This window comes from Rhodoferax sp. PAMC 29310 (genome assembly GCF_017948265.1).
GTDB lineage: Bacteria > Pseudomonadota > Gammaproteobacteria > Burkholderiales > Burkholderiaceae_C > Rhodoferax.
This window is the reverse complement of the sequence record NZ_CP072852.1, coordinates 630358-688028: the sequence shown is the minus strand read 5'-3', so window position 1 is coordinate 688028 and position 57671 is coordinate 630358. Positions and strand designations below refer to the sequence as shown.

The 57671-nt window shown below is 58.3% G+C and carries 54 protein-coding genes and 2 pseudogenes (2 of these 56 only partly in view); 35 read left to right on the top strand and 21 right to left on the bottom strand.

The window, feature by feature from the left end:
• From J8G15_RS03170 to rsxB, 3 genes are all read left to right on the top strand, one after another.
• Positions 1-524, top strand: the 3' portion of a protein-coding gene (locus tag J8G15_RS03170) for a Rossmann-like and DUF2520 domain-containing protein (protein WP_210546091.1). Its footprint begins 313 nt before the window's first position; 524 of the gene's 837 nt are visible here — the last part of the coding sequence; its start codon lies off the left edge, out of view; it ends in the stop codon at positions 522-524.
• Positions 525-747: 223 nt separating this feature from the next.
• On the top strand, positions 748-2121 hold the full coding sequence (locus J8G15_RS03165; protein WP_210546090.1) for a polyhydroxyalkanoate depolymerase: 1374 nt from the start codon (positions 748-750) through the stop codon (positions 2119-2121).
• On the top strand, positions 2121-2786 hold the full coding sequence (gene rsxB, locus J8G15_RS03160; RefSeq protein ID WP_210546089.1) for an electron transport complex subunit RsxB: 666 nt from the start codon (positions 2121-2123) through the stop codon (positions 2784-2786). The genes J8G15_RS03165 and rsxB overlap by 1 nt, the downstream gene beginning before the upstream one ends.
• Before the next feature lie 23 nt (positions 2787-2809).
• Here rsxB and J8G15_RS03155 read toward each other — a convergent pair whose 3' ends face one another.
• The 7 genes from J8G15_RS03155 to scpA form a co-directional block, all read right to left on the bottom strand.
• Positions 2810-4294: a methyl-accepting chemotaxis protein gene (locus J8G15_RS03155; RefSeq protein ID WP_240538420.1), complete on the bottom strand. Its 1485-nt coding sequence runs from the start codon at positions 4292-4294 to the stop codon at positions 2810-2812.
• Between the two features lie 139 nt (positions 4295-4433).
• Positions 4434-4928 (bottom strand): VOC family protein, encoded by a 495-nt coding sequence (locus tag J8G15_RS03150; protein ID WP_210546085.1) that lies wholly within the window; start codon positions 4926-4928, stop codon positions 4434-4436.
• A complete protein-coding gene (locus J8G15_RS03145) occupies positions 4925-6979 on the bottom strand; it encodes an acetyl/propionyl/methylcrotonyl-CoA carboxylase subunit alpha (RefSeq protein ID WP_210546084.1) in 2055 nt (684 codons plus the stop codon). The genes J8G15_RS03150 and J8G15_RS03145 overlap by 4 nt, the downstream gene beginning before the upstream one ends.
• Positions 6972-7100, bottom strand: a complete 129-nt coding sequence (locus tag J8G15_RS21810; RefSeq protein ID WP_255555742.1) for a hypothetical protein — start codon at positions 7098-7100, stop codon at positions 6972-6974. Before J8G15_RS21810 ends, J8G15_RS03145 begins: the two co-directional genes overlap by 8 nt.
• A 20-nt stretch (positions 7101-7120) precedes the next feature.
• Entirely contained in the window at positions 7121-8653 is a 1533-nt protein-coding gene (locus J8G15_RS03140) for an acyl-CoA carboxylase subunit beta (protein WP_210546082.1), read from the bottom strand.
• Positions 8654-8716: 63 nt separating this feature from the next.
• Entirely contained in the window at positions 8717-9652 is a 936-nt protein-coding gene (meaB, locus tag J8G15_RS03135) for a methylmalonyl Co-A mutase-associated GTPase MeaB (protein WP_240538536.1), read from the bottom strand.
• Positions 9653-9786: 134 nt separating this feature from the next.
• A complete protein-coding gene (scpA, locus tag J8G15_RS03130) occupies positions 9787-11943 on the bottom strand; it encodes a methylmalonyl-CoA mutase (protein ID WP_210546080.1) in 2157 nt (718 codons plus the stop codon).
• Between the two features lie 141 nt (positions 11944-12084).
• Here scpA and J8G15_RS03125 point away from each other — a divergent pair, with 141 nt between their 5' ends.
• Positions 12085-12732 (top strand): GntR family transcriptional regulator, encoded by a 648-nt coding sequence (locus J8G15_RS03125; RefSeq protein WP_210546078.1) that lies wholly within the window; start codon positions 12085-12087, stop codon positions 12730-12732.
• A 79-nt stretch (positions 12733-12811) separates the two neighbouring features.
• Here J8G15_RS03125 and J8G15_RS03120 read toward each other — a convergent pair whose 3' ends face one another.
• The 3 genes from J8G15_RS03120 to murJ form a co-directional block, all read right to left on the bottom strand.
• Positions 12812-13045, bottom strand: a complete 234-nt coding sequence (locus tag J8G15_RS03120; RefSeq protein ID WP_210546075.1) for a hypothetical protein — start codon at positions 13043-13045, stop codon at positions 12812-12814.
• Positions 13046-13079: 34 nt separating this feature from the next.
• Positions 13080-13931 carry a SirB1 family protein gene (locus J8G15_RS03115; protein ID WP_210546073.1) on the bottom strand — a complete coding sequence of 284 codons (852 nt, stop codon included), beginning with the start codon at positions 13929-13931 and terminating at the stop codon, positions 13080-13082.
• 73 nt (positions 13932-14004) lie between these two features.
• Positions 14005-15570 carry a murein biosynthesis integral membrane protein MurJ gene (gene murJ / locus J8G15_RS03110; RefSeq protein ID WP_210547438.1) on the bottom strand — a complete coding sequence of 522 codons (1566 nt, stop codon included), beginning with the start codon at positions 15568-15570 and terminating at the stop codon, positions 14005-14007.
• A gap of 92 nt (positions 15571-15662) precedes the next feature.
• On the opposite strand from murJ, the gene J8G15_RS03105 reads away from it, so the two are divergent.
• Both J8G15_RS03105 and rpsT read left to right on the top strand, forming a co-directional pair.
• On the top strand, positions 15663-18176 hold the full coding sequence (locus J8G15_RS03105; protein ID WP_210546072.1) for a PAS-domain containing protein: 2514 nt from the start codon (positions 15663-15665) through the stop codon (positions 18174-18176).
• Positions 18177-18179: 3 nt separating this feature from the next.
• A complete protein-coding gene (gene rpsT, locus J8G15_RS03100) occupies positions 18180-18482 on the top strand; it encodes a 30S ribosomal protein S20 (protein WP_210546070.1) in 303 nt (100 codons plus the stop codon).
• A gap of 171 nt (positions 18483-18653) precedes the next feature.
• Here rpsT and J8G15_RS03095 read toward each other — a convergent pair whose 3' ends face one another.
• Positions 18654-18956 carry a DUF3579 domain-containing protein gene (locus J8G15_RS03095; RefSeq protein WP_210547437.1) on the bottom strand — a complete coding sequence of 101 codons (303 nt, stop codon included), beginning with the start codon at positions 18954-18956 and terminating at the stop codon, positions 18654-18656.
• Positions 18957-19177: 221 nt separating this feature from the next.
• Here J8G15_RS03095 and J8G15_RS03090 point away from each other — a divergent pair, with 221 nt between their 5' ends.
• From J8G15_RS03090 to J8G15_RS03055, 8 genes are all read left to right on the top strand, one after another.
• A complete protein-coding gene (locus J8G15_RS03090; protein ID WP_210546068.1) occupies positions 19178-20398 on the top strand; it encodes an aspartate aminotransferase family protein in 1221 nt (406 codons plus the stop codon).
• A 24-nt stretch (positions 20399-20422) separates the two neighbouring features.
• Positions 20423-21361, top strand: coding sequence for an ornithine carbamoyltransferase (gene argF / locus J8G15_RS03085; protein WP_210546066.1), 939 nt, complete (start codon positions 20423-20425; stop codon positions 21359-21361).
• A gap of 32 nt (positions 21362-21393) precedes the next feature.
• Complete coding sequence (locus tag J8G15_RS03080; RefSeq protein WP_210546064.1) at positions 21394-21618, top strand: hypothetical protein; 225 nt, start codon at positions 21394-21396, stop codon at positions 21616-21618.
• Positions 21619-21660: 42 nt separating this feature from the next.
• Entirely contained in the window at positions 21661-22935 is a 1275-nt protein-coding gene (gene kynU / locus J8G15_RS03075) for a kynureninase (RefSeq protein WP_210546062.1), read from the top strand.
• A gap of 1 nt (position 22936) precedes the next feature.
• Complete coding sequence (gene kynA / locus J8G15_RS03070) at positions 22937-23815, top strand: tryptophan 2,3-dioxygenase (RefSeq protein ID WP_210546060.1); 879 nt, start codon at positions 22937-22939, stop codon at positions 23813-23815.
• A gap of 315 nt (positions 23816-24130) precedes the next feature.
• Positions 24131-25111, top strand: a complete 981-nt coding sequence (locus tag J8G15_RS03065) for an ABC transporter ATP-binding protein (protein ID WP_210546058.1) — start codon at positions 24131-24133, stop codon at positions 25109-25111.
• Entirely contained in the window at positions 25108-25869 is a 762-nt protein-coding gene (locus tag J8G15_RS03060; protein WP_210546056.1) for an ABC transporter permease, read from the top strand. The genes J8G15_RS03065 and J8G15_RS03060 overlap by 4 nt, the downstream gene beginning before the upstream one ends.
• Before the next feature lie 40 nt (positions 25870-25909).
• A complete protein-coding gene (locus tag J8G15_RS03055) occupies positions 25910-26947 on the top strand; it encodes an acyltransferase (RefSeq protein ID WP_210546054.1) in 1038 nt (345 codons plus the stop codon).
• On the opposite strand, the gene J8G15_RS03050 is transcribed toward J8G15_RS03055, so the two are convergent.
• Positions 26927-27946 (bottom strand): 2-dehydropantoate 2-reductase, encoded by a 1020-nt coding sequence (locus J8G15_RS03050; protein ID WP_210546052.1) that lies wholly within the window; start codon positions 27944-27946, stop codon positions 26927-26929. The two genes, J8G15_RS03055 and J8G15_RS03050, sit on opposite strands and share 21 nt — an antisense overlap.
• A 15-nt stretch (positions 27947-27961) precedes the next feature.
• On the bottom strand, positions 27962-28345 hold the full coding sequence (locus J8G15_RS03045) for a DUF962 domain-containing protein (RefSeq protein WP_210546049.1): 384 nt from the start codon (positions 28343-28345) through the stop codon (positions 27962-27964).
• A gap of 202 nt (positions 28346-28547) precedes the next feature.
• Here J8G15_RS03045 and cdd point away from each other — a divergent pair, with 202 nt between their 5' ends.
• From cdd to deoA, 4 genes and pseudogenes are all read left to right on the top strand, one after another.
• The gene (cdd, locus tag J8G15_RS03040; protein WP_240538419.1) at positions 28548-28985 is read left to right on the top strand and encodes a cytidine deaminase; all 438 of its coding nucleotides are present in this window, start codon (positions 28548-28550) and stop codon (positions 28983-28985) included.
• Positions 28982-29716, top strand: a pseudogene (locus J8G15_RS21370) (purine-nucleoside phosphorylase); the annotation flags it as partial. The gene cdd and the pseudogene J8G15_RS21370, both read left to right, overlap by 4 nt.
• Positions 29717-29804: 88 nt before the next feature.
• The gene (gene deoC, locus J8G15_RS03035; protein ID WP_210546047.1) at positions 29805-30614 is read left to right on the top strand and encodes a deoxyribose-phosphate aldolase; all 810 of its coding nucleotides are present in this window, start codon (positions 29805-29807) and stop codon (positions 30612-30614) included.
• A gap of 8 nt (positions 30615-30622) precedes the next feature.
• A complete protein-coding gene (gene deoA, locus J8G15_RS03030) occupies positions 30623-31939 on the top strand; it encodes a thymidine phosphorylase (RefSeq protein WP_210546045.1) in 1317 nt (438 codons plus the stop codon).
• An 88-nt stretch (positions 31940-32027) separates the two neighbouring features.
• Here the strand turns inward: deoA and J8G15_RS03025 are convergent, their stop codons facing one another.
• A complete protein-coding gene (locus tag J8G15_RS03025) occupies positions 32028-33218 on the bottom strand; it encodes an FAD-dependent monooxygenase (protein WP_210546043.1) in 1191 nt (396 codons plus the stop codon).
• 104 nt (positions 33219-33322) lie between these two features.
• Here J8G15_RS03025 and J8G15_RS03020 point away from each other — a divergent pair, with 104 nt between their 5' ends.
• On the top strand, positions 33323-34213 hold the full coding sequence (locus J8G15_RS03020) for a dienelactone hydrolase family protein (RefSeq protein WP_210546040.1): 891 nt from the start codon (positions 33323-33325) through the stop codon (positions 34211-34213).
• A gap of 15 nt (positions 34214-34228) precedes the next feature.
• Here J8G15_RS03020 and J8G15_RS03015 read toward each other — a convergent pair whose 3' ends face one another.
• Entirely contained in the window at positions 34229-36649 is a 2421-nt protein-coding gene (locus J8G15_RS03015; RefSeq protein ID WP_210546039.1) for a Lon protease family protein, read from the bottom strand.
• Positions 36650-36733: 84 nt separating this feature from the next.
• Positions 36734-37060: a hypothetical protein gene (locus tag J8G15_RS03010; RefSeq protein ID WP_210547436.1), complete on the bottom strand. Its 327-nt coding sequence runs from the start codon at positions 37058-37060 to the stop codon at positions 36734-36736.
• 128 nt (positions 37061-37188) lie between these two features.
• Between J8G15_RS03010 and J8G15_RS03005 the strand changes: the two genes are divergently transcribed.
• Entirely contained in the window at positions 37189-38172 is a 984-nt protein-coding gene (locus tag J8G15_RS03005) for an LLM class flavin-dependent oxidoreductase (protein WP_210546038.1), read from the top strand.
• 33 nt (positions 38173-38205) lie between these two features.
• Positions 38206-38502 carry a DUF4389 domain-containing protein gene (locus J8G15_RS03000; protein ID WP_210546035.1) on the top strand — a complete coding sequence of 99 codons (297 nt, stop codon included), beginning with the start codon at positions 38206-38208 and terminating at the stop codon, positions 38500-38502.
• 136 nt (positions 38503-38638) lie between these two features.
• Here the strand turns inward: J8G15_RS03000 and J8G15_RS02995 are convergent, their stop codons facing one another.
• Both J8G15_RS02995 and J8G15_RS02990 read right to left on the bottom strand, forming a co-directional pair.
• Positions 38639-39145, bottom strand: a complete 507-nt coding sequence (locus J8G15_RS02995) for a hypothetical protein (protein ID WP_210546034.1) — start codon at positions 39143-39145, stop codon at positions 38639-38641.
• A 106-nt stretch (positions 39146-39251) separates the two neighbouring features.
• A complete protein-coding gene (locus tag J8G15_RS02990; RefSeq protein ID WP_210547435.1) occupies positions 39252-40439 on the bottom strand; it encodes a PLP-dependent aminotransferase family protein in 1188 nt (395 codons plus the stop codon).
• A gap of 128 nt (positions 40440-40567) precedes the next feature.
• Here J8G15_RS02990 and J8G15_RS02985 point away from each other — a divergent pair, with 128 nt between their 5' ends.
• From J8G15_RS02985 to J8G15_RS02940, 10 genes are all read left to right on the top strand, one after another.
• Positions 40568-41368, top strand: a complete 801-nt coding sequence (locus tag J8G15_RS02985; RefSeq protein ID WP_210546032.1) for an HDOD domain-containing protein — start codon at positions 40568-40570, stop codon at positions 41366-41368.
• A 9-nt stretch (positions 41369-41377) separates the two neighbouring features.
• Positions 41378-42025 (top strand): endonuclease III, encoded by a 648-nt coding sequence (gene nth / locus J8G15_RS02980; RefSeq protein WP_210546030.1) that lies wholly within the window; start codon positions 41378-41380, stop codon positions 42023-42025.
• Between the two features lie 24 nt (positions 42026-42049).
• Positions 42050-43180 (top strand): GGDEF domain-containing protein, encoded by a 1131-nt coding sequence (locus J8G15_RS02975; protein WP_210546027.1) that lies wholly within the window; start codon positions 42050-42052, stop codon positions 43178-43180.
• Positions 43181-44384: 1204 nt separating this feature from the next.
• Entirely contained in the window at positions 44385-44846 is a 462-nt protein-coding gene (locus J8G15_RS02970; RefSeq protein WP_210546025.1) for an oleate hydratase, read from the top strand.
• A 120-nt stretch (positions 44847-44966) separates the two neighbouring features.
• Complete coding sequence (locus tag J8G15_RS02965) at positions 44967-45650, top strand: type 1 glutamine amidotransferase domain-containing protein (protein WP_210546023.1); 684 nt, start codon at positions 44967-44969, stop codon at positions 45648-45650.
• Between the two features lie 81 nt (positions 45651-45731).
• A complete protein-coding gene (locus J8G15_RS02960) occupies positions 45732-47099 on the top strand; it encodes an NAD-dependent succinate-semialdehyde dehydrogenase (protein WP_210546021.1) in 1368 nt (455 codons plus the stop codon).
• Positions 47096-47275, top strand: a complete 180-nt coding sequence (locus J8G15_RS02955) for a hypothetical protein (RefSeq protein ID WP_210546019.1) — start codon at positions 47096-47098, stop codon at positions 47273-47275. The genes J8G15_RS02960 and J8G15_RS02955 overlap by 4 nt, the downstream gene beginning before the upstream one ends.
• Before the next feature lie 54 nt (positions 47276-47329).
• Complete coding sequence (locus J8G15_RS02950; RefSeq protein ID WP_210546017.1) at positions 47330-47617, top strand: hypothetical protein; 288 nt, start codon at positions 47330-47332, stop codon at positions 47615-47617.
• A gap of 156 nt (positions 47618-47773) precedes the next feature.
• Complete coding sequence (locus J8G15_RS02945; protein WP_210546016.1) at positions 47774-48265, top strand: Spy/CpxP family protein refolding chaperone; 492 nt, start codon at positions 47774-47776, stop codon at positions 48263-48265.
• Positions 48266-49050: 785 nt separating this feature from the next.
• Positions 49051-49710, top strand: coding sequence for an SDR family oxidoreductase (locus tag J8G15_RS02940; protein ID WP_210546014.1), 660 nt, complete (start codon positions 49051-49053; stop codon positions 49708-49710).
• Between the two features lie 472 nt (positions 49711-50182).
• Here the strand turns inward: J8G15_RS02940 and J8G15_RS02935 are convergent, their stop codons facing one another.
• Together J8G15_RS02935 and J8G15_RS21365 are read right to left on the bottom strand one after the other, a co-directional pair.
• Complete coding sequence (locus J8G15_RS02935; RefSeq protein WP_210546012.1) at positions 50183-51868, bottom strand: acetolactate synthase large subunit; 1686 nt, start codon at positions 51866-51868, stop codon at positions 50183-50185.
• 308 nt (positions 51869-52176) lie between these two features.
• Positions 52177-52593 (bottom strand): annotated as a pseudogene (locus J8G15_RS21365) (CBS domain-containing protein); the annotation flags it as partial.
• Between the two features lie 857 nt (positions 52594-53450).
• On the opposite strand from J8G15_RS21365, the gene J8G15_RS02925 reads away from it, so the two are divergent.
• From J8G15_RS02925 to J8G15_RS02910, 4 genes are all read left to right on the top strand, one after another.
• Positions 53451-53753, top strand: coding sequence for a hypothetical protein (locus J8G15_RS02925; protein WP_210546008.1), 303 nt, complete (start codon positions 53451-53453; stop codon positions 53751-53753).
• 665 nt (positions 53754-54418) lie between these two features.
• Positions 54419-55456 carry an aldo/keto reductase gene (locus J8G15_RS02920; RefSeq protein ID WP_210546006.1) on the top strand — a complete coding sequence of 346 codons (1038 nt, stop codon included), beginning with the start codon at positions 54419-54421 and terminating at the stop codon, positions 55454-55456.
• Positions 55457-55617: 161 nt separating this feature from the next.
• Positions 55618-55857 carry a hypothetical protein gene (locus J8G15_RS02915; RefSeq protein WP_210546004.1) on the top strand — a complete coding sequence of 80 codons (240 nt, stop codon included), beginning with the start codon at positions 55618-55620 and terminating at the stop codon, positions 55855-55857.
• Between the two features lie 428 nt (positions 55858-56285).
• On the top strand, positions 56286-57383 hold the full coding sequence (locus J8G15_RS02910; RefSeq protein ID WP_210546003.1) for an NAD(P)-dependent alcohol dehydrogenase: 1098 nt from the start codon (positions 56286-56288) through the stop codon (positions 57381-57383).
• 159 nt (positions 57384-57542) lie between these two features.
• On the opposite strand, the gene J8G15_RS02905 is transcribed toward J8G15_RS02910, so the two are convergent.
• Positions 57543-57671 carry the 3' portion of a histidine phosphatase family protein gene (locus J8G15_RS02905; RefSeq protein ID WP_210546001.1) on the bottom strand. It continues 417 nt past the right edge of the window, so only the last 129 of its 546 coding nucleotides appear in the window; the start codon falls outside the window, past its right edge; its stop codon occupies positions 57543-57545.

Genomic DNA, 57671 nt, shown 5'->3' with positions numbered 1-57671 from the left:
CCGGCCTGAAACAGCAGGGCTGGAAAGTGGCCAGCGCCCACTGCCTGCTAAGTTTCGCCAACGCTAAAGACGCAATGATTCAATTTGTGGACACGCCCTGCGCTTTGGAAGGCGATCCCCAGGCATTGGGGGTGTTATCGGAGGCCTTTCAGCAAATCAAGGGGCATTGCTTCCCCCTGCTGGCTAAAAACAAGTTGCTGTATCACGCAGCCGCCGTGTTTGCGACCAATTTTTTACCGGTCTTGCAAGCCACCGCTGATCAATTGTGGCTAGACAGCGGCATGCCCGACGCCATCGCCCTGCAGGTCAGAGAAAAACTACTGCACAACGCTGTTGCGAACATCCTTTCTCTGGGGCCCGCAGGCGCACTGACGGGGCCGGCTGCCCGAGGCGACCTTGCCTTGGTTCAGCGACAAGGAGAGGCAGTCTCACATTGGGACGAACCGAGTGGCGACGCCTATCGGGCGCTCAGTCACCTCGCGTCAATATTGGCGGCACGACAACAAAAGCGCAGTTCGCATTGAGCAACATCAAGACCGATTCACGCAATAACTACTCCGTTTGCAATAATGTGAGCTCGCAGTGCTTTGCCGAATCAGCTAAATTTTTCAAGCAATTGGATTCATGGCCACGAATAGTTAATCTCGAAACCTGACAGCAAGCTGAGTCCTCGGCGCAATCTTCTGACACAAAGTTGCCTCTAAACTGTTATATTGCACTGCAACATTTTCTGAAAGTGAACCTATCGTGCTCTACCAACTCTACGAAACCCAACGTTCCCTGATGGAGCCGTTCACAGATATGGCCCAGTCGGCGGCCAAACTTTTCCGCAATCCTCAAACAGCAATGGGGCAAAGCCCTTTCGCCCAGAGGATATCAGCGGGTTACGACCTCATGCACCGCCTGGGTAAAGACTACGAGAAGCCAGAATTTGGGCTGCGCACTGTATTGGCCGGCGATGTGGAAGTCGCCATCCACGAGCGGGTCGAAATCGACAAACCTTTTTGTGAGCTTCGCCGGTTCAAACGTTTCACGGACGACACCCAAACGCTGGAAAAGCTAAAGGGTCAACCCGCTGTTTTGATCGTGGCGCCCCTTTCCGGCCATTACGCCACTTTGCTGCGTGACACGGTTAAGTCCATGCTGAAAGACCACAAAGTCTACATCACTGACTGGAAAAACGCACGACTGGTTCCGTTGTCCGAAGGCGAGTTTCACCTGGATGACTATGTGAATTATGTGCAGGAGTTCATTCGTCACCTGCAAGGTATTTACGGCAACTGCCACGTTCTCAGCGTGTGCCAGCCCACTGTGCCCGTTTTGGCGGCCGTCTCTTTGATGGCCAGCCGGGGTGAGGTCACGCCCACCACCATGACCATGATGGGTGGCCCGCTGGACGCCCGCAAATCACCCACATCCGTCAACAATTTGGCAACCACCAAAGGTATTGAGTGGTTTGAGAACAATGTGATCTATCGGGTACCATCGAATTTCGCCGGTGCCGGTCGCCGCGTCTACCCTGGTTTTCTGCAGCACACCGGGTTTGTGGCCATGAATCCCCGCAACCATGCGAAAAGCCATTACGATTATTTCAAAGACCTGATCAAAGGTGACGACGAAAGCACGGAAGCCCACCGCAAGTTTTACGACGACTACAACGCCGTACTGGACATGGATGCGTACTACTACCTTGAAACCATCAAAGTTGTGTTTCAGGAATTTAATCTGGTCAATGGCGATTGGGACATCAAAGGAGTGGACGGCAAAATCGAACGCGTTCGTCCAGAGGACATCAAGACCACAGCCTTGTTCTCCGTCGAAGGTGAATTGGATGACATTTCCGGTTTGGGTCAAACCGAGGCATTGCACAAAATCTGCGGTGGCGTTGTAGATTCAGAGCAAAAACACCTGATTGTTGAAGGTGCAGGCCATTACGGCATCTTCGCTGGTCGCCGCTGGCGCGAGGTGGTGTACCCCGAGTTGCAAGCCTTCATTGCCTCGCACCACTATGCAGAGTCATCGGCCGCAAAGGTTGTGTCCAATCCAGTGAAAGCCACGACGGCTGCTGCTGCAAAACCGCGTGCGCCTGCTGCTGTGAAGAAGGTCACTCGCAAGAAGTAATGGAGTCGCTCGCGGCCCGTATTCTGGCGGTGTTACCTCAAACCCAGTGCACGCGCTGCGGCTACCCCGATTGCTCGAGCTATGCCCAGGCTATTGCCCAGGCAGCAGCCCCGATTAACCAGTGCCCTCCGGGCGGCCAACAAGGCGTTGCCTTGTTGGCCGATCTCACCGGGCAACCCGTCGTACCACTTAACCCTGTCCACGGGGTTGAAGGCCCCCGTTCGGTGGTCTTCATTGATGAAGACTGGTGCATTGGATGCACCTTGTGCATTGGCGCCTGCCCAACAGACGCCATACTGGGCAGCAACAAACAAATGCATGCCGTCATCGAGGCGCATTGCACCGGCTGTGAACTGTGTTTACCGGTCTGCCCAGTGGATTGCATCAAACTGGAAAATGTCTCTGGACAATCGACGGGCTGGGATGCTTGGTCGCAACCGCTGGCCAACAACGCCAAAACTCGCTACGAGTTTTATAGCTTCCGCCGCAATAGGGACAACGAAGAAGCGGCGAACAGACGAGAGGAAAAAGCTCGGCTTAAACTGCCTGACCTCGCTGCACACTCTCAACACACAGACCCGGCAATTTTGGATAAAAAACGCTCGGTGATTGAAGCAGCCCTGGCCCGCGCTCGGGCGAAGCGAACAACGCCAGGGCCTTCCTGACTGCGATCCTGACGCAATCAGGCTTAGCTCTGCACCAGATTTTTGTAGACGCCGCAGCCCAAATACCAATCGTCAACCTGCTGAACAAACGACATTTTGGTCTGCACACGGCCCGTGAGGGGGTTGGTGATGTCATATTCAACCCAGCCGGGCTCCATTTGAGCTTGGCTGATGATGTCGTTGACCAAGCCCTGACCATCAATGCCTGCAATGTCCTGAACCCGGGTGCCGACCTTGGATTGATTGCCGCCAAAGGCGAGGTATGTGCCGTTGGAATCCAGCACAAACACATACATGTCGCGGTCATGAAAGCCTTGGCTTGGAGTCGTGATGTCCCGCAAAAATGACTCGCGAGACCCGCTGCGCCGCCGGCGCGCTGCGGCCCGCTCCACCAGTTCAATCGCTTCGTCCGCTGAGCCTTGCTGCAGCTTAAACAGGGCAAAGGCCTCAACAAGTGTGGAGGCGCGCCCCTCAAGGTTTCGGGACTGGGTGACCGCGTGATCCACCATCTGGGCGTTTCGCTGAGTGATCTCGTCGAGTTGGCGGATGGCCGAGGTGATCTCGGTCAAGCCGGTGCTTTGTTCAGCACTTGAAGTCGAAATGAGCGACATATTGCTCGCTACATCATGAATCCCCGACACGATTTGTGTCATGCTGTCACCGGCTGTTTGAATCTTGCTGACGCTGACGGACACTTGCTCAGAGGATGCACTGATCAGTTCACGAATCTCCTTGGCTGAGGCTGCGGAGCGCTGCGCAAGAGAGCGAACTTCGCTGGCAACCACTGCAAATCCCCGGCCAGACTCCCCCGCCCGCGCGGCCTCGACTGCGGCATTGAGCGCGAGAATATTGGTCTGAAAGGCCAAGCCGTCGATCACACTGACGATTTCGTCCATGCGCCGGGCACTGCTTTGAATGGCCTCAACCGAGGCGATCGCCTCAGCCATGATGGCAACGCCGCGGTCCGCCACATCACGCACATTGCCCGCGCGCTGATTGACCTGTAGCACGGTTTGCGCCGTTTCTTGAACGGTGCTGGACAACTCTTGCACGCTGGCCGCTGTTTGCTCAAGATTTGCTGCTTGCTGTTCGGTGCGCTCCGACAACGCGCGGTTGCCCGCCGCCAAGCTCTGACCGGAATGAGCCACAAAAGCGGCATTGCTTCGTACATTGGCCACCATGGACGACACGGTGGCGCCGATCTTCGTTGTTGCGCTGCCCAAATTGGCGAATTCGTCGCCTCCGGCGCGAACGGGACTGAGACGCAAATCGCCCTGAACCAGTTTGCTCATGGCATGGGTGACATCCTGCAAATCTTGGGTGATGCTACTGTGAAATGCCAGCAACAAATACCCTCCAAGCACCAGAAAAATCCCGCTTACCAAAGCCAGCAGTCCCGTGTCGGATGCGGGGCTCGGTGTCGTCGATTGAATCAGGGCCAAGATCAGTGGAGAGAACAGCACCACAGCGAGGAGCAGTACCTTCCCGGACAGGCGCATTTTGCGCATCAACCAAACACCAGGGGAGGTCAGTTTCCTGAGAATCATTCGCCAGTCTCACTTGTATTTATTGAGCAAACCGTGCGAGGGAGGCACCCTGCACTCATTCGAAGCATTCTATGCCTCCACGCTGGAATCCGGCCTACTTTTAGATTGAGGAATACCCTGTCGCGAGTCGGGAAATGGCACTGACCACTTCGAGCGGTGCCTGCACCAACTCAATCAATACGCCTTCGCCGCTGACCGGGAATTCATCATTGGATTTGGGATGCAAGAAGCAAATATCAAACCCAGCAGCGCCTTTGCGGATGCCGCCCGGCGCAAATCTCACGCCCTTGGCCGTCAGCCACTCCACCGCAACCGGCAAATCATCAATCCACAGACCTACATGGTTGAGTGGTGTGGTGTGCACCGCCGGTTTCTTTTCGGGGTCAATGGGCTGCATCAAATCGACCTCCACCCTGAAAGGGCCAACGCCGATGGCGCAGATGTCTTCATCCACGTTTTCACGCTCGCTACGGAAAGTGCCCGTCACCTCCAAGCCCAGCATGTCGACCCACAGGGTTTGCAGCTTGGCCTTGTCAGGCCCACCGATGGCAATTTGCTGAATACCCAGCACTTTGAAGGGGCGTGTCTGGGTCATGCGAACTCCACAATGGGTTGATCAACTGTCAAGCTTTCACCCTTTTTAGCCAGCACCTTGCCGACCACACCATCGGCGGCGGCAAACAGTACGTTTTCCATCTTCATGGCTTCAATGACCGCGATGCGTTCACCGGCTTGTACGGTTTGACCCTCTTGCACGGCAACTTCGACCAGCAGGCCTGGCATGGGCGACAACACAAACCGACTCATGTCAGGCGGTGCTTTGTAAGGCATCAGCGCATGCAACTCGGCGGCGCGTGGCGACAGGACCAAGGTGTCCACCTGCGTGCCATTGTGGGACACACGAATCGTCAACGGATTCTTGCCGGCCAAGCCACCACGCTCGACCTGCGCCGTGAATGGTTTGCCGTTGAAAGTACCGCCAATGCGGACTTCTCCCAAACGGTAATTGCTACATATTTTGTAGCGTCTCTCGCCTACGGTGATTAGGCTGGAGCCCGTTTTCCCTTCAAATTCAGTGACCCGAGCCGGGGTTTGGTGGTTAACGCCCTGCTCTCCAAATGTCACCACCACAAAGTCCTCACCCACTTCAATCTCGTGGCCTTCCATCTGGCCGCTGATGGTGGAGGCACGGTTGCGGTACTTGCGGTTCACAAAGGCCGACAGGGCAATCAGCAGGTCCGCATCGTCGTGCGGCACGTCTTCGGCCCGAAAGCCATTGGCGTAATTTTCGGCAATGAAGCCGGTATTGAAGTCACCCGCCACAAACTTGGGATGCGCCAGCAAAGCTGCCTGAAACGGAATATTGCTGCTGATGCCGCGAATCACAAAGCCGTTCAGCGCTTCGCGCATTTTGGCAATCGCCTCCAGACGGTCTTTGCCGTGCACGATCAGCTTGGCGATCATGGAGTCGTAAAACATTGGAATCTCGCCACCGTCCTGCACGCCGGTGTCCACCCTCACACCCTGCCATTGGCTGGTGTCGGCGGAGAACATGGTCTCCGTTGGCGGCTGAAAACGCACCAGACGCCCAGTGGACGGCAAAAAGCCGCGGAACGGATCTTCGGCATTGATACGGCACTCAATCGCCCAGCCGTCACGCTTGACGTCGGCTTGTGTCAGCGGCAGCTTTTCGCCAGCCGCCACGCGAATCATCAGCTCCACCAAGTCCAGCCCGGTGATGCACTCCGTCACCGGATGCTCCACCTGCAGGCGAGTGTTCATTTCCAGAAAGTAGAAGCTCTGGTCTTTGCCAACCACAAACTCCACCGTGCCTGCACTCTGATAGTTCACCGCCTTGGCAAGCTGTACGGCCTGCTCGCCCATGGCTTTGCGGGTGGCCTCCGAGATAAAGGGCGACGGCGCCTCTTCAATGACCTTTTGGTGACGGCGCTGAATGGAGCACTCACGCTCATTCAGGTACACCACGTTGCCATGGCTGTCGCCAATCAGCTGGATTTCGATGTGGCGGGGCTCTTCGACGAACTTCTCGATGAACACACGGTCGTCACCAAAGCTGTTGCGGGCTTCGTTGCGGCAGCTGGTGAAGCCTTCAAAAGCCTCCTTGTCATTGAACGCGACGCGCAGGCCTTTTCCGCCGCCGCCCGCGCTGGCTTTGATCATCACGGGGTAGCCAATGCTTTGCGCGATCTCGACCGCTTTTTCAGGCGTCTCAATGGCGTCGTTGACACCGGGAATGCAGTTGACCCCCGCCGAACCGGCCAGCTTTTTGGACTCAATCTTGTCGCCCATGGCGGCAATGGAGTGGTGCTTGGGGCCAATGAAGACAATGCCCTCTTCCTCCACGCGCTTGGCAAACTCGGCGTTTTCGCTCAAGAAACCGTAGCCGGGGTGCACCGCCTGGGCGCCGGTTTGCTTGCAGGCTGCAATGATCTTGTCCGCCAGCAAATAGCTCTCCCGGCTGGGCGCGGCGCCAATGTGGACGGACTCGTCGGCCAGCAGCACATGACGGGCATCGCGGTCAGCGTCAGAGAAGACCGCCACCGTTTTGATACCCATTTTTCGGGCGGTTTTAATCACGCGGCAAGCGATTTCACCCCGATTGGCGATCAGTATTTTGTTAAACATAGTTGAACTCCATCGGGTTGAACTCGCTTGCACACGCGGTGCGTGTCAAGCAATGTGGCTTCGCCGCTGGGCCGCTTTGCGGCTGGTCACCCCGGTTGGCAATCAGTATTTTTGTAAACATGTTCTTATCTCCTCGGGCCATCAAAGGGGGATGTTGCCGTGCTTGCGCCACGGATTCTCAATCTTCTTCTCGCGCAGCATCACCAGAGAGCGGCAGATGCGCTTGCGGGTTTCGTGTGGCAGGATCACGTCGTCAATGAAGCCACGGGCACCGGCCACGAAGGGGTTTGCAAAGCGCGTCTTGTATTCGGCCTCTTTGGCGGCCAGTTTGGCCGGATCGCCCTTGTCTTCGCGGAAGATGATTTCCACCGCACCTTTGGCGCCCATCACGGCAATCTCGGCGTTGGGCCAGGCAAAGTTGACATCGCCTCGCAGGTGCTTTGACGACATCACGTCATAGGCGCCGCCGTAAGCTTTGCGGGTAATGACGGTGATCTTGGGCACGGTGCACTCGGCGTAGGCGTACAGCAGCTTGGCGCCGTGTTTGATGATGCCACCGTACTCCTGGCTGGTGCCGGGCATGAAGCCCGGCACGTCCACAAACGTGATGACGGGAATGTTGAACGCATCGCAAAAACGAACAAAACGCGCCGCCTTGATTGAACTCTTGATGTCCAGGCAACCTGCCAACACCAGCGGCTGGTTGGCCACGATGCCCACGGTTTGACCTTCCATGCGGCCAAAGCCGATCAGGATGTTTTTGGCGTATTCAGGTTGCAGCTCAAAAAAGTCACCATCGTCCAGCGTCTTGACGATGAGTTCTTTCATGTCATAGGCCTTGTTGGCGTTGTCGGGCACCAAGGTGTCCAGACTCATGTCCATGCGATCTGCTGGGTCGCCGCCGCGGCGCACGGGCGCTTTTTCACGGTTATTGAGCGGCAGGTAGTTGTAGAGGCGGCGCAGCATCAGCAGCGCTTCCACATCGTTGTCAAAGGCCAGATCGGCCACGCCACTCTTGGTGGTGTGGCTGATGGCGCCGCCCAGTTCCTCGGCCGTCACGGTTTCATGCGTCACGGTTTTCACCACTTCGGGGCCGGTCACGAACATGTAAGAGCTGTCTTTCACCATAAAGATGAAATCCGTCATGGCCGGCGAATACACCGCACCGCCCGCGCAAGGCCCCATGATCATGCTGATCTGCGGCACCACACCGCTGGCCATCACGTTGCGCTGGAACACATCGGCGTAGCCACCCAAAGAGGCCACGCCTTCTTGAATGCGGGCGCCGCCGGAGTCGTTCAAGCCGATCACTGGTGCGCCGACTTTCATCGCCTGGTCCATCACCTTGCAGATTTTCTCGGCGTGGGCCTCTGACAAGGCGCCACCAAACACGGTGAAATCTTGACTGAAGACAAACACCAAGCGGCCATTGATCATGCCGTAGCCGGTGACGACGCCGTCGCCCGGAATCTTTTGGTCCTGCATGCCGAAATCGACGCAGCGGTGCTCCACAAACATGTCCCACTCTTCAAACGTGCCTTCGTCCAGCAGCAGTTCGAGCCGCTCACGGGCGGTGAGCTTGCCTTTTTTATGCTGCGCATCGATGCGCTTCTGGCCACCACCCATTCGGGCGAGTTCACGCTTGGCTTCGAGTTGTTCAAGGATGTCGTACATGGTTTTCTCTCTTTTCAAAGTTCGAATCGTCTGTCTTCAATTAACTACTGATTTGATAGCGACCTACGCTTGATTTGTATGGGCTAGAAGCATATTTCGTGCTGCAGTCGATGCCGCCACGCGGCCCGCCTTGACCTCGTCAATGAGCGCTGGCAGCAAGGCCTGCACCTGCGGGTTTTGACGAAACGACTGCTTCAGGCCGGCGTCAATGCGCTCCCACATCCACGCCAAGGATTGGGTTTGGCGGCGCTGCGCCAGCTTGCCATTGGCGGTTTGCAGGGTTCTGAATTGCGTCACCGCCGCCCAAAATGCATCCACCCCCTGTGCCTTCAGCGCGCTGAGCAGGATCGCCTTGGGGCGCCAGTGAGCATCGTCGTGGCTGCCAAACATCCCCAGCAACTGCATGCCGGCGGTGATTTGCAATTGGGCGCGTTGCGCGGCAATCGCGTCCAAGTCCACCTTGTTGATGGCCACCAGGTCGGCCAGCTCCATCACACCTTTTTTGATCGCCTGCAAATCGTCGCCGGCATTGGGCAGCTGCATCAGCACGAACATGTCCGTCATGTTGGCCACGGCAGTTTCGGATTGACCCACGCCCACGGTTTCCACAATCACCACGTCATAGCCGGCGGCTTCACAGACCAGCATGGCTTCACGTGTTTTCTCGGCCACGCCGCCCAGCGTGCCACTACTGGGGCTGGGGCGAATGTAGGCCTGGTCGTGCACCGACAGACGCTCCATGCGGGTCTTGTCGCCCAAAATGGAGCCGCCTGACACGGTGCTGGACGGGTCAATGGTGAGCACCGCCACGCGGTGGCCCTGCTCAATCAAATACAGGCCCAAAGCCTCAATGAACGTCGATTTACCCACGCCCGGCACACCGCTGATACCCAGTCGAAAGGACTGTCCAGTGTGGGGTAGCAAGGCGGTGAGCAGCTCGTCTGCCTGCGCCCGGTGGTCAGCGCGGGTGGACTCCAGCAGCGTGATGGCTTTGGCCATGGCACGGCGTTGCTTGAGCCCGCTGCCGTCTGTCTCCACAATAGTGGCCACCGAGACCCCGCTTTTGGCGGCACTGGCCTCTCCAACAGGCGTTTGCATCATGTTCATGAACGGCGCGTCCGGTTGCGTAATATTCAGGCCATGGCCTTTTTGATCTGCTCCAGCACGTCCTTGGCACTGGCGGGAATCGGCGTGCCTGGGCCGTAAATGCCTTTGACACCTGCCTCGTACAACATCTCATAGTCTTGGCGGGGAATCACACCGCCCACAAAAACAATGATGTCGTCAGCGCCTTGTTTCTTCAGTTCAGCAATGATGGCCGGCACCAGTGTTTTGTGGCCGGCGGCCAGGGTAGAGACGCCCACGGCATGCACGTCGTTTTCAATGGCTTGGCGGGCGCACTCTTCGGGGGTCTGGAACAGGGGCCCCATGTCCACGTCAAAGCCCAGGTCGGCAAACGCAGTCGCCACCACTTTGGCGCCGCGGTCATGGCCGTCTTGGCCCAACTTGGAAATCATCACCCGGGGGCGTCGGCCTTGCGCTTCGGCAAAGGCATTGATTTCAGACTTGAGGGCTTCCCAGCCTTCGGCCGAGTCATAAGCTGCTGCGTACACGCCGGTCACCTTTTGGGTGTCGGCGCGGTGGCGGCCGTAAACAGATTCCATCGCATCACTGATTTCTCCCACGGTGGCCCTCAGACGAACCGCCTGAATGGTCAGGTCCAGCAAATTTCCTTCGCCCGACTTTGCTGCAGAAGTGATAGCAGCCAGCGCTTTCTGCACCTGCGCTGAATCGCGTTTTTGCTTGATAACGTTGAGGCGGTTGATCTGGCCGTCGCGCACTGCCACGTTGTCAATATCGCGTGTTTCGATGGCGTCTTCAGTTTTCAGTTTGTACTTGTTGACGCCCACAATCACGTCTTTTCCACTGTCAATGCGCGCCTGTTTCTCAGCCGCCGCGGCTTCAATTTTGAGCTTGGCCCATCCGCTGTCAACCGCCTTGGTCATGCCACCCATGCCCTCGATTTCTTCAATGATCGCCCAAGCCGCGTCGGCCATGTCCTGGGTCAGCTTCTCCATCATGTAGCTGCCGGCCCAAGGGTCGATCACATTGGTGATGTGAGTTTCTTCCTGAATGATGAGCTGGGTGTTGCGGGCAATGCGGCTTGAGAACTCGGTCGGCAGCGCAATGGCTTCGTCAAAGCTGTTGGTGTGCAGACTTTGGGTGCCCCCAAACACGGCAGCCATGGCCTCAATGGTCGTACGCACCACGTTGTTGTAGGGGTCTTGCTCGGTCAATGACCAACCGGACGTCTGGCAGTGCGTGCGCAGCATGAGGGACTTGGGCTTTTTGGCGTCGAAGTCTTTCATGATGCGGCACCACAGCAGGCGCGCCGCGCGCATCTTGGCCACTTCCAGGTAGAAGTTCATGCCAATCGCCCAAAAAAAGCTCAAACGCCCCGCAAAGTCATCCACATCCATGCCCTTGGCAATGGCGGTCTTGACATACTCTTTGCCATCGGCCAGGGTGAAGGCCAACTCCAGCGCCTGATTCGCTCCGGCCTCTTGCATGTGGTAGCCCGAGATGGAGATGGAGTTGAACTTCGGCATGTTTTTGGCCGTGTATTCAATGATGTCGCCAATAATGCGCATCGACGGCTCAGGGGGGTAGATGTAGGTGTTGCGCACCATGAACTCTTTCAGAATGTCGTTCTGAATCGTGCCGCTCAATTGGTCTTGGCTCACGCCCTGCTCTTCCGCCGCCACCACATAGCCGGCCAGTACAGGCAGCACCGCGCCGTTCATGGTCATGGAGACACTTACTTTGTCCAAGGGAATCTGGTCAAAGAGAATCTTCATGTCTTCCACCGAGTCAATCGCTACGCCGGCCTTGCCCACATCACCGGTCACACGCGGGTGGTCCGAGTCGTAACCCCGGTGGGTCGCCAAATCGAACGCCACGGACACACCCTGTCCGCCGGCGGCCAGCGCCTTTCGGTAAAACGCATTGGACTCTTCCGCCGTTGAAAAGCCGGCGTACTGGCGAATCGTCCAAGGGCGAACCGAATACATGGTGGCCTGCGGCCCCCGCAAATAAGGCTCAAATCCAGGCAGGGTGTCGGCGTACGCCAAACCTTCAGTATCAGCGGCGGTGTAGAGCGGCTTGACGGTAATGCCGTCGGGCGTGACCCAGTTCAGTGCGGTCACATCGCCTTGCGGGGCTGACTTGGCAGCGGCCTTGGCCCAGGCCTCCAAGTTGGCAGTTTGGAATTCAGGTTGTTTTTGGGTCATGACGGCTGCCGTTCAGGGTGAGTGAATTTGGAAAATCGGACGCTGATGCCAGCTTAATGCGCATCAGTCCAAAGCGGATACTAGTTTACGTTATTTATAATTATTGATTAACAAAATTGTTTCAAGCTTACAATTCGGGCCATGCCAGCACCCGCCCTTTCTCACCGCGCCCTGTATGAAGAAGTCGCCGAACTCCTGCGTCAGCGCATTTTCAACCGCGAACTTGAGCCTGGCAGCTGGATTGATGAGTTGAAGATTGCCGACGCCTACGGTATCAGCCGCACACCGCTTCGGGAAGCCCTCAAAGTGTTGGCCGCCGAAGGCTTGGTGACCATGAAAGTGCGCCGGGGTGCCTATGTCACTGAGGTGTCCGAACAAGATTTGGCCGAGGTGTACCACCTGTTGAGCCTGCTGGAATCCGATGCAGCAGGCGTGGTCGCCCACAACGCGACCGACGCCCAGCTTGAGAGCCTGAAAGAATTGCACGATGAGTTGGAAGCGGCCGCCCTGCCCGCGCAGCTGGATCGGGAACGTTTTTTTGAAGTGAACGAGCGCTTTCACATGCGTGTGCTGGAGATTGCCAATAACCGCTGGCGCAATCAGATGGTCAGCGATTTACGCAAGGTGATGAAGCTCAACCGCCACAACTCCTTGCTCAAGTCAGGTCGCATCGATGAATCGCTGCAGGAGCACCGCGCGTTAATGGCCGCGCTGCTGGCCAAAGACGCCACTCTGGCCACCACCCGGGTGCAAGAGCACTTTCGCAACGGCTTGGCCGCCGCCAATTAATAGCCCATTACGCAAACAAAAACCTGAGATGCCACCAGGCCAGCCAAAGATGGCATCTGCTCCGTCGCTTCACGCCTCGCTATTTCGAGTCGTCCTCAGAGCGGGGTTTTTGCATGGCGTCATCCACCGCTTTTTTGAACTGCTCCGGCAATTGTTGAGGTTTGCTATTGGTCAACGAGGCGGGCGCACCGCCCTGCGTCGAAATCTCGGGTGGCAAGCCGGTTGGCATGATCGAGGCCATTTGCTTCTTGCTCAAAAACCCAATTGCTGCCACCATAATCAACAGGCCCACCAAGGTAAAAACAGCTTTCATTTAAAGCTCCAGTTCGTTCGCAGAACGGCCCCCATCAGTTAATGGCGCCGCGCAACTCGGCCACTCGCAGGGCGATGGCCTGCAGGTCGACGGCCGAGTCCGCATGTTGTAGGTAAGTTTCCAGGTCGGCCAGGGCCAATTCGGCGTCGCCGACTGCGGCATGGGCCAGACCGCGATCACGGTATTCTGCCCACACCTTGGGCAGCAAAACAATGAGCCGGTTTTGGACGGCAATCAAGCGGGACCAATCTTCCTGAGCGGCATGAATGGCCTTCAGATTGCGCAGCATGCGGGCAATGATGTCGCGTGGCGGCGCCACTTGCAGGAACAGACCCAAAGGCACCTCAAAATCATCAGCCAAGCCGATTCGCTTGTGCTGGGGATCAAGCCGTTCGGCCAGATCCTCGCGGCTTAACGATTGGCCGTCCAGCGGGTCCATCACGACTTGACCCTCGGGCAGATTCACTTTCATCATGAAATGCCCAGGGAAACCGATGCCCCTCGCCGACAAACCCAGGCCTTGGGCCAGCTCCATCCAGATCACTGCCAGGGAGATCGGAATGGCACGCCGGGTGCGCAAGACCACACTGACAAAACTGTTGTCAGGGTCGTAATAGTTATTCACATTGCCGCAAAACGCCAATTCACGGTAGAAAAACTGGTTCAAGGCGCGCAGCTTTTGCAAAGGACCTGCATCAGCGGGAATGCGTCGTCTAACCCGGGCCAGCAACTGATCGACGTCACTGAGGACTTGTTGAACGTCGAGCTCGGGGTATTCATCCTGCGCCAGGCTGACGGCGGCTTCCAGCAAGGGAAACTCGGCGTCGCTCATGACCAAGCTGCTGAAATAGTCCAGCGGAGAAGGAACTGAGAACAACATCGTCATGCAAACATCCTATACCGATCCAACTGAAAAAGGCTTGCGACCAGCGCCACCTTGCCTCAGGCTGGTACGCCGATCACCGCTTCAGGAATTGCTTCAAACGCAGACCCGAGGCCAAAATAGCTACGAAATAGATAGCAGCTGCTGCAAGAAGAACAAGGGATAGAAGCCCGACCCTCTTCCAACTCTCAGCGCGCAACTCAATCCAAAGAAATGCCCCGTTGGCCCACATCAGGAAGATAGCCAACAGCGCACAGGCGGCAATGACCTGCAAACAGAAGACGCCCCAACCAGGTTCCGGCTTGTAACTGCCCCGCCGCAGCAAACCGATTAGCAACCACAAGGCATTGATCATGGCGCCAATGCCAATCGACAGGGTCAGCGCCGCGTGAGCGAATATCGGCACCAGCACCAGATTCAACAACTGGGTAATCAGCAACACAGCCACGGCAATGCGAACCGGGGTTTTGGTGTCCTGATTGGCGTAGTACCCCGGTGCCAGCACCTTGATGGCCACAATGCCAATCAAGCCCACCCCCCAACCCATCAAGGCATAGGTGATTTGCTGCACGTCGCGGTCGGTCATGGCACCGTAGTGGTACAGCACGGCCACCAGCGGCTTGGCAAAAGCCAACAAGGCCACGGCGCAGGGCAAGGCGAGCAAAACCACCAACCTCAAGCCCCAGTCCAGCATCCCGGAGTACTTGTCAGCGTCACCGGCCGCGCGGGCCAACGCCAGTTGGGGCATCAGCACCACGCCCATGGCCACACCCAGCATGGCGGTGGGGAACTCCATCAAGCGATCGGCATAGGTAATCCAGCTCACGCTGCCAGCGGCCAGGTGCGAGGCAATCTGGGTGTTGATCAGCATCGATATGTGGGCCACGCTCACACCCAACAAGGCCGGGCCCATCAGGCGAAGAATGTTTTTGGTGGCCGGATCAGCCCAGGCCGCGCGAAGCTGCTGCCACCCAAAGCCGATGCGCGGTGCCAACCCCATCCGTTTGAGCGCCAGCAATTGCACGGCAAGTTGAAGAACACCGCCCGCCAGCACGCCACCCGCCAGCGCATAGATAGGCTCCAGGCCCAGGGTTTCAAACCAGGGCGCTCCCAGCCAGGCGGCGCCAATCATGCAAAGGTTTAACAACACCGGCGTGGCAGCTGGCACCGCAAACCGCTTCCATGTGTTGAGCACCCCGGCGGCCAATGCCACCAATGACATGAATGCAATATAGGGAAACATCCAGCGTGTCATCACAATGGCCAGCTCAAACCCACGGGGGTCCTGCTGCAAGCCGCTGGCCATGGCCCAGACCATCACCGGAGCGGCGGCGACGCCAATGATGCTGATCACCATCAATGCCCAAATGAGAACCGTGGCGACCCTGTCAATCACAAACCGCGTTTCAAGATCGCCATGCTGGGCTTTGGAGGCGGCCAGCACGGGCACAAAAGCCTGGCTGAATGCGCCTTCTCCGAAGAAGCGCCTGAAGAGGTTGGGGATTCGAAACGCGACGTTGAAGGCATCGGTCATCGCATTGGCGCCAAACGTGGACGCAATTAAAAGTTCCCGCGCGAGCCCGGTAATGCGGGACACCAACGTCAGGAGCGAAACAATAGAGGCGGATTTGAGTAGCGACACGGCGCAGAGTGTAGCCCTCGCCACGACTCACTCAATTGACGCATTACCGTGCACAATCGGGCCTCCCCCGTTAAATGTGAATAAAGGTTTGCATGAGCTCTGGCGGTCGCTTTTCTCCATCCCTTGTTGCTGGCGACGCCATGGGCATGTACCAGGCCATGCTGGACCATTTACCCGTTGGAGTGGTCTTGTTCGACCGCGACTTGCGCGTAATCGCGATCAATCAGCGTTTGATTGATCTGCTGATGTTGCCGCAAATTATGTTCGAGCATGGATTGCCAACGTTGGGCGACATCACCCGCTTCAACGCCTCTCGCGGCGAGTACGGGCCAGGTGACCCTGATCAGCAAACCCGTGACCGGCTGGAGCAAGCGCACAACGGGCTGGCCCACCGCTACGAACGCATCCGCCCCAACGGCCAGGCACTTGAAATCATTGGCAGCCCGCTGCCTCAAGGCGGTTTCATTACCATTTACAACGACATCACGGAGAGCTACCGAGCCAAGCAGGCTCTCAGTGAGCAGGCGCTGTACTTGAGCAGTGTGGTCGAACACTTGCCCCAAGGCATCTCAGTTTTTGATGAGCACCATCGACTGAAGGTTTGGAATGCCAACCTGCTGGAGATGCTTCAGATCCCTGCCGCCAGCCTCTCGCCGGACACAACGCTGGATGCCCTGCTGAGCCATCTGAATCCTGATCCGTCAGACGACGCCCAGAGGCAAGCCCTGCAGTTTCAGCCTCACCGATTTGAACGACTGCGCCGAAATGGCCGGACGCACTTGGTGGAAGGTCGCCCAATGGTCAGCGGCGAGCGCACCGTCGGGTTTGTCACCAGTTACACCGACATCACCGAACAAAAAGCCAGTCAAGAGGAATTCAGGCAGCAAAACATCCTGTTCCAGACGCTGGTGGACAACGTCCCTGGTGGCGTTACCTTGTTTGGCCCTCAGCTGGAATTGCTGGCCTACAACCAGGAGTTCGCCCGGCTATTGGAACTGCCTGCCGAACTGCTGGCGCACAAGACACCCCTTGAAAGCTTCTTCCGGTTCGGCGCAGCGCGGGGCGAGTTTGGCTCCGGCGACATCGAAACCGTGGTAGAGCGCCTGATGACGCGAGCACGTCAACACAAAGCCCACAAGACAAAACGCACGCGCCCAAATGGATCCATTCTCGACATTCGGGGCACCCCGTTGCCGGACGGCTGCTTTGTCACAATCTACACCGATGTCACAGAGCAACACCACAATGCCGCCGCCATTGAACGATTGGCCCACAGCGACATTCTGACCGGCCTGGCCAATCGCTACGCGCTGGAAGCCAGACTGGACCAGTTGGTGAGCAATGCCAGGCGCAACAAGCAGCAATTGACTGTAATGCTTCTGGACCTTGACAACTTCAAAAGCATCAACGACACCAAAGGTCATGGCATGGGAGACCAGTTCCTGTGTGAGGTGGCCCAGCGACTGAGCACGGCGGCGCGAGCCGATGACATTGTTGCCCGTTTGGGCGGCGACGAGTTCGTGATTATCTTGGCTGATATGCCCTGCTCTCAGGAAACCAGCGACATTGCCGCCAGGATCATGCTGGCGCTCAATCAACCTGTCACCATCGGAAAAAATCTGTTGCGTGCTTCCGCGTCAATGGGCATCTGCTTCTACCCCCAAGACGGCGCGGACCGTGGCGCGCTCATGCAAAGCGCGGACATTGCCATGTACCACGCCAAAAAGTCAGGCAAGGGCATGTTTCACTTCTTCAATGCCGACATGATGCGCGCGGCAGAACACCGCCTGGCCATGGAGCATGCCCTGCGCGAGGCCGTGCAACAAAAACAATTTGTACTTCACTTTCAACCTCAGATCGACGCACTTGGTAAACAGGTGAGCGGCGTTGAGGCGCTGATCCGATGGGTCAGCCCCTCCGGTGAGCTGACGCCCCCAGAAGAGTTCATCGCTCTGGCTGAGGAAATCGGACTCATCAATGAGATCGGTGAATGGGTCTTGAACAACGCCTGCCAAACTCTTGCTCGGTGGCGCCAAAAAGGATTGCCCGACCTGACGATGGCTGTCAATCTCAGCGCCATTCAATTGCGCAACGCCGATTTGCCGCAAATCATCGTCAACGCGTTGAAAGAAAACGATTTGCCCGCCAACGCCCTCACGCTTGAGATCACGGAGTCCGTGGCCATGCAGGATCCATTGGCGTCCATTCAACGCCTTGGCGTCATTCGCGACTTGGGCGTGCAGCTGGCCATGGACGACTTCGGCACCGGGTATTCATCGCTTGCCTATCTCAAGCGATTACCGCTGGATTACCTCAAGCTGGACCGCACCTTTGTGCAGGATTTGGAAACCGACAGCAACGACGCCACCATCTGCATGGCCAGCATTGGTCTCGCACATGACTTGGGCCTCATGGTGGTTGCCGAAGGGGTGGAAACACGAGGCCAGCACTACTACTTGGCCAACCTGGGTTGCAATGTTTACCAAGGCTATTACTACAGCCGCCCCATGCCAGAAGCCCAAGCCTATGATTGGATTCGCGCAAGGTTTGACAAACTGCTAGAATCGCAGGCTTTGCTGACAACATCCGCAGACCCAAGGAATTAAATTATGGCATCTGGTAAACCCAAGAAAAAGAACCCGCGCCTTGCGTCGGGCCGTAAACGCGTCCGTCAAGACATCAAAATCAATGCAGCGAACACCTCGATGCGTTCCAAGTACCGCACTGCGGTCAAGAACGTAGAGAAAGCTGTTTTGGCTGGCGACAAGGTCAAAGCGACCGAGTTGTTTGCCAAGATGCAAGCCGTGGTTGACACCGTGGCTGACAAAGGCATCTTCCACAAGAACAAGGCTGCTCGCGACAAGAGCCGTCTGTCGACCAAGGTGAAAGCCCTGGCCGCAGTCGCTGCCTGATCTCAGGCAAATCGCACGCATTCTCGAGTCTTTGAGAATGCGCCGTTTGTAACGGGTGCGCTGTCAGCAAAAAAGCAAAAGTGCCGTCGAAAGACGGCTTTTTTGTTTCCAGCGTTGGTCGAAGAATTTAGACAAAAGGTGCAGGCGAATGTGCCTGAGCGCTCGGGGAGATCAGGCGGGGGGATTGCCCTGCAACACTTGCAAGTCGTTGTCTTTGGCAAAGTTCATGCAGAAGTCCCAAGCCATGACGTTGTAATCGCGCAGATCGCGGTGAACCACCACGCAGCGAACGCCATCCCGCGAATTGGGAACACACCAAGGCGAGTAGCCCAAATGACTGCCGGGCTGCGGGCCACCGGGCCGAAACTGACTCATGACGCCCGCGAGACGCTCAGCCCAATCACTGGGGCGAAAAGTGCGTCCACTCTGGGTAGTACCCAGAATAATTACTTCTTTGGCAGGGTTGGAAACCATCGGATAGAGGTTGATCAGTTGGGGCTGGCGGGTGTTGCAGCGCGTCCACATTCTAGCCGATCTTATGTCTTATAGAAGACCAGAGGGAGCACTACCGCCCACGCATCAGTCTGATGCAAATCCAGAAACGATCCCGGAACTTGATGCGCCTAGAATCACACTTCAAAGGCCCAACGCGTGTTGGGCTGCTCTGTTTTGTGACCTCTCTGGAGTTTGAGCCCATGAATGCACCCGCATCTCCCCACGCCGCCGCATCCCCTCATGTGATGAACACCTACGGCCGACTGCCCATCGCGCTGTCTCACGGGCAGGGTTGCCGAGTGTGGGATGTCAACGGGAAAGAGTACCTGGATGCGCTGGGCGGCATTGCCGTTAATACCCTGGGTCACAACCACCCCAAGCTGGTGCCCGCACTGCAGGACCAGTTGACCAAACTGATCCACACCTCCAACTACTATCACATCCCGCTGCAAGAAGCGCTGGCCAAGAAGCTGGTGGAGTTGTCGGGCATGACCAATGTCTTCTTCTGCTCCACCGGACTGGAGGCCAATGAGGCCGCGCTCAAACTGGCGCGCAAGTTTGGCCACGACAAAGGCATTGAACGCCCTGAAATCGTGGTCTATGAAAAAGCTTTTCATGGCCGTTCGATTGCCACTCTTAGTGCCACTGGCAACCCAAAAGTGCAAGCCGGTTTCGGCCCTTTGGTGGAAGGCTTCATTCGGGTGCCTGTCAACAACATTGACAGCCTGAAACAAGCCACGGCCAACAACCCAAATGTGGTGGCTGTCTTTTTTGAGGCCATTCAAGGAGAAGGCGGCGTCAACCCCATGCACATGGACTATCTGAAAGCGGTTCGTCAACTGTGCGATGAGCGCGATTGGTTGCTTATGATCGACGAGGTTCAGTGTGGCATGGGACGTACCGGCAAATGGTTTTCCCACCAGTGGGCCGGCATCAAAGCGGACGTCATGCCGCTGGCCAAAGGGCTCGGTTCAGGCGTGCCAGTAGGTGCGGTGGTGGTGGGCCCCAAGGCCGCCAACATCTTCCAACCTGGCAACCACGGCTCGACTTTTGGCGGCAACCCGCTGGCCATGCGGGCCGGCGTGGAAACCATTCGCATCATGGAAGAAGAAGGCTTGCTGGAAAACGCGGCCAAAGTGGGGGCGCATCTGACTGCCGAACTGGCGAAGGCATTGAGCGCCGAAATTGCCAACAAAGGCGTCAGGGAAATCCGCGGCATGGGCTTGATGATTGGCGTGGACTTGGCCAAGCCCTGCTCGGCCCTGGTGCAGCAGTGCGCGGACGCCGGTTTGCTGATCAGCGTCACCGCAGACACCGTGGTACGCATGGTGCCGCCCTTGAACATGAGCACGGCGGAAGCGGACGAAGTGGTTCGCATCCTCTGCCCCCTGATCAAACAACTGCTGGCCAACGCCAGCTAGGCCCGAACCTACAGAGACACAGAGATGAAACATTACCTGCAATTCAGCGACCTGGACGCCAGCGACTACGCCTACCTGTTCGAGCGCGCGGCCATCATCAAGAAGAAGTTCAAGGCTTACGAAAAGCACCACCCACTCACCGATCGCACGGTGGCCCTGATTTTCGAGAAAGCATCCACTCGCACCCGGGTGAGTTTTGAAGCCGGCACCTACCAACTGGGCGGCAGCGTGGTGCACCTGACCACGGGTGACAGCCAGTTGGGACGTTCAGAACCCATTGAGGACAGTGCCAAGGTCATCAGCCGCATGGTCGATCTGGTGATGATTCGCACCTTTGAGCAAACCAAGATTGAGCGCTTTGCCGCGCACTCCCGGGTGCCGGTCATCAATGGCTTGACCAATGAGTTTCACCCTTGTCAGATCCTGGCTGACCTGTTCACATACCTGGAACACCGGGGTCTCAATGCAGAGGGCAAGCCGGATGTCGCCTTGCTCAAAGGCAAAACGGTGGCCTGGGTGGGCGACGGAAACAACATGGCCAACACCTGGTTGCAGGCCAGCGAAATTTTGGGCTTCAACGTGCATGTTAGTACACCGCGTGACTACGAAATTGACCAAAAAGTGGCTGGCCTGAATTCATCCAAAAGCTACAAAATTTTCAAAGACCCCATGCAAGCCTGCGCCGGCGCCGACTTGGTCACCACGGATGTCTGGACCAGCATGGGTTACGAGGCAGAAAACGAAGCTCGCCGCCTCGCCTTTGCTGACTGGTGTGTGGACGCTGACATGATGAAGAGTGCCAAACCCGATGCCTTGTTCATGCACTGCCTGCCCGCTCATCGCGGTGAAGAGGTGCAAGCTGACGTCATTGACGGCCCACAGTCTGTGGTTTGGGAAGAAGCTGAAAACCGTCTGCACGTGCAAAAAGCATTGATGGAATTTCTGCTGCTCGGCCGTTTGTAAGGCATAGAGCGCACCAACCTTTGGCAGGCCAGGTGCGCTTTCCTTTCTTGGCGGTGACTCGTGTCATTGACGGCCGTCGCCTCTCCGGTCAGGCCTCAAACAAGCAACGTGGCTGTTTTCAGGCGCAGATCTCGGTCCGGCGCTCGCCCGGCGGCTCGATCTCAAAACACACGCCATTGGAGAAACGCGCCAAGGTTTTGATTAAAACCTCAAGCATTCTCAAGGTGTTGGAAATTACCGACACCACAGCGTTTTGACGGGTGTTACCTTTGCGCTTTCTTTTGAAAAAGTAAGTTCACATGATCACCCTTCAACACTGTCAGCAGCGCGACGCCGCGGACCCGACCCGGCATTTGCGCGCGCATTTTTCAATTCCTTCCGACCTGATCTACCTTGACGGCAATTCGCTGGGGGTGATGCCCAAAGCTGCGGTGGCACGCGCTGCCGAAGTCGTCACACAGGAATGGGGTCAAGGTCTGATCCGCTCCTGGAACACGGCGGGGTGGTTCAATCTGCCCCAGCGTTTGGGCAACAAGGTGGCCACGCTGATTGGCGCCGGCCCCGATGAAGTGGTGGTGACCGACAGCACCTCCATCAATTTATTCAAAGTGCTCAGCGCCGCGCTGAACATGGCACGTGAAGACGCCCCCACTCGTCGCAGTATCGTGAGCGAGCGCAGCAATTTCCCGACTGACCTCTACATGGCCGAGGCCTTGTGCAAAGAACGCGGTTTTGAGCTGCAACTGGTCGAGCCCACTGAGATTGAGGCCGCACTGACCGTTGATGTGGCGGTGCTCATTCTCACCCATGTGAACTACCGCACCGGTGCCATGCACGACATGAGCTCTGTCACAGCCGCTGCCCACGCAGCAGGCATTCTGACCGTCTGGGACCTGGCTCATAGCGCCGGTGCTGTACCGGTTGACCTGCATGGCGCGGGCGCTGACTTTGCGGTTGGTTGCAGCTACAAATACCTGAATGGCGGCCCCGGCGCACCAGCATTTGTCTGGGTCAACCCCAAACATGCCGAGCGCTTCTGGCAGCCCTTGGCCGGTTGGTGGGGTCACGCCACGCCATTTGAATTCACCCCAGACTACCGCCCCGCCCCTGGTATTCGCCGCTATTTGTGCGGCACACAACCGATTCTGAGCCTGGCCACATTGGAGTGCGGCTTGGATGTTTTTACCGCCGCCGAAGCCTGTGGCGGCATGACCGCCCTGCGGGACAAGTCTCTGGCGCTCACTGACTTGTTTATTGAATTGGTTGAACAGCGCTGCGAGGGACACGGCCTCGGCCTGGCAACGCCCCGTGACCACGAACAGAGAGGTTCCCAGGTTTGCTTGACCCGGAAAACCGGCGCTTACGCCATCGTGCAGGCATTGATTGCCCGTGGCGTGGTGGGTGATTTTCGCGCCGGTGACGGTGCCCAGCACCTGGACATTCTGCGTTTTGGCTTCACACCGCTTTACATTGGATTTGAAGACGTGTGGAACGCCGTGGAACATCTGAAGCAGGTGCTCGAAACGGAGGAGTGGCAGCAAGCCCAATTCAACCAACACAGCGAGGTGACCTGAGATGTGCCCTTACAAACATGGCGAACCCAGTCAGGCCCCCATTGGCTTGCCGGAATCCATCGTGCATGAAGAAAAAGCGCAGCTCGACTTCAGCCAGTCGATGAGCTATGGGGACTACCTCAAGCTGGACGACATCTTGAACGCGCAGGCCCCGCGTTCACCCGACCACAACGAAATGCTGTTCATCGTGCAGCACCAGACCAGTGAGTTGTGGATGAAGCTCATGCTGCATGAGATGAGTGCCGCCATTCAATGTGTCAGGAACGACGACTTGGGCAGCGCCTTCAAAATGCTGGCCCGGGTCAGCAAAATCATGGAGCAACTGGTTCACGCCTGGGATGTGCTGGCCACCATGACGCCGCCTGAGTACAGCGCCATCCGCCCTTACTTGTCCAGCTCCAGCGGGTTTCAAAGCTACCAATACCGCTGCATCGAGTTTTCGCTGGGCAACAAGAACGCCGCCATGCTCAAACCCCATGCCCACCGGCCGGATCTACTGGCCCATGTGGAGGCCGCCTACAAGGCACCCTCTCTTTACGACGAAGCCCTGCGCTTGCTGGCCCGGCGCGGCCTCGCCGTGCCTGCCAGCCATTCTGAGCGCGACTGGACGCAGCCCTATGAGGCCAGCGCCGAGGTTGAACAGGCGTGGTTACAGGTTTACCGCGACCCCAAACAGCATTGGGATCTCTACCAGCTGGGCGAAGAACTCACGGATCTGGAAGATGCATTTCGGCTCTGGCGCTTTCGCCATGTCACCACGGTGGAGCGCGTCATCGGTTTCAAACGCGGCACGGGCGGCACCGGCGGCGTGAGCTACTTAAGGAAGATGCTCGACGTGGTTTTGTTCCCTGAAATATGGACTTTACGGACCCAGCTCTAATGTTTAAGCAATTAGTGCTTAAACCCCTCGCAGAATCTGCGGGGGAAGCTCCTTTAACAATAGCAATCAGCTAAAAATATCTGCTCCACACAGGGTTTCGGCATCGACCGGCATTGGGCATGACAGGCACCAAAGTCAGCAGCGCCGGTACCCACCGGCCCTTCGCCATGCATGCCAAAGCCATGCACCACTCTCGGGCAAGCAGACTCGGGGATAATGCGCCACTTCTGCCCGACTTCGGCCGGACCATGCGCTCCTGTCAATTCTCATTGGCTGCCGCCATGACCGATATTCCGGTCAACACGACGAAACCATATGTCTCCCACTACTGCAAACGCAACCTCTGCGCCGCTGGCGAGCGACGCCATCGTCAGCATCCGAGGCATCAGCAAGACTTACGCAGGCGGCTTTCAGGCGCTCAAAACGATCAATCTGGACATCAAGCGCGGCGAGATCTTCGCCCTGCTGGGCCCCAACGGCGCCGGAAAAACCACACTGATCGGCATCATCTGCGGCATCGTCAAGGCCAGCGGGGGGAGCATCGTGGCTGATGGTCATGATATTTTGAACGACTACCGCGCCGCCCGCGCGACAATCGGACTGGTGCCTCAGGAGTTGCACACCGACTCCTTTGAGACCGTCTGGGCCACGGTCAAATTCAGTCGCGGCTTGTTTGGTAAATCCCACGACCCTGTCTATCTGGAAAAAGTGCTTCGTGACTTATCCTTGTGGGACAAGCGCAACAACAAGATCATGACCCTGTCCGGGGGCATGAAGCGCCGGGTGCTGATTGCCAAAGCGCTGTCGCACGAGCCCAAAATTTTGTTTCTGGACGAGCCTAGCGCCGGGGTTGACGTGGAGTTGCGCCACGACATGTGGCGCATGGTTCGCCGCCTGCGCGACAACGGCACCACCATCATCCTGACCACTCACTACATTGAAGAGGCCGAAGACATGGCCGACCGCATCGGGGTGATCAGCAAGGGCGAACTCATTCTGGTGGAGGACAAAGACGTGCTGATGCGCAAGCTGGGCAAGAAACAGCTCACGCTGTCCTTGCAGCAACCCCTTGCCAAGCTTCCAGCCGAACTGGCCAACGCCTCTCTGGAGCTTTCCGCTGACGGACTCGTGCTGGTCTACACCTTTGACACCCAGACCGAAGAAACCGGCATTGCGGCCCTATTGCGCCGTCTGGCCGAGCACGGCATCGACTTCAAAGACTTGCGATCCAGCGAAAGCTCGCTAGAAGAAATTTTTGTCAGCCTCGTGCACCAACCCAAAGAGGCCAACGTATGAACATTCACGGGATTCGCGCCATTTACCGTTTTGAGATGGCCCGCACCTTCCGCACGGTGATGCAGAGCATCGCCGCGCCGGTGCTCTCGACCTCGCTCTATTTCATCGTGTTCGGCACCGCCATTGGCTCACGCATGGGCGACATTGATGGCGTCAGCTACGGCGCGTTCATCATTCCGGGCCTGATCATGCTCTCCTTGCTCAACGAGAGCATCTCCAACGCCTCCTTCGGCATCTACATGCCGAAATGGTCGGGCACCATTTATGAGTTGCTTTCTGCGCCCGTCTCTTGGGGCGAGGTCTTGCTGGGTTATGTGGGTGCGGCAGCCACCAAATCGGTCATGCTGGGCGTGCTGATTCTGGGCACGGCGCGCCTGTTTGTGCCGTATGAGATTGCTCACCCGGTCTGGATGGTCGCCTTTCTGCTGCTGACCGCGGTCACCTTCAGCCTTTTTGGTTTCATCATCGGCTTGTGGGCCGACAGCTTTCAGAAGCTGCAGGTCATTCCGATGTTGATCGTCACCCCACTGACCTTTTTGGGCGGTGCGTTTTACTCCATCAACATGCTGCCACCGGTGTGGCAAACCCTCAGCCTGTTCAACCCGGTGGTGTACCTGATCAGTGGTTTTCGATGGAGCTTCTACGGCGTGGCTGACGTGCACATGGGCGTCAGCATCGGCATGACGGTGGCCTTCATGGTGATTTGCCTCGCGTTTGTGCGCTGGGTCTTTGTCACCGGCTACAAGATCCGGAATTGAATCCGGATCATCGCCCTACCCGCTCCCCATTACTTTCCGTATGAAGAACCGCGAATTTCACATTGATGGCCTGAAGATTCTGGCCTCACAACTCATCGTGCTGCATCACTTTGCCACCTATGGCCCACTTGCTGACGCTTTTGGTGGCGCCACCCCCCGCCTGTCAGACTGGTTTTATGACTACGCCCGAATGGCCGTCCAGGTTTTTCTGGTGCTGGGCGGTTTTCTGGCTGCGCGCAGTTTGGCGCCTCAGGGGAATGCAACGCTGACCCAGCCGGTACGTCTGGTTTGGCAACGTTACCTGCGGCTTGTTCCGGCCTTTGCAGTGGCCTTGCTATTCACCATCGCCAGCAGCCAATTGGCTCGCATCTGGTTGCCTGCCGACTTCATACCCGGCACCCCAACATGGCGCGAGTTTCTGGCCCATGTGACGCTTTTGAACGGCGTCCTGAACGTCGACTCTTTGTCCGCTGGCGTTTGGTACGTGGCCATCGATTTTCAACTGTACGCATTGATGGCCATGATGTTGTGGCTGGGACGGGGTTGGGCAAAAGCCGGCATTGTGGGCTTGATGCTGCTCTCTCTGTTTTACTTCAACCGGAACGCCAGCTTTGACAACTGGGCAATCTACTTCTTCGGCGCGTATGGTCTGGGCGCCATCGCCTATTGGGCCGCCCGATCCAGCCGCGCCGGACGATGGTTGTTACTTTTTGGCGCCGTCTGCATCGCCGCGCTGGTTGTGGATTTCAGGGAGCGCATTGTGCTGGCACTGGCCACCGCCCTGCTGCTGGGCCTGATTCAATGGCACACCCTGCGAGGTCGCGACCTCGCAGGCGAGCTGCCGAGGTCATGGGCGAAGTGGTTCCGCTACTTGAGCAACAGCTCTTACGCGCTGTTCCTGGTGCATTTTTCAGTACTGATGTTGGGCAACGCCGGATTCTCCCACCTGAACTCCACCTCGGCCATCTCGGCAGGGTTGGTGTTGTTGACCTGCTGGCTGGTCAGCATGTCGCTGGCGATGCTATTCGTGCGCTGGGTCGAACGCCCGCTGGCTCGGCTAGGCAGCAACGGAAAATGAGTCTTTCAAGGCCTTGGACAACTCCGACCCGCTCATGCTGGACTGCTTGCCCGACTCGGCCAAACGCATCAACGCAACAATGCGTCGGTTGAACGGCGCATCGATGCCCAACGATTCGGCAAGCTGAACCACGGCCCCGCTCAAATAATCAACTTCAGTGCGACGCCCTGCCCGCAGGTCTTCCCACATGCTGGAACGGGCCTGCGGATCAATGCGCAACATGGCGCGGGCCACCCGGCTGAACAAGGCGTCTGGCAAACTGAGCACCAAGGGCAGCAGACGTGGCCCCAACCGAACCACTTTGGCAGGCTCAATGCCGGCGGCCGCCAACACGCCCAAGGCCTCCTTGATCAGCAAGGCAAAGCAGCGTCGGTAGGCTCGCTGTGACAACTGGGTCTTCAAAGGCAAACCGGACAACGCATTGATGGGGTTGTTCAGGTTCAGCAGCAGTTTCCCCCATTGCACAGCCGCAAAATTCTCATGTTCCACCAAAGGCAGTTGTGCCGCAGCAAATACGGCATGCCAAGGGTTCAGGGCCGGTGATTGCTCGACTGCGATATCGCCTTCCGTGCCCCGATGAAACTGGCTGTCGCCCAATTGAACAACATTGAACGGCACCATGCCCGCCAACACGGTGCGACCAGGCAAGGCCAGTCGCAACGTGTCAGCATTGCCAACGCCGTTTTGAAGACTGAGCACGAGGGCCGACGCCTTGCCGTGCGCGGCGATGAGTTTTGCCGCTTGAGCTGTGTCCGCACTTTTGACCGTGACCAACACCAAATCGGCCTGGGCCAACGCCGCTGCATCTTGTGTGAAATGAATTTGATCAGCCCGCAAAACAACGTGGCGCTCATGCAGATCGGTGAGGGTCAAACCATCACGGGCAATGCGTGCCTGCATGGTGGCTCGCCCAATCAGCGTCACATCGGCACCACTCGCCAGCAAGACGCCCCCCACATAAACGCCAATCGATCCAGCGCCCAACACGGCAATTTTCATAACGATTCCTGGTGATTAGTAAGCAATTTTCAAGCGCCGGTACAAAAACCCGAGGACAAACAGCGGGCCAATCATCAAAAACCGAAGGTCGTCAATGAACGGGGGCTTTTTTCCCTCAATCTTGTGGCCAATAAACTGCCCCGCCCAAGCCACTACAAACACCACGCCCGAGACGAGCAAGACATTCTGCTGTGGCACAGAGTACAACACCGCCAACATGGCGCTGGACATCAACAACATTCCCAAAGCAAAGGGTGCCGACAGTGTGAAGTAATAGGCCAAAGACAGCACCGCTGTGGCCAAGGCAGCGAGCGGATGCAACGCCCAAATGACACCCAGCAAAGAGAAAACAACGGCAGGCACACAGATGAAGTGAGTCACCTCGTTGGCCGGATGCACGTGGCTCTCGCGTAGGTGTTCAGAAGCTGGGCCACGGGGCGCTGTGTTTTGTCTTGCATCTTGTGCTCCTGGATGTGATAACTGCCCAACGCTGGCAGCCCGAATCGTTGGATTTTAGGGATGACCAAGGAGTCTTGTGCACTGGGGTGTCCCCTTGGTTCCACGAAAAAAAGGTGAGGTCGGGGCTCTATGGCGCCTCGCTATGATGAAGAGATGGCGCATCAATTCTTATCCGACACGCAGCGCGACGGCCTGCTCAAGACCGCCCGGTCTGCTCAGAAAAACGCTTACGCAACGGTACTCGAATTTTCAGGTGGGCGCAGCCGTCCTTGATGATCAGGGCCGAATTCATGGGGGCTGCAACGTCGAGAACGCGGCCTATCCAGAGGGCGTTTGTGCCGAAGCCAGCGCGCTGAGCGCCATGGTGCTGGCAGGCAGCACACAAGCCCGCGCGGTGTTGGTGGTGGGAACCGGCGGCGCCTGGATCACCCCCTGCGGCGGCTGCCGGCAAAAATTGCGTGAATTTTGCGCGGCCGACACCCCCATCCTCATCGCCAACGAATCCGCCATGGGCCCCACCTACACGCTGGATCAATTGCTGCCCGCCAGTTTCGGGCCTGAACACCTGAGCGCATCATGAGCACATGGCCCGCATTACACACCCTTGCGCGGCTCGCGCCATCGAAGCGGCCTCGCATTGCCGTGGTGCTGGGCTCGGGCTGGGGGGAACTCACCAATCACCTAAAAGAGGCAGTACAGATCACCTATTCTGAATTGCCCGGTTTCCCCCAAGCCACCGTGGCGGGACACAGTGGTGTTTTGTGGCTCGGCCAGCTGGGCGAAAACGAAGTCGCCGTCATGAGCGGACGCAAACATGGCTACGAGACCGGTGAGGTCGATGGCATGAAAGTGCCCCTACAGGTGTTGCAAGCCCTGGGTTGTGAGGTGCTGGTTCAAACGAATGCAGCAGGCAGCCTGCGCCATGACCTGCCGCCGCAAAGCCTGATGGTCATCAATGACCACATCAACCTGCCTCAACGCTCACCACTGGTCGGCGAAATCGGCACCGAGCGCTTTGTGGGCATGGTGGACGCCTACGACCCGAGCCTTCGCCAGCTGGCCCATCGTGTCGCCACCGACCAAGGCGTTGCCTTGCAGGAGGGGGTCTATGTGTGGGCCTTTGGCCCGCAGTTTGAAACACCTGCAGAGATTCGCGTCTTTCGGCAAATCGGGGGCGACGCCGTGGGCATGAGCACCGTGCCGGAAACCATCCTGGCCCGCCATGCCGGCCTGCGCGTGCTGGCCCTGTCCCTCATCACCAACATGGGGGCAGGCTTGTCGAATGAACAACTGAGCCACGCCCACACCCTGTCGCAAGCCAGCAGCGCCAGCGCCGCGGCCAGCGCGTTTCTGGCGGCCCTCATCGCTCAAATTGAACTCCCCCTGCAAAAGCAAGCCCATGACTGCAACACCTATTTCCGAGCCCAGCCACTGGCTCACCGACTTGAGCGCCAGCGCCCGTTTGGCCCTGTCTTGCCTGGACCTCACCAGCCTCAACGCCGAGGACACCGAAGCCGACATTGCCCGGCTGTGCGAGCGGGCACAAAGCCCGTTCGGCCCGGTGGCTGCCGTGTGCGTCTGGCCGCGCCTGGCGGCCTTTGCCCGGCGACAGCTTCCGGCGCACATTGCGGTCGCCGCCGTGGCCAACTTTCCGGATGGGGGCTTTGATGTACAACGCGCTGTTCGCGACACGGCCGAAATAGTTCAAAGCGGCGCGCAGGAGGTGGACGTGGTCATGCCTTATGCCCGCCTGCTGTCCGGCAACGAGACAAGCGTGGCGCAGTTGCTAAGTGCAGTTCGCGCCGCTTGTCCGGGCCTGCTACTCAAGGTGATTCTGGAAACCGGAGAGCTGAAAGACCCGGCCCTGATCGCCCGCGCCAGTCACCTGAGCCTGGACGCCGGGGCCGACTTCCTGAAAACCAGCACGGGAAAGACGACAGCCAGCGCGACCCCCGAGGCTGCGCGCACCATGTTGAACGCCATCGCAGCCCATTCCAGCGCGATGGGCCGGGTGGGCTTCAAGCCTTCTGGCGGCATCCGTATCGTGGCCGACGCTGCCGTGTACATGGCCTTGACGTCTGAAATTTTGGGCCCGCAGGCACTCAACCCGCAACGCTTTCGGCTGGGCGCCAGCAGCGTCTTGACCGACATTGAAGCCATTTTGGGTGGCCAGTCCCAGCCCGTCGCCGCGCGATTTGGCGCCTACTAAGACACCCGATGCTGGCCCAAGAAATTATTCGCCGCAAGCGGGACGGCCACACTCTTTCCCGCGCCGAGATTGACGCCTTTGTGCGCGGCTTGCAGGACGGCTCATGGAGTGAGGGCCAATCCGCCGCCATGGCCATGGCGATGCTCCTTAAGGGCATGAACAGTGGGGAGACGGTGGGCCTGACGCAGGCCATGACCCAGTCGGGCCAGGTCATGGACTGGCGCAGCGCCAACCTCAAAGGCCCGATTCTGGACAAACACTCCACCGGCGGCGTAGGGGACAAAGTCAGCCTGATGCTGGCGCCCATCGTGGCGGCCTGCGGGGGTTTTGTGCCCATGATTTCCGGTCGTGGCCTGGGCCACACCGGCGGCACCCTGGACAAACTCGACAGCATTCCCGGCTACATCAGCACACCCGACCCGGACCGCCTGCGCCGCACTTTGCAAACCGCCGGCTGCGCCATCATCGGTCAAACAGCGGAACTAGCCCCCGCCGATCGCCGGCTGTACGCCATTCGCGATGTCACGGCCACGGTGGAGTCCGTGTCTCTGATCACCGCTAGCATCCTCTCCAAAAAGCTGGCTGCTGGCCTGCAGGGTTTGCTGATGGACGTGAAGGTGGGCAATGGCGCCTTTGCGGCCACACCCGAGTTCGCCCAGGAGTTGGCCCAGTCCCTGGTCACCGTGGCGCAAGGTGCCAACCTGCCCACCCGCGCCTTGATCACCGATATGAACCAGATGCTGGGCGACAGCTGTGGCAACGCGCTGGAGGTGCAGGAGGCCGTTGACTTCTTGTCAGGCAAGCGCCAAGAGCCGCGCCTACTGGCCCTCACCCAAGCCTTGTGCGCCGAGTTGTTGTTGATTGGGCAGCTGGCCACCTCCGCCGGGCAAGCACTGGCCATGGTCAACACCGCGCTGGACAGTGGCGCGGCCCTGACCCAATTCGCCCGCATGGTGAGTGCGTTGGGTGGTCCTGTTGACTTTGTCGAAAAAAGCCGTGACTCTCTGCCCAAGGCACCTGTGCAGCAAGCCATTCTGGCCCCGTGCGCCGGATGGATCAGCGGCATGAGAACCCGGGACATTGGTTTGCTAGTGGTGGATCTCGGAGGTGGGCGCCACAAAGCCAGCGATTCGATCGATGCGCGAGTGGGCTTTTCGGAGTTTGCACAGGTCGGCCAAGCCGTGCGGCAAGGCGATGTGTTGGCCATGGTTCACGCGGCGGATGCTGCCACCGCCGATCAAGCCCAACAAACCTTGATGACACTCATCGAGATCGGCGAAGCGCCCCCGACTGATTTGCCGCCGTTGATCACCCGCTTGTCTTGATGATTGAAGAATATTGATGAAAACAGGCTCTAGCCATCAAAATTAGGGCGGACGAAGCTATATTTTTTATAGCAACAAACATAACAAATCAAGCCGCCACACCCCGATAGAGCCAGGGCACATCCAGCAACCGCTCACCCAGCACTTTCATGGCGGCGTTGCGGCCCCAGCGTGTGGGCCCACTGGCGTGAAAAATCTTGCCGTTGCGAATGGCCCGCGACTGAACACGAGCATTACGTTGCCAGCGCTTCGCCGCGTATTGCGCCAGACGCTCTGACAGGGCACCTCCAGTGACGGGCTTTGGCTCGTGCAATACCTTCGCCAACACAAGCGCATCCTCAATCGCCATGCCCGCGCCTTGCGCCAGATACGGCAACATCGGGTGGGCTGCGTCACCCAGCAAAGCCACACGGCCTTTGGCCTGCTCATGGGCACCGGCCATCGGCGGGCGAATGCTCAAGCCCCACAGCCGCCAATCAGGAATAGCCGCAATCATGGCTTGCAAGGCCGACCCCGTGCCCGCCATCAAGCGCTGCAGTTGCGGGCCATTGGCGTTGTGATCCCAATAGGCCAAGTCGCCTTTGATGGTGCCATGCACGATGGCGACCACATTCAAATAGTCGCCCCGACGGACGGGGTACTGCACCACATGCAAGTTCGGCCCCAGCCAGGCCGTGACGTGCTGTGAGCGCATGTGCGCGGGCAAACTGCTTTGAGCAATCATGGCGCGATAGGCCAGTTGGCCCGTCGGTGCGGGCACACCGTCATTCAGCAATTGACGGCGAATCAGGCTGAACCCACCGTCGGCACCAATCAGCGCATCGCCTAGCGCAGCCCGCCCGTCGGACAGGCGCAGGCTCACTCCCTCGTCACTCTGGCTGAACCCCGCCACCTCGCTTTTTAACGACAACAGCACCTGGTCGCGGCGGGTCAGCTCCGCCAACAGTAAATTGTGCAAGTCTGCCCGCTGAATCGTCACATAGGGTGACCCGTACCGCGCCTCAATCGTCGCCCCCAATCGCAGCACGCCCAACTCTGTGCCACTCATCGCACTCCTGACTTGAAGCCGATCAGGCACCGCCACCACGGCCTCAAGCGCCGCCTTCAAACCCCAGTCATGCAGCACGCGAACGATGTTGGGGCTGAGTTGAATGCCCGCGCCCACCTCAGAGAAGGCGGGGGCCCGCTCGAAGAGTGACACCTCAGTGCCAGTGCGGGCACAGGCCAGCGCGGCTGCGAGGCCGCCAATGCCTCCGCCGGCAATCAAAATTTTGCTCATGAATCTGTTTTCCTATAACCCCTACGCCAACGACGACATCCATTCAAAGCTCGACCTTGGGCCGAGGGCTCGGTATGCTTCAATTTTTTTTTCGGAGCATCACTATGACACGCCTCACCGCCCAAGACTTTGATCAAGAACTGTTGATTCTGTTTGATGCCTATGTGCACGGCACGATTGATCGGCGCGGCTTTCTGGACGGTGCGCAAAAGTTTGCGGTGGCCGGCATGACGGCAGGCATGTTGCTGACCGCACTGAGCCCCAAATTTGCGCAGGCGCAGCAAGTGCCCATGGACGACGCGCGCATCAAGACAGAGCGTGTGGAGTTCGCCTCGCCCAATGGGTCCGGCACGGTCAAGGGCTATCTGGCTCGACCGGCAAAAGCCACTGGCCCCTTGCCCGCCGTGTTGGTCGTGCATGAAAACCGGGGACTCAACCCGCACATTGAAGACATCGCCCGGCGACTGGCCCTGGACAACTACATGGCCTTTGCCCCGGATGCGCTGACGCCACTGGGAGGCTACCCGGGCGACGAAGACAAGGCTCGCGAATTATTTGCCAAGTTGGATCAAACCAAAACCCGGGAGGACTTTGTTGCCGCAGCAGGCTACTTGAAGTCCCGTGCAGACAGCAATGGCAAGATTGGAGCCGTTGGTTTTTGCTACGGCGGTGGCGTGGCCCACATGCTGTCAACTCGGTTGCCTGACCTGAATGCAGCGGTGTCCTTTTACGGCAATCACCCTGCCGCTTCCGATGCGGTCAAGGTCAAAGCACCCTTACTGATTCACTTTGCCGGCACGGATGAACGTATCAACGCCAGCTGGCCTGCCTATGAAAGCGCCCTCAAGGCGGCAGGTGTTCGTTACACCGCCCACCAATACGCGGGAACGCAACATGGTTTCAACAATGACACGACCCCCCGCTTTGACGAAGCCAGCGCCAAACTGGCGTGGGACCGCACCCTCGCCTTTTTCAAGCAAACCCTGCGCGCCTAAACCCAGGGACCGCCCTCAATGCGGCCGACGGCGCGGCATTTTGGGCTCGTCTGCCAACTGGCAGGCCCGGCGATAGGCTTGCAACGCTTTTTGGGCGCTGCCCAGCACACTGTCGGCATCGTACCCACGCACGCTACCGGGCATGCCACTGGGGAAACCTGTCAGCAACGCCATGCCGTCACTCACATGCTCCGCCGTGTAAATATGAAATAGGCCGTTGGCCACAGCCTGCACCACGGACGGGGCGAGCATCAGGTGGCGTCGATTGCGGTGGGGAATCAATACGCCCTGGCGCCCATCCAGCCCCGCCGTTTCGCAAATACGGAAGTAACCTTCAATCTTCTCGTTGATGCCCCCCACAGGCAAGACTTCACCGTGTTGGTTCAACGCCCCGGTGACGGCAATGCCTTGGCGCAATGGCAAGCCGGACAAAGACGACAGCAGGGTATACAACTCCGCACAAGAGGCCGAGTCGCCTTCCACCCCGTGATACTCCTGCTCAAACACAATAGAGGCGTTCAGCGCCAACGGTGCAATGTGGGCAAACAGCGCTGATAGATAGCTGTGCAAAATCAGCACGCCCTTGTCGTGAATGGGTCCTGACATCTCCACTTCTCGCTCAATGTTGAGCAAACCTTCATTGCCGGCGTAGGTGCGAGCGGTGAGCCGCACCGGGAAGCCAAAACGGTAGTCCCCTTGGTCAATCTGGGTCAATGCATTGATTTGCCCGACGCTGTCACCATGCAGCGTGATCAGCCGGTCACCATCGGTAATCGACTCTTGCAAGCGTTGATCGGGGTAGTCATGGCGGTTTCGCCGGGCCTGAAGCGCAGCTTCCACATCCGCCGATTCTACCCGCTTGCCACCGTGGCCCCGGCAATGCGCCGCGCTTTCCATGACCGCCGCCTCCATTTGTGAAAAAATCGCGCTCATGCGAGTCTGGTCGTCCACCGCGCGGTGCGCATCTTCCAGCAAGCGCACCACTGCCGGCGCTGAAAAATGCGTTAAACCCATACGCTGGCACAAATGCGCCACGTACACCGCCGAAGCCTGGTAGGTTTGCGCGTCAGCAGCAAAGCTTTCAGCAAAGTCCACTTTCACCCGAAAGCGGCGCGAGAACTCGGGGTCGGCTTCTTGCAACTCGTAGTACTGGCCGGTCGAACCAATCAGCACAATCTTCACCTCCACATCCACCGCCTCTGGCGCCAGAGACACTGCGGCAATGGGCGTGAACATGGCGCCCGGCTCTTCAATTTGCAGGCGACCTGAGCGTGAAAACCGGCGCAGCTTCTCCCACACCAGCGCATCCGACACCACATCGCGCAAATGCAGCATGAGGTAGCCTCCATGGGCCTTGAGCAAACTGCCCGCGCGAACGCGGGAAAAATCGGTCTGTAAGGCATCTTCCTGCGAGCGGTACTCAATACTGCCAAACAGCGAGTGAAAGGTGGGATTCTCTTCAATGAGTACGGGTGCGCCAGCCAACTCCGCGTTGTCTACTGCCAGATTGACACGGTAACGCGACAGCACCGGCAACAACGTCTCCAGGCGAGCGAGCTCGTCGGTATCGGAGGGCAAAAACACATCCAGGTTGTCCAGCACATCCTGGGCGACCTGGTCCAAATAGCCGCCAAGCTTCACCGAGTCCTTGATCTGGCGCTTCAAGCCGACGCGGATTTCCTGCATCTCGTGGTCCAAGACGGGCTTGATCAGCTTGCGGCGCAGGGCCAAAACGGCTTCACCCATGGCTTTTTCCAGCGGGCGCATCTGCTCCAGGTAACGGCTAATTTCCTCGCGCAACTCCTCTTCAGCCACGTCAATCTCGGCGCGCCGCTCCTTGGGCAACGAGCGGGCCTCGCTTTCTGTCAGCGCCTGTCCGGTGTCGCCCAGCAAAGTGAACACCAAATGGCCTTCTTCGCGAAACAGGGCGAAATGACGTTGTTCTGCAAAAGCACTCAAAGCGTCATAGGCCTTGGTGTCCTGGTCTTTCCAGCGCTTTTCGATGTTAGTGCTATCGGCTTTGAAGTCCGCACCGACCAGGCGCAAGGGAATTTCCTTTTGCAGGTTTTTGCACATTTGAAGCATGTGCTGGCGCAGCAACCGCCCCTGCCCGGCAGGCATGCGAAGGGCACGGGGCTTTTCCGGGGCGTCAAAGTTATGCAGGTAGCACAGGTCCGGCGGAATGGCCTTCTCGGCGGCCACTTCCTGCATGAGAGACTGCAGGAGAGAAGAGCGGCCGCTGCCGACCTCGCCCAGCACAAACAGGTTGTAGTCTGGCTGCTCCATCGTCAGGCCAAAGCGCGCAGCAGTTTGCGCGCGGGACTGCCCAATCCAGGGCAAAGGCAGATGCAGCAGATCGGAGGTATCAGCAAAACCCAGCGACTCGGGGGTGATTGAAACCCCCAACTCAGATGAAGACAGACTGGAAATGGTCATTTATTTTTTTCCTTTGAGAGAGGGTGTACTATTTCCGCGATCCCAGTGTTGACCAGTTTGTTGCATTTCGCAAATTCACGGTGCCTAGGCCTGCCACACGCCATACCCTTGTTGGCGCAACGCAATTCCCAGTTCAATCTCCATGTCCTGCGCAGCCGCGTAGGGCATCGGGTTGTAGCGGGTGTAGAGCGAGGGCAGCAGGCGAAGCCCCCATTGGCGAACAAACACATTGCTTTGAATTCCAGCCATGTGTTTGTCAAAACGAATGTCGGGGTCCAACCCGGTCATTCCCACATAGACAAAGGGTTTGCCTAGCTGGTAGTTGGGGTTGCAGCGGCGAAACCGGGCCACATTCCAGACCTCGTCTGACAACTGAACCACATAGACGTGGTAATGATGGCTCTTGGGTATTCGCTGCGCTTTCGCCACGGGTTCTGACTGTTTGGTATTCAATAGTTCATTGTCAACGCAAACCGATCGGCGACTGTCATCGTCCGCCTGCAGCTTGTGGTTTTGACTTTTGGCCCAAGATATACAAAATGATTCCTTTTTCCGTCCTAGACCTCTCTCCCATCTTGCAGGGTGGCGACGCCGCACAATCGTTTCGCAACACCCTGGATTTGGCCCAGCACGCCGAGCGCTGGGGCTACCAGCGCTACTGGCTGGCGGAACACCACGGCATGCCCGGCATTGCCAGCGCGGCCACGTCCATCCTGATGTCCCATGTGGCCAGCGGAACCAGTCGCATTCGGGTGGGCGCTGGCGGCATCATGTTGCCCAACCATTCGCCGCTGGTGATTGCTGAACAGTTCGGCACACTGGAGTCGCTCTACCCCGGCCGCATTGACCTTGGCTTGGGCCGCGCGCCGGGCTCAGACCAAGTCACAGCCCGGGCCCTGCGCCGCAATTTGGCGTCCGATGCGGACGAATTTCCGCAAGATGTGCTCGAGTTGATGGACTATTTCTCGCCTCAGTCCAAAAATCCCGTGCGTGCGGTGCCTGGACACGGGTTGAATGTGCCGATCTGGATTTTGGGCTCCAGCCTTTTTGGTGCGCAATTGGCCGCAGCACTGGGCTTGCCTTACGCTTTTGCCTCGCACTTTGCGCCCCAGCAAATGTTGCAGGCTATTGCGCTGTACCGGGCCAACTTCAAGCCGTCGCCCCATTTGCCAAAACCGCATGTGATGCTGGGCTTCAACGTCTTTGCCGCCGACAACGACGAAGAAGCAGCGTTTCGCGCCACCTCCATGCAACAAGCCTTTGTTAACCTGCGCAGCGGGCGTCCCGCTGCGCTGCCGCCACCGGTGGCGGATTACCCCAACTTGGTCGGGCCGGCCGAGCGGGCCTTGTTGGACAGTGTTCTGGCCTGCTCCGCCATTGGTACACCCGGCAAGGTACGCGATGGAGTGAACGCCTTCATCGCACGCACCGGGGCAGACGAGTTGATGATTACCTCCGCCATTTACGACCACGCGCAGCGCAAACGGTCCTATGAAATCGCCTCTGGCGTTTTCTCAGACTGACGACAAGCCACCCCTCCAACGAAAGAATCCGTTATGAATGAACAGTTTTCCGAACCAAAAGCCGACCGATCCATCTGGGCCCGTGGGCTTAAAACCATCTTGATGGCCCTCACCTACCAGCTGGCCAGTATGGTGCTGCTTGCAGTCGGCCTGTTCCAGTTTGCCTGGACCTTGATCAACGAAACGCCTAACTTGCCGCTGATTCGCCTAGGGCGCAGTTTGGGTCGCTATCAGAACCAGATTGCACGTTTTGTGAGTTTTGACAGCGAGACCGTCCCATTTCCGTTTTCTGACTGGCCAAATGACGATCCTGATCACCCAAAGGATTGACATATTTGCCGCACTGCGCGGAACAAGCCGCATTTATCCGCCAAAAACAACTTATTGCTCGCTTAAGCAACGGACGGGAAAGGTGTACTCCAGCACATTCCGTCCCCAAGTGAAGTACGTCAGTTTCTGACCTACGCTACAACAGCAAGGCGCCGAAGTGGCGGGCGAAGGCATGGGTGGTTTCAGCGCTCAGACGGTCGCCAATGAAGATTTCAATACCCCGCAGCAGCTTGCGTAATTCCGCAGGACTTTTGCAGCGGTCAATGGCCTCATGGATGGGAACACCGGCCGAGCCCAGCCGCTCCCGTACAAATGCGGACGCCTCATCCCTGACTGACTCAAATGCCTGTGGGTCAGTCGCCGCTCGGGGTGGATCATTCACCGGCGCAGCCGCGAAGCCGGGTGCACTGGGGGCTTGCAAGACCGCCACCTCACCAGTGGGCACGATGAGCGCGTGCTCAAGCAAGACATTCAAAACCTCCGCTAACTCCCCAGCCCGCACCAGCGCACCGAGATCGTTGACGGTCTTGCGGCCATCGACCACGATCAATAGCCGGCGTTGCAATGGGCTTAACTCAACACCGCGCTCTGCCACGACAGAGCGGCCTCTTTCGGTCTTGATGTAAATCAAACCAGGATTCATCCTTGCGTACCCATATTGTTGCGATCCCATGCTGAAGGCATTATCTTAAGCAGGATGCAGACTGCAAACGACAACAAGTTGCTACGACGCTTCGCTGCTTAAAGCTTTATAGAGCTTGACCGAGGCGGGCAATACCCTCCTCTATTCGGTCTACGCCCACTGTGGCGAAACTCAGACGCAGAGTTGACAAGTCTGGGTCATGGGCGAAAAACGGTGCGCCGGGTACAAAGGCCACCATTTTTTCGATGGCTCGTTTGGCGAACTCAGGTGCTGACGTGCTCTTGCCATTGGCACCCGTCAGGTGCGCCCAGAAGAACATGCCTCCCTGCGGTGCATTGAAGGCAATAGAGTCACCCAATTCGCGCTGCAATGAGGCAGCCATGACACGGGCGCGCTCGGCATAGGTCTGGCGCACGACGGCCAGAGCGCCGTCCAGGCGATTAAGCGTGAGGTAATGGGCAGCGGTAGCTTGAGTCAGGTTGCTGGTGTGTGCGTCGCTGAATTGCTTGCACATGGTGGCTTTGGCCAATAACTCGGGCGGCGCAATCAACCACCCCACACGAAGCCCTGGCGACAAAATCTTGCTGAATGAGCCACAGTGTGCCAACCACTCGCGGCTGCCGGGCACCTCGCCGCTCAGGGCCAATAGGCTGGGCGGCGGCGGCGTGTCGAAAAACAGTTCCCCGTAGGGATCGTCTTCCACGACCAACGTTTTCGTGCGCGCAGCGATTTCCAGAATGCGTTTGCGACGCTGCAACGACAGCGTGGCGCCGCTGGGGTTGCCGAAGGTCGGAATCAAATAAACCAATTTGGGCTTGTGCTCTTCAATCAGCTTTTCCAACTTATCCACGTCCACACCGTCAGCATCAATCGGCGCACCAATGATGTGTGCGCCGTAGAGACGGAAGCATTGAATGGTGGCCAGGAAAGTGGGGGCCTCCACAATGACTTTGTCACCGGGTGAAATCATGGTTTTGCCAATCAAATCCAGTGCCTGCTGACTCCCTGTGGTGACAATCAAGCCATCTGGCGTAACTTTGGCGCCCTTGTTGGCCATGAAGCCACTTATGCCCTCACGCAGTGGTCCGTAGCCTTCGGTGGCACCGTACTGCAGCACGGCACCTGGCGCATCAGTCAATACCGCGTTGCTGGCCTCCTTGATACCTTCCACATCAAAAAGCGCCGGATCAGGAAAACCACCCGCAAAACTGATGATGCCGGGCCGGCCCAAAAGCTTGAAAAGCTCCCGAATGGCGGAGGTTTCGACGTTGTTAAGGCGATCAGCGAATTGCATTGACATGGGCTTTCTGTAAAGGGTCATGAATAAAAACTGTCACACCTGGCCTGGGGTTTGCCAGAGGCTCACGCATTTGGGGTAAATTGTCCCTCATTGTTATGTACTACAAACAAGGATAAAAATTCATGTCAACTCTTGATTCCTTTTTCGCCACTGTCAAGCTGCCCACGATTTCGGAAGTGGCGCATGAACTGATCAAGACACTCAATGACGAAGATGCCTCCATGGTCCAGGTCGGTGCCATCATTTCCCGCGACCCTGCGTTGACCGCCAAACTCCTGCGGTTGGCGAACAGCGCTGCGTTTGTGCTGCAACGCAGTGTCAGTTCCGTTGAAGACGCTATGGCCATGATTGGTATGGCCAAGGTGCGTACCTTGTCGCTGGCCTCCTGCCTGAGTGAGTCCTTCCCGGTACTACCAGGGTTGGATCCCAAGGAATTCTGGCAAACCAGCATGGCCACTGCCAGCTACGCTCAATGGATGGCCACCCGGATTGGTGCCGACGCCCAACAGGCTTGGCTCACTGGCATGATGGTTCGCCTGGGTGAGTTGTTGATCGGTCAGGCCGACCCCGTCACCCTGAAAGAAATTGAAAGACTGCCGCACATCCCTGGTGGCCGATGGGAGCGAGAAAAAGAGTTGGTCGGATTCACCGAAGGTCAGGTCACCGCTGAGTTGGCACGCCGCTGGAACTTCCCTGCTGAAGTGGTCACTGCGTTGCAACAGTCCTTTGAGCCACTGGCCCACAAACCCTTTTCGCGATTGGCCGCCGTCGTTCATCTGGCCGACCTTTTGGCCGAAACACCCGATGCAACAGCAGAGGCGCTGGACGACCTGCCCGCAGACTTGGTGCGTGCCTTGCTTGGCGACGGCAAGTGGCTGCATGAAAAATTTCCGGCGGCCGACTCCTTTGTCAGCCTTCAATGATCGGCTGACATGAAGTTGGCGGCCATTGAAGCGTTTTTTGCCACTCTACAGGCTGCCAATCCGCACCCCAAGACCGAGCTTGAGTACAGCTCGGAGTTTGAGTTATTAGCGGCCGTCCTGCTGTCTGCCCAAGCCACTGATGTGGGAGTCAACAAAGCCACCCGTCGCCTGTTTCCTGTTGCCAATACGCCCCAAAAAACTCTGGATTTGGGCTTGGAGGGATTGGAAGGTTACATCAAGACCATCGGCTTGTACCGTTCCAAAGCCAAGCATTTGATGCAAACCTGCCAGATTCTGGTGGAACAGCACGGCAGTGTGGTGCCCCATACCCGGGAGGCGCTTGAATCCCTGCCAGGTGTCGGCCGTAAAACTGCCAACGTGGTGCTCAATGTCGCGTTTGGTCAGCCCACCATGGCGGTGGACACCCACCTGTTTCGCTTGGGAAACCGAACGGGCCTCGCCCCAGGAAAGACGCCGCTTGAAGTTGAAAAAAAACTGCTCAAACGGATTCCAACCGAGTACATGGTCAACGCCCACCATTGGCTGATTTTGCATGGGCGATATGTCTGTCAGGCTCGAAAGCCCCTGTGCTGGCAATGCGGTGTCAGCGCCTATTGCGACTTTAAGCCAAAGACGCCCCTGCCTCGCACGGCCTAGATCCAAAACCTTGTCAAATACTTCATGATTGACCCGCGCACCGTCCTCTTTCTTGCGAGCATGCTGGGCGGGCTCATGGCTGTTGTTCTATTTGTGCTGAGGCGCACCCATCCGGCCCGCATCGATGGGCTGGGCACATGGTCGCTTGGCTTGCTGGGCATTGCGGTGGGGACGATGTTGGCGTTCTGCCGTCCGTGGCTGCCTGAGATGCTGACGGTCTCCGTTGCCCGCGTGCTGCTATTGGGCAGCCTCTTTGCTATTTACCTGGGGACTCTGCGGTTCATCGGTCTGAAGCCCAATCTTCGCGTCTGGGTCCCGGTGATACTCATGGGTGTCATGCTTCAGGTGGTGTTCACCCATGTCCATCCAAGCTTCCATGCTCGACTGATCGTCGCAACCTCACTGGCCGCCAGTTTGTTCCTGAGTCAGGCGTGGGTCTTGTGGGCGCATGCCACGCCAACTTTTGCGCCGCGTTTGTGCCTGGCGGTCTCCCTGCTCCTCGCCATGCTCCAACTCATGCGGCTGGTGACTTCGTTTGTATTGCCGCTGGGCGAAAGCGTCTATGTCACCACAACTCCGAATATGGTCTATGTGGTGGGTCTGGCTCTGGCCGTGCTGTTTTATTCGGTTGGCATGGTGTTGATGGCCAGTGAGCGGCTACGCACCGAGCTGGAACAACTGGCCACACGTGATTCGCTGACCAATGCAATCAACCGGCGCCAGATGACGGCGCTGTTTGAAAATGAGCTGGAACGCTGCCATCGCCAGGACCGCAGCATGGGCTTGTTGCTGCTGGATCTGGATCACTTCAAAACCATCAATGACACCTACGGTCATCAGGCGGGAGACGAGGTACTGATCAAATTGGTGGCCAATACAAAACTGTTGTTGCGCCAATCTGATCAGGTTGCACGATTCGGCGGTGAGGAGTTTGCGGTATTGCTGCCCGACACATCACTGGAAAAGGCCATCGCTGCGGCAGAGAGAATTCGCGCATCCTGCGCCGCGCCAGGCAAGGGCCTCTCATGCACCGTCAGCATTGGGGTGACCACCAACCAAAATGACGCTGACACACTTGACTCCATGCTGGCCCGAGCTGACAAAGCGATGTACAGGGCTAAAGCCAATGGTCGCAACCGGGTTGAAACCGGTTGATATTGAACATCGTGATCAACACTCCGCCCGGGCTGCGCAACACCAAAGAATGGGCGTTGGCAAGTCATTGTAAGCGTCTTGAGTACCCCAACGGCGCCCAGCCTTAATCGGCACATGGTTTCGGCGTCGCTTCGGTATGACACCAATCGCTCCACTATCGGCCAGTCAATATTTCACTGTTTCCGTTTCGCCACTGAATTCAGGCTCTGCGGCACGGCACGGCACGGCCTCGTCAACCGTGCATGAGCCATCCCGCGGCTAGGTGGGCGGCTAGTCGGTACTCCCCCTGCGAGGCGCTTGTCCATCGTGACCACGAAAACGGTCATGCGTGCCCAGGGGCTGGATGACTCAAAAAGACCCATTCCTGACGGTCAAATTTTCCCGCTGGATACCCGCTTCGTGCCCAAAGCCGAATTTTATTTCGGCGAAATGCCTGTCCGATACCGGTCTTAGAACCCAACAAGGACAACTCACCGAATTGACCGCGGAGTTTCATATAGCAGCCCTTTAATTCACCTCGACTGAATCATATTGCTGACATTGGCGGCGTAAAGAACGTTGACAGAAGTGCTGCGTTAAGAGTCGTGCGCCACGGTCAGCTTCGGGGTAAGCCGATTGCTTGAGTTGATGCGCCGGTTGGTTTCGGTCATGCGCAGATTAGCCAGTGCCGCTATTCGGTGTACGAAATATGGTTTGCAGATAGGCTCTCAGCACTGCGGGGATTCGCGATCAATGACACAAGGCTCTTGTTATGCAAGTTCCTAACACTCCTCTGAAATATCAACTCTACTGTGATGTCAACCGGCTTTGTCCAAGCCGTCCCCTTTTTGACATTTTGGAGTCGAATTGTTATGGTGGCTGGTCAGGCTTGTAGGCATTCCTCGGCCACAGAGCCGCGATTTTCGGGTCTGTCAATCTGAAAGGAGAACACACATGGCTCACGGGATCGTTCATTACGTCCCCAGGTAGTAAAGCTAGTGCGCTGCTGCAACCAAGGCATTGTGTGGCCTACCGCACAGACTGCCAGCGCTAAGGCTAATACAGTGGCGAATCGGGATGCCCCATAAGGTCACACTTTCGCTCTACCCATCAGGCCGCTTCCAGTTCGTCACCGAACCCGGCCTGCATCTCTCGAAGCGGCGCCACGTGCCGTTAACCCCAACGCCGCCTGGGGGTGGCTGCAACGTTACGCAAGGAGAACTGCATGCACTACAGCAATGGCAACTATGAAGCCTTCGCCTGCCCGCGAAAACCCAGGGGTGTGGAGAACAAGTCGGCCTGGTTTATCGGCTCGGGGCTGGCCTCATTGGCGGGCGCAGACTTCCTGATCCGCGACGGCCAGATGCCGGGCCAGCGCATCACGATCCTAGAGGAGCAACAGTTGCACGGCGGCGCGCTGGACGGTATCAAGGAGCCGAATCAAGGCTTCGTGATCCGCGGCGGGCGCGAGATGGAAGAGCACTTCGAGTGCCTGTGGGACCAGTACCGCTCGATCCCTGCGCTGGAGATCGATGGCGCCAGCGTACTCGACGAGTTCTATTTCTACAGTGCATTTATCGAAACGCCCGCTGATGGCGCTTGTTTTCTAGGACTATTGCCTAGCTGTCGCGTCCCAGAGAATTTTACTAAGTCAGTATCTAGTGACGGCCAAACGGTAAATAGCTAGTGGCGCCCGTATTACTTGCGCCAAGCACTTTTTGATTCATTAAAAGGTGCACGGTAGCGATTTTGCTGCCATAAAAGTCCGCCCTGCTTCGGCAGCGGCGACCCCACAAAAGGAAACAAAATGAAAATTCTGATGGTTCTCACCTCGCACGACCAACTCGGCAACACCGGCAAAAAAACCGGTTTCTGGCTGGAAGAATTCGCCGCGCCTTACTACGCGTTCAAGGACGCAGGCGCCGACGTCACGCTGGTGTCGCCCCTGGGGGGCCAGCCGCCGCTGGACCCCAAGAGCGACGAACCCGGTTCGCAGACCGATGCCACGCGCCGCTTCAAGGCCGACGCCGCCACCCAGGCCGCGCTGGCCAGCACCGGCAAACTCTCTAACGTGTCGGGCGACGGCTTTGACGCGCTGTTCTACCCTGGCGGCCACGGCCCGCTGTGGGACCTGGCTGAAGACCCGGTTTCGATCAAGCTAATCGAATCCATGGCGGCTGACGGAAAAATCGTTTCCGCCGTTTGCCATGCGCCAGGCGCGCTGCGCCACGTCAAGGCCGCCGACGGCTCGCCGCTGGTGAAAGGCAAAAAAGTCACCGGCTTCACCAACACTGAAGAAGATGCCGCGCAGCTGACCGACATCGTGCCCTTCTTGGTCGAGGACATGCTGGTCAACAACGGCGGTCATTACAGCAAGGGTGCCGACTGGGCGCCTTATGTGGTGGTCGACGGCAAGCTGATCACCGGGCAGAACCCGGCCTCGTCCGAGCTCGCGGCACAAGCCGTGCTGCGCCAATTGAAGGGCGAATAGCCAAACCACGGCCTGAAGGTGTACAACCCGAAGGCCGACTCGCGCCAGCGCGCCCTCCCTTAACCAATTCAAAAGGAAACCATGGCCTACCAAAGTACCAACCCTTACAACGGAAAAGTCCTGCAAACGTTTGAGCCGATGGATGCGGCGCAGCTTGAAGCCGCACTGGACCGTGCGTCTGAATGCTTCAACACCGACTGGAAAGGCAAGTCCTACGCCGAGCGAGCGATTGTTCTGGCGCGCGCCGCCACGCTGATGCGCGAGCAGGCCCAGCCGCTGGCCGAACTGATCACGCTGGAGATGGGCAAGCTGATCGCGCAAAGCCTGGGTGAAGTCGCGCTGAGCGCCAACATCCTGGACTACTACGCCCAGCATGCCGAGCGCTTTTTGGCGCCCGAAACGCTGGCCACGGCGCGCGGCGAGGCGCTGGTTGAAAGCAGCCCCATCGGCGTGCTGTTTGGCGTGGAGCCGTGGAACTACCCCTACTACCAGATCGCCCGCTTTGCTGCGCCCAACCTGATGGCCGGCAACGTCGTGATGGTCAAGCACTCGTCCAGCGTGCCGCAATGCGCGTTGACCTTCGAGCGGCTGATGCAGGAGGCCGGCGCCCCCGCAGGCGCCTACACCAACCTGTTCATCTCCAAGGAGCAGGTCACGCAGGTCATCGATGACCCGCGCATCCGTGGCGTGGCCCTGACCGGCAGCGAAGCTGCTGGCGCCGTGGTGGCCGCACGGGCCGGGCAGAACCTCAAAAAGACGACGATGGAACTGGGCGGCAGCGACGCCTTCATCGTGCTCGAAGACGCCGACCTTGACCGGGCCGTGAAAAGCGCCGTCAGCGGTCGCATGGGCAATTCGGGCCAGGCCTGCACCGGGTCCAAGCGCTTCATCGTGGTCGAGGCGCTGGCCGACCGCTTCCTGGAAAAATTCCAGGCCGCAATGCTTAACTTCACGCCCGGTGATCCGCTCGACAAGCAGACCACGCTGGCGCCGCTGTCGTCCGTCGAGGCGCTGGACAACCTGCTTGGCCAGGTGCAGCGCGCCGTGGCCGGCGGCGCCCGTGTGGTGATGGGCGGCGCCCGCATAGACCATGCGGGCGCCTTCATGGAGCCGACCATCCTGACCGACATCAGCGAAAGCAATCCGGCCTACAAGGAAGAATTCTTCGGCCCGGTCGCACTGTTCTTCCGGGTCGCCGACGAAGCGGCTGCCGTGGCGCTGGCCAACGACTCGCCGTTCGGCCTGGGAGGTTCAGTGTTCACGCAGGACATAGAGCGCGGCAAGCGAGTGGCACGCAAGATAGACACCGGCATGGTGTTCATCAACACGCCCGCCTCGTCGTCACCGGAGCTACCTTTTGGCGGCGTGAAGAATTCCGGTTATGGCCGCGAGTTGTCGGGCGCGGGCATCCAGGAATTCGTCAACAAGAAGCTGATTCGCGTGGCGTGAGCACCCCTGAACCCGTGATCGCCGCGCCGACCGTTGACAGCCTGCGCGCGCGTTTGGACCGCGATGCCTCGCTCGTCAACGCGTTGCTGGTCGGCTTGCTTGCCGTGCTGCTGCTGGCCTTTGTGGTGGGCGGCGCCAACGTCTTGGAAGGCGACACGTGGAGTTTTGACCTGTAACTGCTGCAGGGTGCGCAATCGTTGCGGGCCGGCCATCCGTGGCTGGCGGCCATCATGCGCGACTTCAGCGGCCTGGGCAGCACCGCGGTGATGACGCTGCTCACGGTGATCACCGTTGGCTACCTCGCGCTGATCTCGGCCAGGATCGCGGCCCTGTTGGTGGCCACGTCGGTCATCACGGGCGCCGTCTTTGTGCAGCTCCTCAAGGCCGGCTTTGGGCGCGCCGCTCTGCAGGCGTGCAGGTCAACGCTTGAACTGATGTGTGCGAGGAAAACAGTGTCAAGCTCAACGCTGCCTGCCTCGCACTGCCAAGTCTGTACGTTGGCGAACGTTGGGGCCTGACGTGAGCTACTAAATCGTCGTTGGCAGGGTGGATGAGGGCTGCCGCACAGACTGCCGCAGTGTCGTGGCCTAGTCTTCATCCTAGGGTGCACGTCCCGTCAGTTTGCTTGGGCGTAGCCATCCGAAGAGTCTCGATATTCAACCAAGGAGTTAAAGATGAAGATGAAAAATGTTCTCGCAGGCGTTGCGGCCACCGTGGCGTTGGTCGGTGTGGCAGTTGCACAGCCTCAAGGCTTTGAGGGGGCCGCGTCGATGGACGGGTACGGCAGTGGCTATCGCATGGAGCAAGGGATGATGTACGGCATGGGGCAGGGGATGGGCCCCAACATGATGTTCGGCTACTCCAACGAGGCTTACGCCGGCCTTGATCTCACCGCGGAGCAGCAGAAAAGCATCGCCAGCATCAATGCGCAGGCCTACAAGGCGATGTGGCCGCTCATGGGCACGATGCACGGACAGGGCTACCAGATGCAAGGCATGTTCGGCCCCGGCCCTGTAGACGAAGCCGCAGCGCGCAAGTCGTTCCAGACGATGGCTGAGACACAGAAGTCGATGTTCGAGTTGCAACTCGACGCACGCAAGAAGATCGACACCGTGCTGACGAAGAATCAGCGAGAGAAACTGAGCCGCTACTGGAGCAGCCGCTGATTCGGTGACTGGCAGATCATGGGATACGGCAACAGGATGGGTTGGGGTGGCGGCTGGATGAGCGGATACGGAGGCTACTGGGGCAGTTCTTACTGGCGGTGATTGTCGGCGTCGTTATCTTGGCCATCATGCAAAAGCGAAAGTGACCGGGCCTGCTGATGTTGATCAGTAGCAGACGAACCGCAGACATGAAACATGCGCTTGAAGCCACAGATTTGCCTTGATGAGATGACCGATGAGCGAACACGAACACACCTCCGGTGCTGGCCAAGCAGACCATTCTGACCACTCGCAAGAGCACATCCATCAATCAGCCTTAAAGAGCCAGCCAATTGGCTCGGAAGCTGACTTTCGAAAGTCAACGTCAGCAATGGAGTGAAACGTAATTCGGGTGAACTGCGATTGCCGGCCCACACGAACGGCGGCTGACTGGCACCCAAAATCACGCTGCTCACCTGCCAGGTAGCTGACCGTGGTGAGCGACTCTTTACGCTGCGCTGTCGACCACCAAAGGCCGCCATGCGGAAGTCGGTTTGCGATTTTTCGATTACAGATTAAGACTCGTTGTTCGCGCGCAGCCACCGGCCAAGTGCGAGCGTTCGCAGTTCAGTCCGGCCTGGATCTACCGGCAGAACTGGAAATTGATCTGCGGCAAGTGCCGCCGGGAGATCCCCCGTGATCACCTGAACCTTCTAATTCCGCACGCCCCGCCAGCGTATCGACCGCAATAATCCCGTCGGTGCAATCTGATTGATTCGCACGAGATTTCGGTCTAGAATTTTCCAATGACCAAAATTGCAATTTTCGGCGGCCACGGCAAGGTGGCGATGGAACTCGCTCGGATCCTCATGGCGACTGGTCACCAGGTCACCTCCGTGATTCGCAAGCCAGAGCAGCAAGCGGAGGTCGCCGGCACAGGCGCCCAACCCGTACTGTTGGATCTCGCGGCCGCCACGACGCTGGAAATGGCCGAGGCGCTCCGGGGCCATGACGCCGTGGTGTGGTCGGCCGGAGCCGGCGGCGGCGCGCCGGAACACACCTACGCGGTGGACCGAGATGCGGCAATCCGATCGATGGACGCCGCCGTCTTGGCCGGAGCGAGCCGCTTCGTCATGGTTTCATACATGGGCGCCGGCCCGGACCACAGGGTGCCTGAAGGCGACGGGTTCTACGCCTACGCTGAGGCCAAGGCCGCAGCGGATGCCTACCTGCGCGGCACCGGCCTGGCCTGGACAATCCTGGGTCCCGGATCACTCACCGATAGCCCCGCCACCGGGACGATAGAACTCAGCCCGATCGACATATCGGAGGGCAACGACACTGCACGCGACAACGTGGCGCTCGTCGTGGCTGCGGTGCTGGACCTACCCGCGACCGCAGGTCGCACCATCGATTTCCGCGATGGGGCGACCCCGTTGGCAGAGGCGCTGGCCGCTTCAGTCTAGGGTCCGGCAACCCGCGCCGCGGTCGGCGTTGCGCTGGAAGACGACCGCACGCTTGGAACTCGTTCCACGCCTTGCCGCTATCGCTTGCCCGTCGAGAAGGTATGTCTGGACATTGCGCCCATCCGATGAAGTGGGAAACCGCATCACCCAATACCCGCTATCCGGCAGCCCAATTGCATGAATTGTGGCGCTGGGCAGCTGCTGTTTGTGTGTGCCGGCAATCGACCCTCTGCAGTCATTGGGATCGGCAGCTAGTCGGTGGTAGCTTTGCGAGCGAACCGGCCCGTCATCCGACGAAAGTGGGCCGAAGGATGTCGGGTGGAGCCGACGGTCAGGGCTCGCGAAACTGATGTCTGCGCTGCTGCGCAATCCGGTCGCAAAGCGCTCACGACGGCTGGACGGGCGTTTCGGTTGCAGCTAACTCACGCTATCGACCGGACGGTCGAGATCCACCCGCCTGCACCGCAGACCTCTAGATCAGCGCACTCTGTTGCGGAATCTCGCGATGGAGTATGCGGTCGTTTTCGCTGTAGTCCACCGCCACTTCGACGAGGTGCACGCCGGGCATGCTGAAGCACGCCTCCAGCTGTGGGATCAGGTTGTCGGCTGAGCGCACGCGATGGCCATGGGCGCCATAGCTGTTGGCGTATTGGACAAAGTCCGGGTTGCCGTAATCGAGCCCGAAGTCATCAAAGCCCATTTCGGCCTGCTTCCACTTGATCATCCCGTACGCATCGTCCCGGAGGACCAGGACCACCAAGTCCAGCTTCAGGCGCACAGCGGTCTCCATCTCCTGGGAATTCATCATGAAGCCGCCGTCGCCACAGATCGCCATCACACGCCGTTGCGGATGAACGATCTTGGCAGCCATCGCTGACGGAAGACCCGCACCCATGCTGGCCAGGGCATTGTCCAGCAGTACCGTGTTCGGCATGTGCGCAAGGTAGTTGCGGGCAAACCAGATTTTGTACACGCCGTTGTCCAGGGCGATGATTCCGTCGTCTGGCATGATCTTGCGGACATCGGCCACGATGCGTTGCGGGTAAAGCGGAAAGCGCGTGTCTTCGGCTCCTTCGAGCAGGTTCCTGTCGAGATGCCGCTTGACTTCCATAAACCTTGAGAAGTCCCAGTGAGCTTGGTGACTCGTCGCTTTCGCCAAACGACGGACGCTATCGGACAGGTCACCGATCACCCCCTGCTGAGGGAAGTAAACCGGATCGATCTCCGCGGTAACGTAGTTCACATGGATCACCTTCGCGCACGCGGCGCAGGGCGTTCCGTCATTGCCATAGCCCGAGTCGGCGGCCTTCGATTTCATGAAGAAGGGTGGCTTCTCGACCACATCGTGACCGACGTTGATGATAAGATCTGCGGCGTCTATCGCGCGATGCACGAAGTCACGGCTCGACAGCGCCGCATTGCCCAGGAAGAGCGGGTGGCGCTCGTCAACCACGCCCTTGCCCATCTGGGTGCTGAAGAACGGGATTCCGGTGCTTTCGATGAATTCCAGTAGCGATTCAGAGGCGTGTTGGCGATTGGCTCCTGCGCCGATCAGGATGAGCGGATGGCGCGCGGATTCGATCATCTTGACCGCCGCTGCGACCGAGTGTCCAGTCGCGTGGGGAAAATCGAAGCGACTCTTGTGGATCACAGCCGAATCCGTCTCTTCTTTGGCAACGTCTTCGGGCAACTCCAGGTGAACAGCACCCGGCCGTTCGGCCTCGGCGCGGCGCATCGCTTCGCGTATGCGGGCAGGGACGTGGTGAGCGCTGCCGATCTGATGGGTGTATTTCGTCAGTGGACGCATCATGTCGACCACATCAATGATCTGAAACTGTCCCTGCTTGCTGGTTTTGATCGGTTTCTGTCCGGTGATCATGAGCATGGGCATGGCGCCGAGCTGAGCGTAAGCCGCTGCGGTGACCAGGTTGGTGGCCCCTGGACCCAGGGTGGACATACACACCCCTGCCTTTCCGGTCAGGCGCCCGTAAGTGGCAGCCATGAAGCCCGCCCCCTGCTCATGGCGTGTCAGGACCAGCCTGATCGAGGAATTCCTGAGCGATTCAAGTAAGTCGAGATTCTCCTCCCCCGGAATGCCAAAGATGTACTCGACACCCTCGGCCTCAAGTGCTTTGACAAACAGGTCGGACGCCTTCATTTCGCCTCCGCCTCAAATGCCATCGTGTTACCGCGTCCATTCCCGTTGTGCGCGTCGTCAAGCGACCGACAATCATCGCCAAACTGAGCCAGACAGACACCCGACGCGAACGATTCGGCACTGGACTCATCCATGATCAGCTTGAACGCATCCGGAATCTCGCCGCCAAGCAGGCTGTGCTCCGGCAGGTAGGGAAATATCTCGTCATATCGCTTGATCTCATGCTGGTTGATGCGGCGATAGACATGGGTACGATTCAGCGCCGATGTGTGCCTCAGGCCAACCGAGGTTATGAGGTCCAACGTGGCGTGCTCCAGTTGCTCAATGATGAACTGCTGCTCCTTGATGGTGACTTTGACCAGGTCTCCGATCGAGATGAGACCAATCAGCTGATTATTATCCATCACCGGAAGGTGACGCAGGCGGTTCTGAGTCATCAGCGCCATGCACTCTTCGCTCGTCTGGTGGGGGCGAACGCACATCACCGGACTCGACATGATGTCGCCCAACAGCGTGTCCATGGGCGAGCGAGCCATGAGCGCGAGCTTGCGTGCATAGTGGCGTTCTGAAACGAGACCAACGACCTTTCCGTTTTGAACCACCAGCAGCGCCCCGATGTTTTTCTCAGCCATCAAGCGAACCGCCTCGTGGGCCGTGGCGCTCGGCTCCATCGTGTAAATAGCCTGGTCAAGTTTGGAGCCGAGAATCTGTGCAACGGTATTCATGATATTCCTCTCGAAGGATCGTGGTGTGAAGCAAAGTGGGAGGTATCGCTCATCAGCGTAGTTTGCGCGCTTGCTCGGGAAAGGTAAACCACCTCAAGTTGAAGCTGACGCTGCCCCACCCCTTGTGCAGGCATCAGTCAACAGCACAAATGAGTGCCGGTATGTTGGTGGCGTGTCGTTGTGCTGCTCGATACCCGCATTACGGGTGTTCTCGACGACGGGTTCGACCACCGCCCACGAGGTTGAGCGCGGCGCAAGTTTGCAGCCCCTCCCCCACCCGATGTGCCAGCGCCGTTGCACAACGGCTGACGCGCTCATGGTGGCTGGAGTGAGGATCAAATTGCCATCAGAAAGCCCCCCGAGGAGACCTCTGCCGCGCGGACGCCGCATAGCACTTGGATTGCATGAACAAATCAGAAAAACCTGCCACGCTCAGGGCGCCCGAGCAGCCCTCCACTGGGGCAAGGCGGCGAAGCGATGCACTGTAGTGACTTCGCTCGGGGCACACGGGGGCCGAAGAGAGTGGGCGGACCCGTGACATCTGCGCCATGAATAGCGAACAAGTTCTTGGCAAGATCTATACCGATCGTGACCAATCTCAGACACGGTCATCCTCTTTCAACACGAGTGAGTTGATGAAAAGCTCGAATTTCCCCTCGTGGCACGCGGTGGAGGTTCATCGCAAGTTACACGGCACGCGACTCGCTGGGGAGGGGGACTCCCTTTCATTCAATGGGTCGCACACACGCACATTGCTGAAATATCTTAAAGACAGTCCCCGCGAAGCAGCGCGAAGTGTGTCGGGGGAGCAAAATACCGATGGGCCACGATGGCCTGACATTGAATGGAGGTAGACCATGGGACAGGGATTTGGTCAGGAGATGCCGAGGCCACATGTTCGGGCAAATCTCCGCGGCGTAACAAGGTACTTGGTGATTGTCCCTGTGATGGACAGTCCGATAGCGCGGCTATTCCTCGAAAATCGAGAACAAGCAGCGGAATTCGATGCGAATACCGAGGAGGTCTCCTCGATGATCAAGGGCATTGCGCCAAGCGTCGGTGCCACGGGAGTGGAATGGGATAAATCGCTTTCGGCGCACAGCGCAACTGATCGCGCTCAAGCGACGATTTACGATTTGGTTTCGCATCGAGGTCGATGATGCTCTCGACTTGGCAGAGCCGTTGGAGGTCTAGGAACTCAGGGGGCGGACGACGATGGAATGTCGCCGTCCGACCCAGTACCGCCTTCGGCACTGTGCCGCGAAAGTCTGCGGTGGGTTTGAACGAGTCATTCACAGCCAAAAACCAATGACTGCTGACGCTGCAGACCTGTCTCAAACTTTTCCGCGGGCAGCGTCAGCAATACGGATGGGATGCCGCCGATTTAGCGACAGCTTTATGGAACCTCGACGGTGAAAATCTTTCTACCGCCCAAAAGCTGCCACCCGGGAGCACCTGCTTCTGGTCGATGACGGGTGCCCACTTTGACGAAACGGTCGCCTCAAAGCCGCCGGTCGATCCCTCGTTGCCAGCGGCTGCTATGGAGCAGGCAGATCGCAAATCTCTAAGACCGGAATCGCTGCAGACCTGCCCCAGACTTTTCCGCCGCCAGCGTCAGCAATACGGATGGGAGGCCGCCGATTGAGCGACGGCTTTATGGAACCTCGACGGTGAAAATCTTTCTACCGCCCGAAAGCTGCCACCCGGGAGCACCTGCTTCTGGTCGGAGGCAGCCGTCAGCATGTTCGCGATAAGCCGACATTCAGACCGGAAATTCCGAAAACTGCTAGTCTTGTGGCCCCCGCTTTAACTTCGAAAGTTTGCCATGCGCTATCGTCTGCTGGGCCGAACTGGCCTGTATGTTTCTGAGTTGTGCCTGGGAACCATGACCTTTGGTGGCCAGGGATTCTGGAAAGTCATGGGCGGCCTGGGACAAGAATCCGCCACATCCTTGGTGAAGCAGGCTTTTGATGCCGGGGTGAACTTCATTGATACTGCCAATGTGTATTCACAGGGTGACTCGGAAACGCTCACTGGCAATGCCATCAAGAGCCTGGGCCTGCCGCGCGACCAACTGGTAGTGGCCACTAAAGCCACCGGCGTCATGAACGAGACGTCAGTAAACGCCCGAGGGCAGTCACGCTACCACCTGATGAACGAGTTGGACGCCAGCCTCAAGCGGCTGCAGCTCGACCACATTGACCTGTACCAGTTACATGGCTTCGACCCCCTGACTCCATTGGAGGAAGTGCTATCAACACTCAACGACATGGTGCGCTCCGGTAAGGTGCGCTACATCGGCCTGTGCAACATGGCGGCCTGGCAAATCATGAAGGGATTGGCGATTTCGGAGAAGAAGCACTGGGCGCGTTTCGAAAGCGTGCAGGCTTACTACACGGTGGCCGGGCGCGACTTGGAACGGGAAGTGCTGCCGCTGCTGCAGGACCAACAACTCGGACTTATGGTGTGGAGCCCGTTGGCTGGAGGGCTGCTGAGTGGCAAGTTCAGTCCTGATGGAAAAGGGCCGGAGGGCACACGCCGCGCGAGCTTTGACTTCCCCGTGGTCGACAAGGCGCGCGCCTTCAGAGTCGTAGACGCTATGCGTCCCATCGCCCTGCGCCATCAGGTGTCTGTGGCGCGGGTGGCGTTGGCTTGGCTGCTGAGTCGGCCACAGGTGAGTACCGTGATTGTTGGCGCCAAGACGCCCGCGCAGCTCGAAGACAACCTGGGTGCCACGCAACTCGAACTGGCCGCAGATGAGTTGCTGGCGCTGGATGAGGTTAGCGCGTTGCCGCCGGAATATCCGGGTTGGATGCTGGCAAGGCAAGGAGAAGCCCGCGCCACGCCGCCAGTGAAAGTCTGAGTTCGGGTACCTCTCGTGCGGCATGAGGATTTTGTTGAATTGCTGGTACAGCATGGCGACATGTGGCTATGAACGCAAACAAAAATTCCTCAGGTCAGGCGCGACAAAAAGTGGATGCTGCCTGAGCATTCACAATGTCCGCTCCTAGTAGAAGAAACGTCATGAAGATTCCCCACGACAAAGTACAGCACTTTGCAGCGGGCGCGGCAATAGCGTCCCTGGTGGTCACTGTTACCGGCTCGCTTACCTTGTCTGGCGCCGCTGTGTTGCTGGTCGGGGCCGGTAGAGAGGTCTATGACGCCTGTCACCCGGAAACGAACACGGCTGACATCTGGGATGTTGTGGCGACCTGCGCGGGCTGGATTCCTGTGGCGCTGGTAGTGCAGTTAATCCAACTGTAAAGCAGAGCCCAGTGCCGACCTTCTGAATGTCCGGTCTGGGTTAGTTGGAGTACTGTCGTGAATGTCCGTTGTTGGTCGTCAAGAGCCGGTGGCCGCACCAAGCGCTATGACCGGTTACGTCCGCGTTTCAGTCCTTCCACTTTGACTCACAAACGTTCGCTTTGCCCGCGCGCCAGAAAAGTGGGATTTTTATTGGCCTACCAGTGGAAGAGTCAGTGCCATTGCAGTCGAATCCATCGCCAATGTGGGCGGCAACAGTGCTATCCATTGCAGAGAGTCATCATTGTTTGATGTAGATTAATTTTCTGCGCCGTCAGCATATTGCTCTCACCCAAATATGGGGTTAATTTGGTGGACTGACTTCATCGGCCTCCTAAATTCGTTAGGTGCCAGGACTCGAAGTCCCATTCACGACCCAAGGAGAGAATATGTCCAGCATGATGAAAGCCGCAGTGTTCGTAGAGCCCGGCCGCATTGAGATCGTTGACAAAAAAATCCCCGACGTAGGCCCCAACGACGCCTTGATCCGCATCACTACAACCACGATTTGCGGCACCGATGTACATATTCTCAAAGGCGAGTACCCCGTCGCCAAGGGGCTGACCATTGGGCATGAGCCGGTTGGCGTCATTGAAAAACTGGGCAGTACCGTTCAGGGCTACACCGAAGGCCAGCGCGTGATTGCGGGGGCCATTTGCCCCAATTTCAATTCTTACGCCGCGCAGGACGGCGCGCCCTCACAAGACGGTAGCTACCTTATTCCTGGTGGGCTGTGTGGTTGCCACGGCTTCAAAGCGACCGCCGGCTGGCGCTTCGGCAATTTGATTGACGGCACGCAGGCCGAGTACGTGCTGGTTCCCGACGCACAAGGCAACCTGGCGCCGATTCCGGATGGATTAACCGATGAACAGGTGTTAATGTGCCCGGACATCATGTCAACCGGCTTCAAGGGCGCAGAAAACGCCAACATCAGAATCGGTGACACGGTGGTCATCTTTGCCCAGGGTCCGATTGGTTTGTGCGCCACCGCGGGCGCTCGTCTACTGGGTGCCAGCACCATCATCACCGTCGACGGCAATGACCACCGCCTGGGTATCTCCAAACAAATGGGCGCGGTCTTGACTTTGAACTTCAATAATTGCGACGTTGTCGCTGAAATCATGAAGATCACCAACGGGCGAGGCGCGGATTCAGCCATCGAAGCGCTGGGTATTCAATCCACCTTCGAGTCGGCATTGCGTGTGCTCAAGCCCGGTGGCACTTTGTCAAGCTTGGGGGTGTATTCCACCGACCTGACGATACCGCTCTCCGCTTTCGCCGCCGGACTCGGAGACCACAAAATCAACACCGCGCTATGTCCGGGCGGCAAAGAGCGCATGCGCCGCCTGATCAACGTGTTGGCCTCCGGCCGTGTCGACCTTAGCGCTTTGGTGACTCATTCGTACAAACTGGAAGACATCGTGGCGGCGTACGAGCTGTTCTCCCATCAGCGTGATGGTGTGCTCAAGATTGCGATCAAACCTTGATGCTGCGAGGAACGACGTGCATTCGCGGCCCTGAAAATCAATCAGTGGCTTCGCTTTGGCGGGGATTGGCGCTCGGATCTTTCTCACACACGGCGATATCGACTGGACACACCTCGCAGAGCCCACGCCGGTGGCTGGTCTGACGCGGCCCCGGCAAGGCTATCTGTCCACCACCGTCCATTGCCCAAAGCCGGGCGCCTGCGCGGGCCACTGGGCGGCGTCGGCAATTTGCCGAGTTCCCTGGGCCAGCAAGGACACGGCCCGAATCACGCCCGCGTGGGTGATCCA

Coding starts and splice junctions, on each gene's coding strand:
- rsxB (WP_210546089.1), top strand. CDS start 2,121: ATGGAGTCGCTCGCGGCCCGTATTCTGGCGGTGTTACCTCAAACCCAG.
- J8G15_RS03155 (WP_240538420.1), bottom strand. CDS start 4,294: ATGCGCAAAATGCGCCTGTCCGGGAAGGTACTGCTCCTCGCTGTGGTG.
- J8G15_RS03150 (WP_210546085.1), bottom strand. CDS start 4,928: ATGACCCAGACACGCCCCTTCAAAGTGCTGGGTATTCAGCAAATTGCC.
- J8G15_RS03145 (WP_210546084.1), bottom strand. CDS start 6,979: ATGTTTAACAAAATACTGATCGCCAATCGGGGTGAAATCGCTTGCCGC.
- J8G15_RS21810 (WP_255555742.1), bottom strand. CDS start 7,100: ATGTTTACAAAAATACTGATTGCCAACCGGGGTGACCAGCCGCAAAGC.
- J8G15_RS03140 (WP_210546082.1), bottom strand. CDS start 8,653: ATGTACGACATCCTTGAACAACTCGAAGCCAAGCGTGAACTCGCCCGA.
- meaB (WP_240538536.1), bottom strand. CDS start 9,652: ATGGCCAAAGCCATCACGCTGCTGGAGTCCACCCGCGCTGACCACCGG.
- scpA (WP_210546080.1), bottom strand. CDS start 11,943: ATGACCCAAAAACAACCTGAATTCCAAACTGCCAACTTGGAGGCCTGG.
- J8G15_RS03125 (WP_210546078.1), top strand. CDS start 12,085: ATGCCAGCACCCGCCCTTTCTCACCGCGCCCTGTATGAAGAAGTCGCC.
- J8G15_RS03120 (WP_210546075.1), bottom strand. CDS start 13,045: ATGAAAGCTGTTTTTACCTTGGTGGGCCTGTTGATTATGGTGGCAGCA.
- J8G15_RS03115 (WP_210546073.1), bottom strand. CDS start 13,931: ATGACGATGTTGTTCTCAGTTCCTTCTCCGCTGGACTATTTCAGCAGC.
- J8G15_RS03105 (WP_210546072.1), top strand. CDS start 15,663: ATGAGCTCTGGCGGTCGCTTTTCTCCATCCCTTGTTGCTGGCGACGCC.
- rpsT (WP_210546070.1), top strand. CDS start 18,180: ATGGCATCTGGTAAACCCAAGAAAAAGAACCCGCGCCTTGCGTCGGGC.
- J8G15_RS03095 (WP_210547437.1), bottom strand. CDS start 18,956: ATGGTTTCCAACCCTGCCAAAGAAGTAATTATTCTGGGTACTACCCAG.
- J8G15_RS03090 (WP_210546068.1), top strand. CDS start 19,178: ATGAATGCACCCGCATCTCCCCACGCCGCCGCATCCCCTCATGTGATG.
- argF (WP_210546066.1), top strand. CDS start 20,423: ATGAAACATTACCTGCAATTCAGCGACCTGGACGCCAGCGACTACGCC.
- kynU (WP_210546062.1), top strand. CDS start 21,661: ATGATCACCCTTCAACACTGTCAGCAGCGCGACGCCGCGGACCCGACC.
- kynA (WP_210546060.1), top strand. CDS start 22,937: ATGTGCCCTTACAAACATGGCGAACCCAGTCAGGCCCCCATTGGCTTG.
- J8G15_RS03065 (WP_210546058.1), top strand. CDS start 24,131: ATGTCTCCCACTACTGCAAACGCAACCTCTGCGCCGCTGGCGAGCGAC.
- J8G15_RS03060 (WP_210546056.1), top strand. CDS start 25,108: ATGAACATTCACGGGATTCGCGCCATTTACCGTTTTGAGATGGCCCGC.
- J8G15_RS03055 (WP_210546054.1), top strand. CDS start 25,910: ATGAAGAACCGCGAATTTCACATTGATGGCCTGAAGATTCTGGCCTCA.
- J8G15_RS03050 (WP_210546052.1), bottom strand. CDS start 27,946: ATGAAAATTGCCGTGTTGGGCGCTGGATCGATTGGCGTTTATGTGGGG.
- cdd (WP_240538419.1), top strand. CDS start 28,548: ATGATGAAGAGATGGCGCATCAATTCTTATCCGACACGCAGCGCGACG.
- deoC (WP_210546047.1), top strand. CDS start 29,805: ATGACTGCAACACCTATTTCCGAGCCCAGCCACTGGCTCACCGACTTG.
- deoA (WP_210546045.1), top strand. CDS start 30,623: ATGCTGGCCCAAGAAATTATTCGCCGCAAGCGGGACGGCCACACTCTT.
- J8G15_RS03025 (WP_210546043.1), bottom strand. CDS start 33,218: ATGAGCAAAATTTTGATTGCCGGCGGAGGCATTGGCGGCCTCGCAGCC.
- J8G15_RS03020 (WP_210546040.1), top strand. CDS start 33,323: ATGACACGCCTCACCGCCCAAGACTTTGATCAAGAACTGTTGATTCTG.
- J8G15_RS03015 (WP_210546039.1), bottom strand. CDS start 36,649: ATGACCATTTCCAGTCTGTCTTCATCTGAGTTGGGGGTTTCAATCACC.
- J8G15_RS03005 (WP_210546038.1), top strand. CDS start 37,189: ATGATTCCTTTTTCCGTCCTAGACCTCTCTCCCATCTTGCAGGGTGGC.
- J8G15_RS03000 (WP_210546035.1), top strand. CDS start 38,206: ATGAATGAACAGTTTTCCGAACCAAAAGCCGACCGATCCATCTGGGCC.
- J8G15_RS02995 (WP_210546034.1), bottom strand. CDS start 39,145: ATGAATCCTGGTTTGATTTACATCAAGACCGAAAGAGGCCGCTCTGTC.
- J8G15_RS02990 (WP_210547435.1), bottom strand. CDS start 40,439: ATGCAATTCGCTGATCGCCTTAACAACGTCGAAACCTCCGCCATTCGG.
- J8G15_RS02985 (WP_210546032.1), top strand. CDS start 40,568: ATGTCAACTCTTGATTCCTTTTTCGCCACTGTCAAGCTGCCCACGATT.
- nth (WP_210546030.1), top strand. CDS start 41,378: ATGAAGTTGGCGGCCATTGAAGCGTTTTTTGCCACTCTACAGGCTGCC.
- J8G15_RS02975 (WP_210546027.1), top strand. CDS start 42,050: ATGATTGACCCGCGCACCGTCCTCTTTCTTGCGAGCATGCTGGGCGGG.
- J8G15_RS02970 (WP_210546025.1), top strand. CDS start 44,385: ATGCACTACAGCAATGGCAACTATGAAGCCTTCGCCTGCCCGCGAAAA.
- J8G15_RS02965 (WP_210546023.1), top strand. CDS start 44,967: ATGAAAATTCTGATGGTTCTCACCTCGCACGACCAACTCGGCAACACC.
- J8G15_RS02960 (WP_210546021.1), top strand. CDS start 45,732: ATGGCCTACCAAAGTACCAACCCTTACAACGGAAAAGTCCTGCAAACG.
- J8G15_RS02950 (WP_210546017.1), top strand. CDS start 47,330: ATGCGCGACTTCAGCGGCCTGGGCAGCACCGCGGTGATGACGCTGCTC.
- J8G15_RS02945 (WP_210546016.1), top strand. CDS start 47,774: ATGAAGATGAAAAATGTTCTCGCAGGCGTTGCGGCCACCGTGGCGTTG.
- J8G15_RS02940 (WP_210546014.1), top strand. CDS start 49,051: ATGACCAAAATTGCAATTTTCGGCGGCCACGGCAAGGTGGCGATGGAA.
- J8G15_RS02935 (WP_210546012.1), bottom strand. CDS start 51,868: ATGAAGGCGTCCGACCTGTTTGTCAAAGCACTTGAGGCCGAGGGTGTC.
- J8G15_RS02925 (WP_210546008.1), top strand. CDS start 53,451: ATGGGACAGGGATTTGGTCAGGAGATGCCGAGGCCACATGTTCGGGCA.
- J8G15_RS02920 (WP_210546006.1), top strand. CDS start 54,419: ATGCGCTATCGTCTGCTGGGCCGAACTGGCCTGTATGTTTCTGAGTTG.
- J8G15_RS02915 (WP_210546004.1), top strand. CDS start 55,618: ATGAAGATTCCCCACGACAAAGTACAGCACTTTGCAGCGGGCGCGGCA.
- J8G15_RS02910 (WP_210546003.1), top strand. CDS start 56,286: ATGTCCAGCATGATGAAAGCCGCAGTGTTCGTAGAGCCCGGCCGCATT.